This window comes from Halalkalibacter oceani (genome assembly GCF_040544555.1).
Lineage (GTDB): Bacteria > Bacillota > Bacilli > Bacillales > Bacillaceae_D > Halalkalibacter > Halalkalibacter oceani.
The window spans coordinates 1-57,671 of sequence record NZ_JBEPKD010000006.1; the positions used below are offsets into that span (position 1 = coordinate 1).

The window sequence follows — 57,671 nt, forward strand, 5'->3', positions numbered from 1 at the left end:
CGTCACTTAACTCATTCGACTTTTGGGGAGGTACTCCTTTTTTCGTGCCTTGAAAACCTTGCGAGACTAAGGGTTCAAATTATGAAATTGACTCACTTGAGATTAAAATAAAATATAAGTTTTAGCGTGGGGGAACTGTTACAGTAGTTAACTACAAATGAAAATTAAGAGCAGGTGAATTTTTTCATGGGTCATCAAATTTGGTTATCAAAGGAAATTTTAGAGTGGAATATTGATGGAGGAGAATCATTTTCTGTTTCACTTGAAGAATGGAAAAGACCCTACGAAATTTGGGAGTTTTCTAGAAAACTAATTGATGAGAATAACGATAGGGATAATTTATCAGAAGGCATTATTTCTTTGAAAAGAAGTTATGAAAAAAGACAGAAGAGTATAATTGCGAATTATCCATTAGGTAACATTAACTTCAATTACAAAGTTCCGCCTAAAAAAAGACTAGAATTGATGGAACAGTATGGCTTAATAAGGCCACTTCTTATAAAAAAACTTTTAGACATTAGAAATTCAATAGAACATACGGATAAATCACCTCCAAACAAAAGTGAATGTTTAGAGCTATTAGATTATGTTTGGTTTTTCCTGAAATCTACTGATGAACTTGTTTTAAACGTTCCGAATAAAACATGTATGAGAAATGAAAATTCGTTTGTTTGGATTGACTTGAACATGGAAGAAACCTCTAAAGAAAATGCAAATGTAGTTTTTAATTTTGAGGCATATTTAACATTAGATAAACTAAGCTTTGTAAAAAAAACTGATCATATTTGTTTAGAAAATTTGGAGATTGTTAGTGAAAGAAAAGAATTAGAAGAGGTAGAATGTTATGAGAGCTCTCATTTAACATACAAAAATAACGCTATTTTCATTAAAGGTAAATTGACTAATGGCAATGATCAATATCAAATTTTAAAAAAGATATTAGCTGATCCATGGAGGTAGGGGGAGAAGAAAAGCATGGGAGAAACATTTGATTTAATGGAAATTAAAAGTTATTTATCAGTTGAGGAAATGAATTATTTAGGCGGTTCTGTTTCCATAAGTTATTATAACGATAAAGATGAGGAAGTGAAAATTGGCAATAGTATTATATATATTTTTGAATTGGATGATTGGATTAGGGTGCTCGATAGGGCAGATTCGATAAGTGGGGATGTTTTTTATGTAATTGAATCCTTATATAGAACTCTTGAAGCTGAGAATATGTATGGGAGGTTAATGATCATTGATGAAATGATTATGAGTAAGAAATCAGATTCTTTGGGAGCCAGAATTAGTTTTCTTGAGAAAATAATAGAGTACGTTAACTTATTAGGTATTGAAAACATTGGGTTTATGAATGAGGCAATATGTAAAGAGTTAAGCAATAATGGAGAATATATCAATAATTTTATTGGATTAGGATTTAGGCCTATTCTAATGAAGGAAAGTAATCACTACACACTAGTAAAAATAAGTTATTAATACTTGCGAGAAGTATTTGGAGGGTTATATGAAAACAAATAAAGAATACAAAGAACAAGTTGAAGCTGAGTTTGGAAAACCGCTTAAAGTGTGTTTTGCAAGAAAAAAATACAGAAAAATGCAATGAAAAGTGCAGAGTTTTGCCACCCATTTTTCAACTATCGTGATTTTGACAATGCGTTTGAAAGTCTATAACTTCCACCGGTAAACGTTAGTACATGTGCATGATGAATTAATCGATCCACTAATGCTGCAGTGAGTCTAGAATCAATAAATATTCGATTCCATTGACTAAATTCAAGATTAGAAGTAATGATCAAGCTCTTCTGTTCATACCATTCGGCAATGAGCTGAAACAGTAATTCAGACCCTTCTTTACTAAAAGGAAGGTAACCCATTTCATCTAAAATAATAAGATTGACCTTTTCAAATCTTTTTCTAAATGAAGGCAATTTATCTTGTTTTAATGCATGTTCCAACTGCTCTATGAGATGGGATACACGGTAAAATTTAACCTCATATCCCATTTCACAAGCTTTCCTTCCTAAACCAGTTGCTAAATGTGACTTTCCAGTTCCAGGTGCCCCTATTAAAACAACATTTTGATTATGTGCGATGAATTCAAGACTCATTAAACTATCCTTATCTATCTGGGTAGGAAACCTGATTCTCTCGTTCCATTCATAATTACTTAGATTCTTAGAATCTAAGAATTTTGCTGTTTTAATAAGGCGCTGAATTTTTGCTTTTTCTCGTAATCGAAATTCCTCTTTAAATAAGTCTTCTAAAAATTGTGCTGGTGAATCAAATGGAATTGTTTCGTACATTTCGGGTACATAAGCAAGTCTCAATGATTTGCACATGGATCGGATTGCATCGCTCATGATCGATCACTCCCATCAGTTGGTGCTAGAGAGTCATAAAGGGACCAGTCAAGACCAAAGGGATTTTCAGTCTCTCCAGAAATTAAATCATAAAATTCTTCATTTATTCTTTTCATATCGTGTGTCACAAGTAAGTTAACGATCTCTAGTAATCTCTCTTTTCGCACTACAAGATCTTCGACCATTAGATAGTCGTTAACTCTCCCTGGTAAGTACTTTTGATACCGAGAATAAGGGACAACTCTTGGTTTTCTAATCCAATCCTTGAAGATAGTTATCCATGGAATCGCTCTTTTTTTACTCATATATGGTCTAAAGTCTTCTAAGAGGATCTCTCCGTCAGGAGAAACAGCTTTAAAATTATCCCAAGTCAGTCTGAAATAAATAAAGGGGTAGTTTGCTGCTTTTGGAATATGAATTAATGTTTGGTCCAGTTTTGCTTCATTATACTTATTTACACTTGCTTCTACCTCTTTAAAAATAGGGTAATCCTCTGTTGGCAAAGCTAGTAAATAATCCTTTTCCTCATTCCATAGATCCTCAATCATTGCTTCTTTTTCATAGTGAAGTCTTTGTCTGTCTTTTTGAAGTTGAACACGAAGTGTTTCGGTTAATTCTTCATAACTATTCATTACCGGAGATACAGAAAAGAAATTATAACGAATATAGCCCACTTTATTTTCAACATTTCCTTTTTCGTGTCCACTTCGTGGATTACATACTTGAACATCAAAGCCATAATGATTCTGGAACTGAATAAATGCATCTGTCAACTTTGCTTCTTCAAATTTCGACCTTACCTTTTTCACCGCAGGGGTTAAATTATCAATTCTGATCTTTCTAGGAACTCCCCCTGATTGATTAAATAGCAATTTTAAACCATAAAGAAAACATTCTTGATTTTCAGAAGGTAATGGTACCGCAAAACCCACATTACTACATGGATAGGACATGACAAGGACGTGTGTATCCACAAACTCTCCATCCTTAACAACCTCCATCAATCCAAAATCTACTTGAGCTTCGCTTGGTGGATGTTGTAATCGATCATGTCCTTTATCATAATCTTCATCATGGCTATTTTCCCAATCAGATATAAAATAGCATACAGTTCTGTACGAGCCTTGAAATCCAAGACCTTGAAGGTCTTTAAAGAGTTGTTTCTTTGTGCGACGCAACTTTTTCTTTAATTTCCTATCTTCAAAAAGCCAATCTGAAACAATTTCCCCCCACTTTTCTTCAGTCATCATCCCTTTCCTTTGTTTGATTTTTGATTGAGGCAATTGATTCTCATCTGCATATTTTTTTGCTGTTCTCCAATTAATTCCTAATGTTTTTTGTATTTTAGTTATCGAAAACCCTTTGTTGTTTCTAAGTGTTTTGATACAATTGATATCAGACATTGCTAGCATCCTTTCATAATCCTCCACTCTGTAAATGATTCGACACCATTACAGTAGAGGGACTTGGGGTGACTGGCAAGTCTTTTTTTATGCACTTATTAAGAAAGTGCAGGACTCTGCATTTTTACTTTGCAAAGCTCTGCACTTTTATTTTGCAATAAACACTTAAAGAGATTATGTATGATCTATGTGTTATTAGGGATGTAGTTCCTACTGAAGGGGCTTCTGAATTAGAGGTACCCAAAAAAACTTTTAACTATTGGAGAAATTCTTTTAGATTTGGCCCCTATCAACAAAGAAGCGATCAGGCAGGGAAATTCAGAGAAAAAGAAATCATTGGCTATAAAAATGAATTAGATAATATAGATTTAGACCGTGAATTTATGTTTAATCACACAAAATCCTTAGATGGTCTAAAAGAAATAATTGAAAGGTTTTTGGAACTTGAAAAATTAAAAAGAACTAAAGTTGAGAAGGAGTCTATGGATGAGTTATCAGTAATAATGGAGATAAAGACATTGGAAAGTACTTTAGAATATATTAAAAAATATACGAGTGGTAATTTATATCAAGAGTTTGTTAAAGAATTAAATTACTTAAAAGAGAAATAACACCAAGAGTTTATATAAATTAGCACCACAATAAGTAGGGACTACTTTTTGTATTATTCTATACTATTTTCCTGTTGAAATAATCGAAAAATTATAACCTAAAGACCTCCTCCTTCATCCCGCCCATGAACAAATTCACAGAGTATTCTCTATCCATTCCAGAAATCTATGGTAAAATAGGAGAATAATATGGAATGGTGGGAGTGAGGGTTTTGACTAGAGGATGGAAGAAAAAAGCATTGCCTGTCATGCTTGCGGGGGCGATGGTGTTTTCGTTTGGGCCTGTGACGTATGCGGATACTGTTCAAACAGATGTTTTGGAAGTGAAGTTCAATGATATTGAGGGGCATTGGGCTCAGAGTTTTATTGAAAATATGGCTGGAAATGAGATTATTAATGGATTTCCGGATGCTACGTTTCGCCCTGATGTGAAGGTAACGAAGCTGCAAGCGGTGACAATTGTGACGAATTTGTTGTCACAAAAAAGAACGTTGGAAACAACGGGGACTGATTACATAGGAGAGGTGCCGGAATGGGCGCGGAACAGTGTGGAGCTGGCTCTCTACAATGATATCGTCAGCTGGGAAGACATTCAGGATTATCAGGCGGAAGCATCCAGAATGTTTATTGTGGAGCTTTTGGTGCATGCTTTAGGAGCGGAGATCGATGCGGTACAAGAGCATGATTTAACGTTTACCGACCTAACAGATTTAAGTGCGGATGAACAGGCTTATTTGGCTATCGCTTTGGAAAATAAATTTGTTGAAGGCTATCAGGATAATACGTTTCGGCCAGGCAATTCGGTAACACGGGCGGAAATGGCGGTGTTTGCTGATCGTTTGTTCAACACGCTGGAAGATGAGTATGATTTTGAAGAAGGGTTTGAGAGAGTTGAGGTTGTAACGGGGAAAATTTCCCGTATCGCAGCTGATGTGAGAGAGCTAACAATCGGGTCGGCCACGTTCGGGGTTGCAGATGATTATACCGTTCAAATTAATGACAAGGATGCCAGCTTTGAAGACTTGAAGACTACGATGAATGTTCGTGTCGTTTTAAAGAATCAAAAAATGGCGGAAATTTATGCTTATTCAACCGAGAAAGAAGTCATCAAAGAGATCGTGACGGGCTCGATTTCAAGTATCGACAGAAACAATCGAAAAGTGACGGTTGGCTTGAAGTCGTTTGATGTTGCCAATGGTGTGCGAATCGAGGTGAATGGCGAGGTTGCAGGCTTTAGTAATTTAGAAACAGGCATGGAAACCGTTGTCGTTATCGCCAATGAAGAAATAGAATCTATCTTCGCTTTTAGAGTTGCTGAGCAGTCAGCGCTTGAGTTCAGCGTGAAACGGGAATGGAATGACCGTGATACTAATTTTAAAGAGGCAGTCCTGACAGGAGATAGAGTCAATGATGCTACGCCTGACTTAGAGGGGAAACGGCTAAGAATCAGTGTTGACGGAAGTCGTTTTAGAGAGATTGACCTCGATGAAATTGATGGACGTCAGAGAGATGGGGCTGAAGTAGCAAAACTGCTGCAAGCAGCTATTGAAGACGCGCTTGATGATAGACGGGTCAAAGTGGAATATAAGAATACGAGACGATTTGTTTTTGAAACGACCAAGAGTCCAATCGATGAGGTTCCTACGATCCAATTCGATGGGGATGCCGATGTACTGGACGCCCTTGGAATTGACGATGACGAAGTAAAAGGAGCAAGCGGAGAAAGAATTAGAGTATGGAACATTACGGTGGAAGCGGATGCGACGAAAGACCAGGAGTTTGAAATGAACGTTATCATTGATGATGAAAATATCGATGAAACAGTAAGATTTTCCGTTAAAAGAGGCGATTCGGCGGAAGAGATTGCCGATGCTATCGCTGATGCGCTTCTGGATAAGGCCAAGATCAGATCTGCTCTTGGCATCTCTGTGAAGCGTGATGTGCTTACGTTAACACCAGATGATGAAGATTGGGATGTTGAGATTGAGATAAAAGAAAAGTAACAAAGATAAACTCAAACTCACAAGTGTGGATCACTGACGCTTGTGAGTTTTTTTGTGGAGCACGAGAGCACACAGAACAATTCAATAGGTTTTTACAGGAAGGGAGAAGGGGTGCTTTCCACCAGTTGACAAGGGTATTCCTTGAATTTGATTCCGGGTTGACACTTGCTGTTCCTGTTTCTTCAATAAACTAAACGCCAAACTGTTTTAAATGGTGGTCGAGGTGCTTATAAATGCCTTTTCCCCACTCATCGGGAGTGAGCTTCCCGAAAAAAGGATGCGGGTGGGGCGTGCATGTCTCCCGACCATTGCTTTGAAAGGTGATGATTTTGCGCTTCAGTTTTTCTTTTTCTAGTTCAAATTCTTTTGGCTCGGTAATGAGAATATCTGGAATGGTCGACATGTTCTTGGGGAGCGGCTTGTCATTATAAAAAAGCGGTTTGGCGAAGCGGCCTACTAGTCTGCCTAACCACCCGCGCGAAGGGAAGGATTTGCCCATGGCAATGTCTTGAAAGGCTGAGCAATGGGCCAGCATTTGGGCGGCATCCATTTTCCCCCATTGCGCTTTGGCATCAGCGCTTACATAATCAATGCGAATCAAAATGTCCTCTGCATCCAAATGATTAAATAGATTCCTCATCTGTACACCTTCCTTTCTAACTAAATCTACCTTTAAGACGACAAGAAATCTATTGATTAACGGGAGGTTTTCCCAAAAGACCTATCATCAGCATAACAAAATATTTTATTTTATCTTTACAGGTATAAATTTACCAGGACTATACACCTTAAAATGTCTGGAATGCATGTTTGATGATCAAAGGCAAGTGGAATGCTGTATACTTTCGAATAAGTACCTATATGGAGAGGGGGGGGAGTGCGGCAAGGGAGAAGAAATAAACTGATCTGGCTTTTAAAAATAAGATAATCGATCTACAACATAGTCAGGGTAGTTGGATGTAAATGAAAGCCCGAAAACAAATAAGGAGACGTGATATGAAAAAACTGACAACTGGAATAGTAGTCTTTCTTTTGCTTTTTTCTCTATATGTTCCTGCGGAGATAAAAGCCAGTACTAAAACGATTAAAAATTTAACCCCTGGTGATCTCGTCACGTATAGTGATAGAGAGTGGGTCTATTTGCAGTCGATGGCGACCCAGCCGCAAGGATTGTTTTTGCGCACAGACAGCGAAAGGAACAGATACTACTACAATTCGGGAGATCCGGACGTTGTGGAAACGGCCTTTGACCCGGACAATTCGCTGACCGTCGCCAATTGGCTGAATACGGACTACTTCAGTAAATTGGAGGATCCGGACTGGATCCAGACAATGACGTGGGGCGGGGCTTCGGCGAAAATCGGTCTGCCCAGTCGTGAGGAGGCAGTGCTAAATGAAACGGTCATTTTGAACCGGTTGAATTCTGCTTATGATTATTATACACTGACAGCTGCTTCGGATTTCGATATCAATATTATCAATGTACGATCCCGTGCTGATAGAGCTTTTATTACCCCCGCTGATGCTGCTGTAGGGAATATACCGGCTAGTGTTGCACCGGCGATCTATTTGCATCCTGATTTGTATGTCGACGATGATGGGAAGGTCGTGTCATGTGTGCCACCCGAAATTGTGACGACACCGGCTGATGCTGTTGGCAGCTGGAAGCAGGAGGTCTCTGCCACATTACAAGATGGGTCTTGTTACGATGGGGGAGGCGTCGCCCAGTACCGCATGCAAACACCGGATGGCAGTTGGAGCGAATGGGCGAATTACAGTGATGAGGTTAAATTTGATCAAGAAGGTCGTTCTGTGTTGGAAAGCCGGATGTCTGTGCCGGGAAGTGCTGTTGCGGAGGCAGAGATTCTGATTGATCAGACCGAACCAACGATTGAGTTAAGTGCGGACCCGGTGACAATGACCAATCAGGATGTGACGATTACAGCGGACATGACAGATAATGGAGTAATCGCGACGAAAAAATGGGCGGAAGGAACGCCGCTAGCTGAGTGGTTCCTTGATGAGGATAATGGAACTATTTTTGCTGATGATAGCTTCACCGTTTCAAAAAACGGAACATTCAGTGTGTTTGCCCGTGATGAAGCTGGAAATACGTCAGTTGAAACGATTGAAATTCGCAATATTGATAAAGAAAAGCCCGTCATTACGCTTCTAGGCGACGAGACAATGTCTGTTGTCCGCGGCAGAAGTTTTGAGGACCCTGGTGCTACTGCGCTTGATAATGAAGATGGGGATATTACTAGCTCCATTGTCGTTACAGGTGAGGTGGATACGACAACGGCCGGGGAATATATTTTGTATTATGATGTGACTGACGAGGCTGGCAATGCGGCCGAGCAAGTGACGCGCACGGTTGAAGTAACTGCACGCTCCTCCGGTGGAGGGGGAGGCGGTGGATCCGGTTCGCCTGCTCCGCCGGCAAACTCGATCCCGCAGTCAGGTGGATCATTAACGATGGAGGGTGTGACGCTGCAGCTCCCGAGCGGGGCAGTCAGTGGAACCACCCGGATCAATGTTGAAGTGGTGAGGAACACCGATACTCTTCCAGCGTCTGATAGAGTCATAAGTGATGTGTTTGAGATCACGAAAGATACGACGGAGTCCTTTTCTGTTCCGATTACCCTTACAATGCCATTTGATCCTGAGCTTGTCGATGAAGAAAGCAGCAGCGTCAGTATTTTCTGGCTCGATGAAGAATCTGGCGAATGGATTGAATTAGACAATATTCAAATCGACTGGCAGGACGGTACGGTAGCCGGAGAGGTTGATCATTTTACGAAGTTTGCCGTATTGGAAGTAGAAAGTACGGAAGAGGAAGAAATCGAGGAGGAACCGTCGCCGGAGCTTCCTGAATCTTTTACCGATATTGACGGGCATTGGGCAGAGGAGCATATCATGGCATTGGTTCTGCAAAATATCGTAAATGGGTATCCTGATGGGGAGTTCAAGCCAAATCGTACGCTGACGAGAGCTGAGTTTACGACGATGATTGTGAAAGCCTATGGAATAGAAGAAACAGCGAGCCGTGTGTTCGAGGATACAGTGAACCATTGGGCAAGAGAAAGCATCGCAGCAGCCTATGAGCACGGCCTGATTAACGGCTACAATGAAGCGACGTTTGGTGCCGATGACCCGATTACACGGGAGCAGGTGGCGAGAATCATCGTGAATGCCAGTCAATTGGCTGGAGCTGAAGAGCAATCCCCTCGTTTCACCGATCAGGATGAAATCTCTCACTGGGCAGCAGAAGCTGTTGAAACTGTTGCATTACATGGTATTGTCACCGGCTATCCGAATGGCAGCTTCAAACCGAAGCAAACCGCAACAAGAGCAGAAGCTGTAGCCGTGATTGGACGAGTAATGGAGGAGGGGGACTAACCGAACGATCCTGCGAGCTTGTGAGCAATTCAATTTGAAGGGCGCAATACGAGAAAGATGTTTGAAATGACAAGCTATATCAGTAGGGGCTGAATCAAAAGGTGAAAATAACCTTTTTGGTTCCAGCTCCTTTCTTCATACTTAGCCGCTTGATAAAATAGGAGCAGGGAAAGGAGCGTGGATGAATGTATAAAGTGATGCTCATAGAGGATGATGTGCAGTTAAGTGAGCTTGTGCAGGATAAGTTGGAGCGGTATGGCTATGACGTGTATCAGCCTAACGATTTTATGAAGGTCGAGGAGGCGTTCGTTGAAATCGAGCCATCAACATTCGGGGGAAACGCGTTGGGAGTATCAACCTTTATGACACCCCCTATCTCAATAAGAAAGGATCGCTTTTGTATAGTCCGTAAAGTCCTGCAGATGGTTATCAAGTATTTGTTGTAAGATGCTCAAGTTAAGCTCCTGGTAATCATGCACGGCAATGTTTCGAAAGCCAACCATTGCTTTCATTTTATGAGAAAGTGAGGCGGGAAGGATTCCTTCTTCTTCTATTAACGAAAAAGCATCACGACTCGTTTGTGGAATGCCTAGTTTTTTCTCGGCAACAATGTGCATGGCAAGGTCAATACTAGCTTCACATGCACGTTGGAGATTTAACACAATCGAATCTTGTTTTGTATAGTTTCTTAAATGGTCTGGGTTCTGTTCATATTCCTCTGTAATTCGTTTGATACAACGTTCGATAATGGCAACCTTATTCAAGACAACATCATTTTTCATAGATTGACCCACTTTCAGCGATCTTTTTGAAAATAGGAGCGCGTTCTTCATTTAATTTCGTGTACATTTTTAATGCTTTTATTTCGAAAAGCTGTTTCTTTTCTTGATTTGAACAATAAATGACTTTGCCAGTCTGGATCACTTGCGCTTGAAAAACCGTGCTTGCTTCTTGTAAATCAATTAGGTCAACCTCTTGATTCAGCTTTGCAGCGAGGTCTTGCGCGATCATAAACAATTGATAAGAGTCTACTTTATTCTGCTCGCTTAAAAAGGCAATGTCGACATCGCTATCCTGATTCGCCGTCCCTTTTGCATGTGAGCCGAACAAGACGATGAGGAACGGAGACAAAGAAGCAACAAGCTTGTCGATAATGAGCTGTTCGTTCACCATATTCAATCCAAATCCCTCCAGCCTTTCTATGAATATAGAAAAAGAGCGACATTCTATCATCTTCTTTATTATACCAGACAGGCAGAGACATTATTCATCTATTTCCCTATCCTGCTTAATGAGTATATTCGTACACCTTATCAAATTATTAAAAATGATTTGATAAGGTTTCCAGTGAAAAAACGTTACCTCTTCAATAAGTTATTTTTATACTTTTATCCGGCGCTCGGCAGAAAGAACCGCCATCAGCCTCGCCCTAGTAAATGAACCGACGGGGAATTTGGATTCGAAATCGTCACCGGTGATCATGGAGTGCTTTGAGAAGGTTGTCACTCATGATGGGTTAGCGGCGAGCTAGTGGTGTTTATTAAGACGATGCGATTCACTCTTATATTGTGAAGAACGGAAGCAGAAAGGAGTTTTGGCATCAAATAATGGATAATCTTGCGCTGGAAAAAATCACTGAAAATATGAAATTTATCTCATAAAAAAAGGAAACTAATGTTATAATTTTCCTGTCATGATAAGAGAAACGATTGTTTTGGAGGGGGACATGGAACTAGATAAGAAAAAAACAGTTGTCATTGCCCGGGGACATCGACTTAAAATGGTGTATGAAATTTTTATGGCCGTGCTGGCGTTCATCTCCGTTATCTTTATTTGGAATGATCATCCTTTCATTAGAAATCTCGACTTTGTCATTTGGGTTATTTTTGTCCTGGATGTCTCGGTCCGGTTCTTTTCGAGCGAAAACAAATGGGCTTACATAAAGCGGAATCCGTTAGATCTTGTGGCGATTATTCCCCTCGACAGCATTTTCAGGCTGGCCCGTCTCGTACGCTTCATCAGGCTATTGCGGACATTGGCGATTTTAAAGCATTACGCTCAGCCTGTTTATGATATTTTCAGAACGAATAATCTTGATAAAGTCCTGATTGTGCTTGTGGTTCTTATCTTTCTTACGTCGATTCCGATCACGATGCTGGAGCCGGGCATAGCTCATTATTCTGATGCGGTCTGGTGAGCGATTGTCACCTCTACAACGGTCGGCTATGGCGATATCTCTCCTGTTACCGTCGTCGGCAGACTGATCGCCATTATTTTGATGGTGTTTGGGATTGGGTTACTCGGTCTGGTGACAAGCTCGATTGCCGCTTATTTTTCGCAAAACAAAAAAAGAAAAGAGAGCGCGACGGTTACCTATTTAAAAGAGCAGATTGATCACCTGGAAGAGCTTTCGGATGACGAAATCGAAAAGGTGAAACTGCTGATTGACAGCTATAAGAGGAACAACGTGCTTTGACAACAGCCTGTTGCCGGATACGGGAGGAGCATGTGCATTCTCTATGAAAAAAATGCCCCGTTCTTTTTTCAGTCAGATAATCTGACGAAAAAGTACAAAGGGACCCGACCTTTCTGTAACATGTAGCTATAGCTGATCGGCAATGGAGCTGGTCAAGTAAATCGCAGTGAATAAGTGAATCGAAATAGGCAAAGGTGCCTGATGCTTGCTTTGTGACGAAGATCGTGACGAGCTGGAATCAGGCACCTTTTTGTCTTTTTTGGAGCTGCAACGTGAGGAGGAAGGTGGATGGAGAATTTAGGGACTTACGTCATCTATGTCATTATGGCCTGTACAGTTATTGGTGCGATTGCTTCGATAAAAAACACGCAAACAGGTCTCGGAAAGGAGTTTATGGAGGGGCTGCATTCCGTCGGCCATATTTTCGTTCCGGCTGCCGGCATCATGGCGTCGATTCCGTATTTGTCGACATTTATTTCGGGCTTTTTTGGGCCGATTTTTGCCACAGTGGGGGCCGATCCGGCGATTGCCGCTACGGCCATTATCGCTGTTGATATGGGGGGATACCAGCTGGCGGAAGCGCTGGCTGAGACGCACGAAGGCTGGATTATGGCGATGACAGTCGGCTATATGGCCGGGGCGACGATCGTCTTTACGATTCCGATGGGGTTGGCGATGCTCGATCAGCGCGACCATAAATATATGGCGTTGGGCGTCATGGCCGGCATTTTATCAATCCCGATCGGCGTTTTGATTTCATGCGCGATGATGGTCTTCGGCAATCCTGTTGTGCGTGATGTGATTTCAACAAGCTCAGAAGCAACCTATCAGTTAGCATTAAGCTTTGGCGCTATTTTTGTTAATTTAATTCCGCTGATTGTGTTAGTGTTGGTGATTGCGCTTGGGTTACGTTTCTATCCTGATATTATGGTCAAAGGCTTTATGATTTTTGGAAAGGGGATGGATGCCGGGATCAAGCTTGTTCTCTGCTTTTCGATCGTCGAATATTTTACCGGCTTTTTCTCAACAATGTTTGGCGTTTGGGGATTTGATCCGATTATTGCAGATGAGCAGGATCAGTTCCGTGCCCTTGAAACCGCCGGTTACATCGGGATTATGCTGGCCGGGGCGTTCCCGATGGTCTATTTGATTCGCAAGTATTTGTCGCGGCCGCTTGAAGTCGTCGGGAAGAAAGTCGGTTTAAACGCCGTTGGAAGTGCCGGGATTCTTGCTTCAAGCGCTAATGTGCTGGCAATGTTCCGCCTCGTTAAAACGATGCGGCCAAAGGATAAAGTGATTAATATTGCCTTTGCTGTCTGTGCCGCTTTCCTGCTTGGCGACCATCTCTCCTTTACGGCGAACTTCCAGCCCAATTTGATTTTGCCGATCGTGGCCGGAAAGCTTCTAGCAGGGCTAGCGGCCATTGCACTAGCGCATTGGCTCTGTGTAAAGAAGGCGCTGCAGCTTGAGGAAGAGGACCGCCGACTGGGGATTATCGGCGAAAATGAGTACATGGATAAAGAAGACATTCCCGTGGAAGTGGAAGCTGAACAGAAGATTGGCTAGACGTATCAACATACAAGGGGCGCCGCAAAAGGTCAACATTCGATCCTTTTGCGGCACTTTTTATGCTGGAAAGACGAAGCAAAAATGTTGCATCTGAACATAATCTGAGCTACACTGCATCTATACTATTTATACTTTATTGTTTAAAAAGTGTGGTGATTGCGGTACGGTTTTTTGCGAGCTAGTGAAGCAAACTATTTGTCATTTGTCTAATGTTTAGGTTACACTTCGATAGGAATATAGGGGCAAGGGCTTATTTCCTGATATAGTTGCTATAGCAACTATATCGATAGTAAGATAATAAAGGAGAGGAATATAGGATGTTTAACGACCAAATTACGGTTCAAGCGATTATTAACGGGGAAAAAGTAAAAGCGGAGAGACATGAAGCGCGGGAAAACCCAACCCACCCAGAGCAGATCGCTGGCTATGCGCCAATTAATACACGCGAGGATGCAGTGCGGGCGATTGATGCGGCACATACGGCATTCGCAAGCTGGACGAAGGTGGCAATCGAAGAGCGAATTGAACGGATGGAAAGAGCGATTCAAACGATTAAAGCCGCTGCACCTGATATTGCCGAGCTGTTGTCTAGGGAGCATGGCAAGCCGCTTTATGATGCAGAGGGGGAAATCGGCGTTTCTCTTGCATGGATGGAATTCGCCTGCCAAAATGCGAAGGACGTTTTGCAAAATGAAATGAGAGAGGACGAAAATGGGAAGACGATCATCGCCCATGACGGCATCGGCGTTGTTTCGGCGATTACTCCATGGAACTATCCGTTGTCGCTCTCAACGATCAAAATTGCTCCAGCGTTGCTGGCAGGTAACACAATGGTGCTGAACCCAAGTCCGCTTGCTCCTTTAGCTGTCAGCAAAGTGGTGGAGATGATCGCAGCGGAATTTCCAAACGGCGTATTGAATCTCATTCATGGGGAAGCCGATGTCGGTGTGGAACTGACATCCAATCCGAAAGTGGCGAAAATCGCTTTTACAGGCGGAACAGGAACGGCGAAGCATATTATGAAGGCGGCAGCTGATACGATTAAAAATATGACGCTCGAATTAGGTGGAAACGATGCGGCGATCATTTTGAACGATTTTGATGTCAATGATGAACGGGCGATGCGCCGTCTCGTCATCTCCAACTTCTTGACTGCCGGGCAAATTTGTATGATTGCCAAACGAATCTATGTCGATCGCTCGATTTACGAGCAATTCGTTGAAAAATACATTGAAGCAGCGAATAAATGGATCCGGGTAGGCGATCCATTTAATAAGGACGTCACAATCGGCCCGGTAAACAATAAAAAGCAGGCGGAGTTTGTGCAAAGTCTGATTGATGATGCTACAGCTAAAGGGGCAACGGTTGTCAAGCTTGGAAAAGTACTCGATAAGGATGCATTTGAAAAAGGTTACTTCCTGCAGCCGACGGTTGTGCTCGGAGCTGATTACAATGATCCAATCGTAGTGGAGGAGCAATTTGGCCCGACTGTGCCAATCCTGCCATTCGACGGAGATGAGCATGCAATTGAATTAGCGAACGACAGCATTTACGGTTTGACGAGCTCAGTCTGGGGCGATGAAGAGCATGCGATTGAAGTTGCCAAACAGATCCAGGCCGGCACAACGATGATTAATACCGCCGCGGTGCAAGGACTTGATGTTCGCTTTCCGTTTGGTGGAGTGAAACAGTCAGGCATCGGCCGTGAATACGGAAAAGAAGGGCTTCTGGCGTATACGGATACTCATATTATCAATATCCCGAAAAAAGGCGAGCTTCCTTATATTCCGGAATAATACGAAAAAAAGGCTGGGCTAAGGTTTTTTACCTTTTGCCCGGCCTCTTCTCAAAGCTTCTTAGACAAAGCGCAGATGTTTTACACCGCCGCCGGCTAAAAAATTAACCGCTGTGCGGCAGAGCAGCTTTTAAAGAAAAGCGAAATTTACAATGGTCATTTCCCTCTGTTTTGCAGGAAACTCTCTTAACATTTTCTGTGCCGACCACCTGCTTGAACATTGCCGTTTCGCAGTGACAGGCTGTCTTAAATTCTTTGGCAATCGCCAGGATCGGGCAGTTGTGCTCGACTAATTCAAACGTCTGCTCGTCCAACTGATGGACATCCGTCATGTAGCCTTTTTCATTTTGAATGCGGGCCAGTTCATAGATTCTTTCTGTCGGCCGTTTATGTTCGACTCTTGCTTTGTACTCTGCTGCAAGTCTCTGCTCTCTTTTTTGGAACAAATGGTCGATCGCTTCTTTTCCATGCAAGTCCTGAATGTCTTGCAGAAATTCGACGCTGATCCCCTCATAGTTTTTTGGGAAAAGCCGCTCTCCTTCAGCGGTAAGCGAGAAGACTTGCAACGGTCGGCCCATTGGCTGCTTTACTTCCTTAGCTTGAATCAATTGATCCTGCTCAAGTGTTGAGAGGTGCTTGCGCACTGCCATATGGGTGATCTTTAATCGTTCAGTTAAATCGTTGACAGTTAATGAAACGTCGATTTTCAACGCTTCGAGTATTTTATCTTTCGTTGTCTTTTTTGTTTTATTCATATCGGTTCCTCGATTCTTCATCTTGGATTGCATTCTATGACAGTTAATTATACTAGAAGGTATAAAAAAAGGAAAGAATAAGAGATCAAGCTACTCGGGCAGCTGATCGGCAGGCAAAAAAATTGCTAATTGCAGTCAGAGTCATGTATGATTTACCTAATTTAATATACTTTTTTATATAAAAAGTGTATGGAAGGAGTGGGAAAAGAGATGGGAGACATTTTTCAACGAGAAGTCAAAGATCATTGGTATGTCAAATACGAGGAAGCGTCCTTTCCATTTATTCAAAAGGGGTGGGTACTGCCAGTAGACCGTTGGCGGGACTTTGATCCATTTATTTTGATGGCGGAAGATTGGTTTAAAAGAGGGGCCTTTTCCGATCATCCCCATCGCGGCATCCAAACGATCACTTATGTTATTGATGGAAGATTGGAGCATATTGACAACGGGGGCGGCCGTGATATTTTGCAGCCCGGCGACGTTCAATACATGAATGCAGGCTGGGCGGCGAGACACGCCGAGGAAGGCGTTGACGATGATATCGCTCATACGCTGCAGCTATGGCTGAACCTGCCAAAAAGCAAGCGGAAAACAGAAACATCGTATCAAAACATTTATGCCGAGGATGCCCCGGTCTTGAGCGTTGACGGCGGCTCGGTAAAGGTGTTTTCCGGGAAGTTCGGCGACGTGAAAGGACCGCTTCAATCCGTCGTGCCGATCACGCTTGCCGAAGTCAATTTTGAAAAAGGGGCGAGCTATACTCATGTTTTGCCGGAAAACCACAATGCCTTTTTATATGTCTTATCAGGTGAGCTGGAACTTGGAACAAGTGAGACCGTTCATCTCGCCAAGCATGGGGTCGCCACGCTGACGTATCAAGAGGACGGAAACCCAGCGAACAGCAGTGAATTTACCATAACATCCGCTAGCAGACGAGCCAAGCTCCTGATCTATTCCGGCGCGCCGATTAAGGAAGAGATTGTCCCCTACGGCCCGTTCGTAATGAATACGATGGAAGAAATTAAACAGGCCTATCGCGACTATCATGCCGGAAAGTTCGGACCGCCGGCTATTTAGCGGCTAGCTTCATCATAGAAACGTTCGGGACAAAACTAGCTTCGATTACGCTCGTTGCTCAGAGGCTACTCTTTCCTCTCTATTTGAATGAGCTACTAAAAAAAGATCGAATGAATGTAGCTGCTCATAAGAAAAAGAAAGTGAAACTTCTTCTCCTTTGCGGCAGTCTTATAAAAAAGGCACTAGCTAAGGAGGAAGATCAATGAGAAAGCTGCTGCTCACCGGCGTACTGCTTATCATCGGAGCTTGTGGTCAGGGGAATGCCACTGGCGTGGGAAATAGTGAACCAAATGGAGCAGAGGCAGACGACACGGTAATTGAGTATGAAGACTATGTTGAAGTCTATGGAGACGATCAAGAAGAGCTTGCGGTGAAGTTGAATGATTTTATGAATGAGAAGCTGTCCTCGGAACAGAGGGGAGAATTTTATCTCAATCATGATGAGCGTGAAGGAGATTTTGTGATTCAGGTGACAAAAGAGACGGATGTTTCAGAGGTGGCCGATGAATTGAAAAGCTACCTTCCTGAAACCGATGGCCAAGCCTTTAAGGTGCATATCGATCATGTTACGTATTCAAAAGCCTTTCTTGACAAGGCACAACATGAAATATTTGAAGAGGAGAGTCGCTTTTTTAAAGGGGAGCGGAAAGTTTGGGGCGCGTATGTCGACGTCTGGTCGAATCAGCTTGTGTTAGCTGTGAGCCGGGTTGAAGATGTCGACCTTGAAGCGCTTGCGGAGCGCTTTGGTCATACGGATTTTATTACGTTTAGCGAAGGGCCACTGGCCAGCATGAGCGATGATCAGGTGCCCGTGCCGACTGCCGAGCCGTATATCACGGGACCCATTACTGAAGTGAACCGCGGAAGTAAGGTTGTGCTTGTTGATAACATGATATATGCCTCGTCGAAGCACGCTGTAATCGTCAACAGCAGCGGGGAAATCGCATTTGACGAGCTGAATGTGGGCGACACGGTACGGCTTTGGGTCGAAGGTGGAGTCAATGAGTCGCTTCCCGCCCAGGGTTCGGCGGCGTTTATTCAAGTAGTGGAGTAATCGGGTTTTCTTTCAAGCATTGGGCAATAGCCGTCAGCTGGAGCGCTTTCCCGGCTGACGGCTGCTTTGTACCGGAAATCTATGAACGGATGAAAGTAATAAAATCAACGTTTACAGGCTCAGCCCCGGCAAGGCGGAGAAGCTTGTTGATCTGGCCGCGATGGTACTGTCCATGAAGGGCGACATGGGTTAAAATCGCGCGTATCGAGCTATGAAACTCTGTTTGCCGGCTATTTTTATAGATGACCGGTTCGTCGAGTGTATCCTCTGTTAGATTGGAAAGGTAAGCGTCGTACTTTTCCTTGTTCTCCCTCACCATCTCCTGGCAGCGGCTCAAGCTTTCCACAGTCCAGATCGGCAGTTTCGTACTGTCTTTTCCTTCTAATCTAGTTAGCCAGATGCGTTCCGCTAAAAGAATATGTGAAAAAGGGCGGAGAGCTTCCTCGTCCTCGGTCTTGTTTGTTTGCAATGCTTCAATAATTCGCTGATTAGCCCAATCCAAATGCAAAAACATTTGCTCCAATGTTTTCATCAACATACCTCCCTTTCATTTGCGTACCAATGATTTTATTATATAACGAGGGAATGTCAGCAATGAAGCAGTATAATAGAGAGACAAGCCAAGTAAGCGATAAAGGAGAAACGATGATGAGAGATGTGATTTTCATTCCTCTTTCCGCCAATGAAGAATTGGTGATTGCTGCAGATGGTGCCGGGGGAATAGGGGAAAAGGAGCAGGACGTCGTTCAGACGTCTTATCGAATTTTGAGTCAGTATACATACCGCGTGGCGTTAATGGAATGTATGGCAGTCGGGGCCGTTCCGTTTTCTGTGCTTGTGCAAAATTTTATTTCCGAGGAAGCCTGGCAAATCGTAATAGACGAAATTAAAAACATGTCGCAGAAGAGTGGTCTCACAGAGCTTGAGATCGGCGGCAGCACGGAATCGAATATGCCGCTCGTTCAATCGGCGCTCGGCATCACCGTTCTTGGAAAAGTCGCAAAGGACGAAAAGAAAGTCGGAAAAACGCCGTCGGACGCTGCGTTTGCGGTAGCCGGTCTGCCTTTGTACGGAGAAGAGGTGCTGACGAGGAAGGATGACGTACTTCCACTAGACCTCTTTTTGCGTTTACTAAAACATCCTGCTATTTACGAAGTGGTGCCTGTCGGGTCAAAAGGAATTAAGTATGAGCTTGAGCATGTGTGGGGCGTGAGAAATCTCCGTGCCGAGTGTGATTTCATCGACGTCTGTAAATCAGCGGGACCGGCAACATGTGTGATCATCAGCTTTGATAAAGCGGAAAAGGAAAAGCTGAGCAGCGACTTTGCCGGCTGGCTCACACCGCTGGAAATGATGTGAAAAGTGGGGGAGATATATCCCCTTCAACCATTTTTGTTAAATCACGGAAGGAGAAGCGGAAAAGAGCGAGAAAAGTAGTAATGTGGAGAGACATTCATATAATAGAGAAAGCGCTTCCATATTATGGTGAGGAGGAGTCATGCATGAACGAAGCTGATCTATATGCGCCTGAAATGTACAATATGGCGGAGGATATTGACCGCCATGCAAAGGATCCAGAGAAGGTCGCTTTGCTGTGGGAGGACGAAAAGGGGAACAGACAGAAAAAGACGTATGCCGATTTGCGGCGGGAATCAAACAAGCTGGCGAACGGCTTGAAAAAGCTCGGCCTGCAAAAGGGGGATAAAGTCATCATCACGCTGCCCCGCATTCCTGAAACGTACAGCATTTACCTTGGAGCGTTAAAGCTTGGACTGATTATTTCGCCAGGCTCGGAGATGCTGCGGGAGAAGGATTGGCTCTACCGGGTGGAGCATTCTAAAGCGAAGGCGACCATTTGCCTGGCCGGCTTGACCGGAAGCTTTGAGCAGATTCGTTCGCAGACGGATAGTTTGACTCATTTTATTTCCGTTGGTGAGAAGGTCGACGGCTGGGTGCAATATGAAGAGCTGGTGCAGGATGAGCCATCAGAGTTTGCTATCGTCGAGACGCGGGCCGCCGATATTGCTTTTTTGAACTATACTTCCGGGACGACCGGTCATCCGAAGGGCGTGGTACACGCGCATAGCTGGGCCTATGCCCATCAGGCGGTAGCTTCGCAGTGGCTTGATGTGAAGGAAGGAGATGTCGTCTGGGCGACGGCGGCACCAGGCTGGGCGAAATGGAATTGGACGCCGTTCATGTCGACGCTCGGAGCCGGAGCGACGGGCTTTGTTTACAACGGCCGCTTTGAGCCGGAGAAATATTTGACACTGATGGAGCGCTATCAAGTGAATGTCCTTTGCTGTACGCCAACGGAATATCGGCTGATGGCAAAATTAGACGAACTGGAGCGCTTTTCGCTGCCTGCTATGCGCAGTATGGTCAGCGCGGGTGAGCCATTGAATCAGGAAGTGATCGAGACGTTTAAGCGGCATTTTCAAGTGCAGGTGCGAGATGGCTACGGGCAGACGGAAAATACGCTACTGGTCGGAACCTTGCCGGGAATGGAACTGAAGCCGGGCTCTATGGGCAAGCCGACCCCCGGTAATAATGTCGCGATCATTGATGAAGAGGCGAATCGTGTGCAGGCAGGAGAAGTAGGAGATATCGCCGTCCATAAAAGTACGGCGGCTCTGTTTAAAGGCTACCTGGATGATCCTGAGCGCACGGCAGCCGCCTACCGCGGGGACTGGTATTTAACAGGCGATCAGGCGAGGCTGGATGAGGATGGCTACTTCTGGTTTGAGGGCCGCTCTGATGACATTATTATCAGCTCCGGCTATACGATCGGCCCATTTGAAGTGGAGGATGCGCTCGTCAGACATGCGGCTGTCAAAGAGTGCGCCGTCGTCGCTGTCCCTGATGAAATACGGGGCTCCGTCGTCAAGGCGTTTGTCATTCTAAAGCAGCCGGAGCTTGCCGGTGAAGCTCTCGTCAAAGAGCTTCAGGAGCATGTGAAGTATATGACTGCCCCTTATAAATACCCTCGTATAATTGAATTTGTGACGGAACTGCCGAAAACGGCCTCCGGTAAAATACGCCGCGTCGAATTAAGACAGCGCGAGCAAAAGCAGGGAAAAGGGACTATCTAAAACGACCATGTTAAAAAAACGCGACGCTCAATGTAAGCTAATCGAGCCGATCTTGCCAAGACGAAGAGGGAACCTCATTCCGTTATTTCGATTTAAATGCCCCTTCATGGGACGCGCAAGGAACCTCTGCAACTAGAATAAAAAGTGGACACCTCTTTAACGGAAATCAAAATCGGGTATGATAGTAGGAATGAGGAGGGATTTCAATGGGTGAACCCCGCCAAAGGTATAATGAAGAGTTTAAACGTCAAGCGGTCAAGTTTGTGCAGGAACAGAAAAAAACAGTCTCAGATATCGCAGAAGAATTGAACATTCCCATAAGTACGTTGCATCAATGGACGACCCACTATCGTGAATTTGAGAACGAACCTGTGGCTGCCGAGGAACGGATTCGCAAGCTGGAACAGCAAATTCGAGATCAGGAACGTGAATTAAAGGCAAAGGAGCGTCAATTAGCTGACAAAGAAGAGGAATTAACCATTGTAAAAAAGGCGATGCACATCTTCAGCAGACCAAAGCTATGAAGTTTTCATTCATTGAGGAGCATCGTTCCGAGCACTCAGTGATGAAGATGTGTCACATTTTAGGTGTATCTCGGAGCGGTTATTTCAAATGGAGAACCCATCAACCAAGCCCTCAAGAGCAGCGGAAGAATCAGATTCAAGACCGAATCGCTTATCACTATCATGATTCAGGAAGGGTGTATGGCAGTCCAAAAATGGCCGGTGGCTGTGCCGAAAGGAAGGACTCTCCTTTTGACACAGCCTATTTTCATCAGCTTCCCTTTTTCAGTAAAGCGGCAGGCGGCTGTGCGCTTTGCCGTTTCTGAAGTGTCAGGAAGGTCGCGATGAGTACCAGGGCCAGCCCGATTAACGTACAGACGACGGTAATAATTCCTTCCCATTTGAAATGCTCCCAAATAAATCCGTTGCTTGAGCCAATCACGCTCGATCCAAGGTAATAGCAAAATAAATATAATGATGCCGCCTGAGCCCGGTAGCGTGCCGCGACTTCACCAACCCATCTGCTGGCAATCGAATGTCCGCCGAAAAAGCCGAAGGTGAAAATGCAAAGCGCCAGAATAACAAACAGCAGCTGCTGGCTTAATGTCAAGCCAGCGCCAATGAGCATGATCAGAATGCTGACAGACAGCGTTTTTGCCTTGCCGGCCTTGTCGCTGACCTGACCCATAAACGTCGAGCTGAACGTCCCGACCAAGTAAACGAAGAAAATCATTCCGATCCACGTTTGACTTAGCGAAAAGGGCGGTTCAAGCAGCCGAAAGCCTAAATAATTATAGACGGTGACAAAGCTTCCCATCAGAACAAAGGAGAAGGCGAATAAGCAAAGCAGCCGGGCTTCCTTTAATGGTTGGACAATGGAGAGCGCGAATGTCCGAAACGAAGGCGTCTCTTTTGCTGGCCGCCTCGATTCCGGCAACAGTTTTAAAAAGAAAAAGCTGATCACTAGACTAATAATTCCCATCGTAAGCAAGGCGAACTGCCACGAAACCCATTCGGTCAGCACTCCGGTTAAAAAGCGGCCGGTCAAACCGCCGATCGTATTGCCACTGACATGAAGCCCCATCACAGTGCCGAGTGTTTTCGGGTCAAATTCATCGCTGACATAGGCCATCGCAATGCTAGGAAAGCCGGCAAGAACGATTCCCTGGACGGCTCGAATGACGAGCAATGTTGAGAAATTCGGACTGAACGCGACAAGAACACAAAGAAGCGAAGTTAAAAACAGAGACGTCGTCATCAGTCGCTTTTTACCGATGGCATCGGCCAGTGGCGCAACAAGCAGCATCGAAACCGCGAGGCAGCCGGTTGAGACGGAAAGAGCCAGGCTTGCTACGGCGGGGGACACATGGTAATCAGTTGTAAAGTTTGGCAAAAGGGTTTGGACGGAATATAAAATCATGAAGCTGACAAAGCTTCCTAAAAATAAAGCCGAAATAGCTTGATAATAACCTTTTTTTCCTTTGATTAAATACGTCATGATGTTCCTCACTTTCTCTCTATACACTAGCATACTTTTGACAAATGATAATGTCTAATTTATAATTCTTATCGTTTTCATGCGTTCAAGTTATGAATGGAGAAGGTGAAGAAATGGAATGGCAGCAACTGGAGTATTTTCAACGTGTCGCCCAGCTGCAGCATGTCACAAAAGCTGCTCAGTCATTGTTTATTTCCCAACCGGCGTTGAGCCGTTCAATCGCCAGACTGGAGAAGGAGCTTGGCGTTCCTTTGTTTGAACGGCAGGGAAGAACCGTGCAATTGAATCGTTACGGGAAGCTGTTTTTGGAGAAAGTGAATTTGGCGATTCAGGTAATTGAGGAGGGAAAGCAGGAGCTGCAAAGTGAAATGAGTCCGAACCGCGGCAATATTACGCTTTCCTTTTTACCTACCCTGGGAACGGACTTCGTACCGGAATTGATTGAAAAGTATCGCGCTACTTATCCGGATGTTACCTTTCAGCTTTTTCAAAATACAGCGCATGATTTAATTGAACAGTTGAAAGCGGGCGATATTGACGTCTGCTTGACGACGATTGTGGAGCCCGATCCGGAGATTCAATGGGTTGAACTGTTTTCTGAGGAATTACTCGTCATTGTACCGCAGTGTCATCGGCTGTCGGACCGGCAGGAAATCAGGCTGAAGGACATCGCCAATGAGCCCTTTGTCGGCTTTAAAAAAGGGGCGGGGCTGCGAAGTATAACGGATCGACTTTGCCAGCAGAGCGGCTTCACTCCACAACTCACCTTTGAAGGACAGGAAGTCGGGACAGTAGCCGGCCTTGTCGGCGTCGGTCTCGGCGTAAGCCTCGTACCGAAACGAAGCAGGATGGACGCCTATCAAGTCTCCTGTCTTCCCGTCCGTGATGTCGACTGCCGACGGACGATTGGAATTGTCTGGAGGAAGAAAAGCTTTATGCCAAAGGTAGTGGAGCAGTTTCGGGACTTTATTGTGGAGCTGTATGGGAGAGAGGAAGACACAAAAGATTAAAAATAGAGTAGCTCTTTCATTATTGTCATATTCTTGACTGAATTGAAAATGAAATGCTAATAGGTCACACTATTTTAGGCGGATTTAGATAATATCTGATTTTCTGATTAGGCATCTGCAATGGAAACTGAAATGGTAAGCTACATATTTTCTTACAATGTGGAAGATATACAAAAAGATGTTTGAGTTTTCAGCTTTCAATACAGTATGCTATCTTTTATGTTATATTCTTTAACTAAAGGTTCATTTTGATGGAGCAGAAGTATATTTATAATAACATTCGGAGGAAAAAATATGGTGACCATAAAAGATGTGGCAAAGGCTTCAGGTTATTCGAATGCTATGGTGTCATATGCCTTAAATGGCAAAGGGAACTTGAAGGAAGAGACTAGGGAAAAAATTTTAAAAGTAGCACAGGAATTAAATTATATTCCGAATTCCGCTGCTGTTGCTTTAAGATCTAAAAAGACCAATATGGTCGGATTAATTCTGAGAGACATTTTCAATCCGACTTTTGCCAGATTGGCGAGCCGGGTTGAAAAAGCACTTACAGAGCACGGTTATCGTTTGTCTATTTTTACGACAAACGGTCAAAAGGATATCAATAAATCCATTATGGATTTTTATGGAGGGGGTAAGCTTGATGGCTTAATTTATTCTGTCATTGCCTTGGATGAGGAAAGTTTGCAATCATTGGAGAATTTACAAAATAGTGTGGTGATTTCTGTTTCAGAAATGAGTGATGTAGAATATGGCGCTTATCAAGCAACTGAGCATTTATTTAAGCAAGGCCATCAAATCGTTACTCACATTGCTTCACCAAAGGAGCATCCAAATTCTAAGTTTATGATAAAGGGATTTGAGCGAGCTTTAAAAGTATACGGAGTTAAAGTTAATGATGACTTGATAGCATATGGTGGTTTTGAATTAGAGGAAGCGGCTAAAGCAGCCGAAAAGTTGATACAGACGTTCGGTACCCCTTTGGCAATTTTTGTAGCGAGTGATTATGCGGCCTTTGGAGTAATGGCCTTTTTAAGAAAAAAAGGATTAAAAGTGCCCGAGGATGTAGCATTAGTTGGTTGGGATGATATTTCATTTGCTGAATCTGTTGGACTCACTACAGTTAGTTTGTCCCAAGAGGCCATTGCCCAAAATGCAGTGCATAAGCTCTTAAACATAATTGAAGCGGATAAAAACCTGCCCGATATTATTATCCCATCTTATGAATTAGTGGTGAGAGAGACCTGTCGGTTAATTAAAAATTATTAAAAAATTTTGAAGTTTTTATTGAAACGTTTCACTAGACCTGCTACTATATAAAAAAGAAAGCGTTGCCATTTTAGGTTAAGGAAAAATAAAAGTAAATGATTATTTACTTTTTATTTTTTAAACAATAATTGAAACGTTTCATTTAAACGTTTCAATAAGGAGTGAAGCATAGTGGTTAATCAAAAATTAAGTTTCGCAAATGGAGTTATTGGTGCGACAATTTTGCCGTTTAAACCTGATCACGAAATAGATGAAGTAGGTTTAAGAAAGCTTATTGAATATAATTTGCGCGCACCGAAAATTAATGGCATGGTATGCAATGCTTTTGCAGGAGAAACAACAGCCATTACCTCAGAAGAAAGAAGCAAGGTCACAAAAATTGTAAGAGAACAGGTAGATGGTCGAGTTCCGGTTATCGCTGGTATTTGGGCAGAAAGTTTGGACGAAGTTAAAGCTGAAATAACCGTCGCGCAAGAAGACGGAGCAGACGCTATTTTATTATTCCCTCCTTTTTCGTTTGCCCGTGGCGCTACTTTAACTCCAGATATTCCGGTCAGGTTTCATGAAGAAGTTGCCAACGAGTCAAGTCTCCCAATAATTGCTTTTCAAACTAGAAAAGGTTCTGGCACGTGCTATACAGCGGAGACTCTAGCAGAAATAAGTAAGATTGATAAGGTTATCGCCATTAAAAATGCTTGTTTTGACCTAAATAAATTTGAAGAGGACACAGATGCGATCTTAAAAGCAGGTCATCAGGCTGAAATTTTAACCGGATGTGACACAATTTTAGCAGGAACGATGCACTTATCTGATGGGGCATTATTGGGATTAGTTTCTTTAACACCCAATTTCTTAAGTGAATTGATGACTAAGGTAAAAGACGGGGATTTGGCTGGTGCCTATGATTTGCAGCAGAGGTACTATGAGTTGGTGAGAACGATTTATGCTTCCCCGGCAATGGATATTCCGGCACGGATGAAACAGGGTCTAGTTGAATTAGGGATTATTGAAACTGCTCTTGTACGGGAGCCATGGAATCAATTATCGGAGGAAGAAGCAAGTAGAATTTCAGCAATTATCGCAAAAATGGGATTAAAGGAGCTTTAAGAGTATGAAAGTAATCTCGGCAAAAGAAGCTGCTGAAATAATTAAGGATGAATCAACAATTACCGTATGTGGATGTAACCAGTATTTAATCCCTGATGCTATTTTACAAGCGATTGAAGAAAGGTTTTTAGAAACAGGGTCTCCAAGACAGTTAACCGATTTTCACACGGTTGGTTTAGGCAGAGAAGTGGGTAAAGGTCTTGATCGCTTCGCTCATGAAGGATTGTTGAAGAAATCGATAGGGTCCAGCTGGGATGCAAACCGACTTACAAAAATGATCGCTGATAACAAGATTGAAGGCCACCAGTTGCCTATGGGAGTAACTTATCACTTGTTACGAGCAATCGCCAATGGCCAAAAAGGTTATTTAACACAGGTTGGCCTTGGTGTCTTTCCGGATCCGAGGATTGAAGGCACGGCATTGAATGAAAAGACAGCTAATGACATCGTTGAGCTCGTCAAAGTTGACGGTGAGGATTATCTTTTCTATAAAACGCTCTCAATCGATTATGCAATCTTACGTGGAACGACAGCCGATTGTGAAGGGAATATCAGCATGGAAAAAGAACCGCTTTCATTGGGGGTGTTAGCTCAGGCATTAGCAACTAAAGCAAGCGGCGGAAAAGTGATCGTTCAAGTAGAACGGCTCGTCGAAGGAGGAACGATCTCGACGAGAATGGTTGAAATCCCGGCAATTCTTGTTGATTTTGTCGTAGTCGATTCTAATCAAAAAATGCTTATTACAAGCGATGAGTATGATTACTCTTTTTCTGGAGAACTGAGAATTCCCCACCCAGAACTTCCAGCAGTTCCGACGGGAGCGAATCGTTTTATTCTTAGAAGAGCGAGTCTGGACATGGAAGGACATTCGATTGTTAATTTGGGTGCCGGTATTCCGAGAGATATGCCGAGGATTATGTTTGAAGAGGGCAGGTATGATGACTTCACATTTACCGTTGAACATGGAGCATTAGGTGGAATGAATCCAGGCGGAGTCTTGTTTTCACTTCAGCATAATCCAAGAATGCTGCTTGATTCTCCATCGTTATTCGATTTATATGATTCTGGATTTTTGGATATTTCCTATCTTGGATTCGCTCAAATTGATCAAGAGGGAAATGTGAATGTTTCGAAATTTTCTGGCAGAATTGCTGGATGTGGCGGGTTTGTAGATATTACTCACAAAACGAAAAAAATTGTTTTTTGTGGCACCTTTTCGGCCGGAGGATTGCAAGTTGAGTATAAGCACGGTGCAGTTACTATTGTGCAAGAAGGGAAAATGAAAAAATTTGTTGAGCAAGTTGAGCAATGTACTTTCAGTGCGAAAAATGCTTTGAGAAAAGGACAGGAGATTTACTACGTAACAGAACGCTGTGTTTTCCAATTAACAGAAAACGGTCCAGAGCTTATTGAGATTGCACCCGGCATTTCTTTGGAGGATGATATTTTGCCGTTCATGGAATTTAGCCCAGGCATTTCTGATCAACTCAAGAAAATTGATTCGGATGTCTATTCTTAAAAAGGGGTGATTGAGCTTGAAAACAAACCATCATCTTCGAGTTGAAAAGAAAGATTCAATATGTGTTTTAACAATTGACCGAGAGCAACAGCGGAACAGTATGAATATTGAGCTGTTAGAAGAGTTTGAAGCTGCCTTTAAACAAATAGAAGCTGATAAACAAATAAGGGCAGTAATTATTCAAGGCAGTGGTTCAAAGGTTTTCGCGGCTGGAGCGGATTTGAAAGAAGCTGCGAAGCTTACATTGGAAAAAAGAAAAGTACAGATTGAATTAGGTCATGCTGTGTTTAATATGATAGAACATTTTAGAGCCCCTGTCATTGCTGCTATTAATGGGCATGCTTTAGGAGGTGGTTGTGAACTTGCGCTAGCATGTGATATTCGAATTATTGAAGAGCATGCCAAAATCGGTTTAGTGGAAGTAGGTATTGGAACCATCGCTGGATGGGGAGGAACGCAACGCTTGGCAAAAATAGTCGGTTTAGGCATCGCAAAAGAAATGATCTTCTCTGGAATACCGTTAACAAGTACCGCGGCCAAAGAGTATGGACTTGTTAATCGTGTCATGCCGTCAGGGCAGGGATTGGAAGCTGCCACTAACCTTGCGGAAAAAATTGCTTCAAATGGCCCTTTAGCTGTAACCCTTTCTAAAACACTCGTGAATCAATCAAGCTTAAATGATTTAAAGAGAGGAATTGAGTTGGAAAAGAAATGCAGCGACATTATATTTGCTTCGCATGATCGTACTGAAGGGATTCATTCATTTTTAGAAAAACGCAAACCTACATTTATTGGAGAGTGACAAAAATGAAGCAACGAAACTTGTATATTAATGGAGAGTGGATCGAGGCGGAAAGTAAAGAAACGATGGTCTCCATTAACCCAGCCACGAAAGAAGTGGTTGGAACTGTCCCGAACGCAGGAAAAACGGAAACGGTAATGGCGATAGATGCAGCCTATCGAGCTTTTAAACATTGGTCAAATGAAACGGTTTTTGAACGTGTGAGATTTCTAATGACGTTACATGACCTAATTCTCGACAATGCTGACGATTTAGCACAATTAATGACGATCGAGCAAGGGAAACCTTTGTATGAGTCTAAAATGGAGGTAGTAGGATCAGCTGAACAATTCTATTACTTTGCCGAAGAAGCGAAGCGAATACACGGAGAAACGGTTCCACATATGAGTTCAAATAAAAGGCTAAAGAAGATAAAGGAACCTCTTGGGGTAGTAGCGGCAATTACACCTTGGAACTTTCCGTTACATATTATTTGCAGAAAAATTGCAGCAGCCCTAGGCGCGGGTTGTACAGTCATTGTAAAGCCCTCTGAGGATACTCCCCTCATCGCCTTAGCTTTAGCAGAATTAATTGATCAGGCGGAGTTCCCAAAAGGAGTCGCTAACTTTATTACTGGACAGCCGGAGCCAATTGGGGAGGAACTTTTTAAAAATCCTAAAGTTGCCAGCGTTACTTTCACAGGCTCTACGCCAGTCGGAAAGTATATTTTAAAAGAATGTAGTGATACGTTAAAGCGGGTTTTCTTAGAGCTAGGTGGACATGCGCCAATCATCGTCTATCCGGATGCTGATATTGATCTAGCAGTGGAAGGAACAATGATCAATAAAATGAGAAATTCGGGACAAACATGTGTCTGCGCGAACAGAATCTTTGTCCATGAGAGCGTTGCTGATGAATATACAGAGAAACTGACTCAAAGAATGCAAGGCATTGTTCAAGGTAATGGAATGAATTCAGGAGTAGATATAGGGGCGTTAATTAATCAAGCAGCATTAGAAAAAGTAGAGAGGCATGTTAAGGATGCGGTAAAGAAGGGAGCCACGATTATTTGTGGAGGAAAACGTCCAGAAAAGAAGGAGCTGCTGAATGGTTTTTATTATGAACCTACGATTTTAACAAATATTCATAGTGATATGGATTTAATGCAGGAGGAAACATTTGGCCCGGTAGCCCCGATTATAACGTTCCAGGATGAAGAGAGTATCATCGAAGCTGTCAATAACACGCCAAATGGATTAGCAGCCTATTTCTATACGGCGAGCCTAGAAAGAACCATTGAAGTAAGTGAGCAGCTTGAGTTTGGTGTTATTGGGATAAACGATACAACACCGGTCGTCTCACATGCTCCTTTTGGTGGAATGAAAGAAAGCGGGATTGGAAGAGAAGGCGGAAAAGAAGGAATCGAAGAATTTCTTGAAACTAAATTCATATCGGTAAGATATAAATAAAAGCTGGAGGTCTAAAAAATGAATACTACTCTCTATCATAAAGCAGGTTCAGTGGACTCATTTAATCTCGCATTCCACCAATATATCATACTAACTAAAATTATTTCTGGTCCCGGTTGTGTCTCCCAAATTGGAGAGCAAGCGAAAACTTTAAAAGCGACTAATGCTTTCGTTGTAACTGACCCGGTGGTAAAAGAAATAGGTTTGATCAATCCAATTTTAAAATCATTGGAACAGCACGGAATTCAATACGAAGTGTTTGCTGAAGTAGAAGTAAATCCTTATCTTGAAACGATTGATCGCGGAGGAGAAGTGATCAAGTCTAAAGGATGTGATCTCGTAATTGCTATCGGTGGAGGTAGTGCTATTGATGCAGGAAAATCTATGGCTGTCATGGGAACGAATGAAGGCTCGATTTTAGATTGGGAGGGCATTGACCGTTTTCCAAATGATCCAATTCCATTTATGGTCGTTCCAACAACATGTGGAACTGGAAGTGAAGTGACAAGAGGGTCGGTTATTACAGAAGAAAAGCGCTTGAGAAAATTTAACGTTGGGAGCGACCGGATGCGATCAAAAGTTTCTTTTCTTGATCCGCTACTGCTAGCCCAGCTTCCCGCTTCAGTTGCCGCGGCTACGGGAATTGATGCTTTGACACATGCAATTGAAGGATATGTATCAAATATTGCAACTCCATTAACTGATTCCTTACTTATTGGAGCAATACGTTTAATCTCAGACAATTTACGCACTGTTGTAGCTGATCCGAAAAATATGGAAGCTCTTCTTAATATGCAGTTTGCAGCTACAATGGCAGGAATGGGCTTTAACAATGCTATGCTTGGTATCGTACATGCGATGTCGGAACCGTTGTCACCTGTAGCTGGTGTACCTCACGGAATAGCAAACGCGATACTGCTGCCTTATTGTATGCAATATAACTTGATCGGCCGGAGCAGAAAGTTTGCTGAAATAGCTGAAGCAATGGGGGAGAATATAACAAATTCACCTACACATGAGGCTGCACAGATATCAGTTGAAGCTGTAAAAAAACTTATCAGAGATGTTGGCATACCAACGAAGTTGAGTGAGGTAGGCGTAAAAGAAGAGCATATTCAGGAAATGACTGACCAAGCGAAAGTGCACGGCCTTTTAAATTTCAACCCTCGTCGTGTGACTGAAAAAGATATTAAGGCGATCTATCTTGAAGCCTTAAATTAAAAAGGAGGTTGAAATTGAAAATGAATACGATTTTGCTAAGCCATACTTCTGATGAACGAAAAATGCTTTATTCTGAACAGGCGATAGAGGAACTGCAAAGGTTTGCGAAAATCATAACGAATCCTCATAACAGACAATTAACCGAATCTGAATTAATTGAACTTGCTCAGGAAGCTACAATAGTCATTACGACAGTCAGAGCTGCGGGAAGCAAAGCATTGTTTGAAAATGCGCCTCATTTAACGGCCTTTATTCGCTGTGGGGTCGATATAAGAAATATCGATCTTGCAGCAGCTTCTGACAATAACATAATGGTATGCAATTGCCCTGGTATTTACGAAGCCCCGGTAGTTGAGCTGGTAATTGGTTACCTCTGTTGCATTAGTAGAGGAATCGTAACTCATCATCAAAATTTGCGTCAAGGTATTATGGAGCGTTATACGACCCCCGATCTGTATCATAAAACACTTGGCCTAGTTGGATACGGAGCTATTGCCAAAAAGGTAGCAATTACTGCCAAAACATTAGGAATGCGAGTCAAAGTGTTTGATCCGTTTGTTAGCGAATTAGGAAGCAATGAGGAATTAGTTTCCTTCAAGGAGCTCTTAACTACGTCTGATTTTGTTTCCCTCCATGCAGTTCTTAACGATGAAACGGAAGGGATGATCGGTCCAAAAGAACTATCATGGATGAAGTCCGATGCTTGGTTGATTAACACTGGAAGAGGTTTACTTATTCAAGAGGATGCCCTATATCAGGCGCTAGTAAATAAAAAAATAGCGGGGGCAGCATTAGATGTTTTTGCGACAGAGCCTGATATTTTAGCAAGTAGTCTCTTAACACTGGACAACGTTATAGTGACACCTCACATTGGAGGCTGGTCTGATAGAGTGTATAAAGAGCTATCAATGAAAACTGTAGAAATTGTTCGTACAATCGTCGCCGGAAAGATTCCAGAAACAACTGTTAATAAAAGCTTACTTAGTCTAAACGGATGAAAGGGAGTGCTGTAAACGTAAGGAGAAAGATATTTATGCAAATATAAAATGAAAGCGCTTTAATAATTTTAAAAATGAGAGGGGTAAGGACAATGCTTAAAAGACTGCTCACTATTTTCTGTTTTTCATTAGTGATTTTAGGAGGATGCTCTTCTGGGGCTAACACAGAACAAGAGGGAAATGGAGGAGAGCAAGCGTCTGACAATGGCACAGGTTCGGAGGAGACTTTTGTCATTAGAGCTTCTAATTTCTTTGCAGAAACTCAAACTACGGGCCAAGCTTTAAATAAATTTGCAGAGGAAGTAGCGGCTTTGTCTGATGGAAGAGTAGAGGTCCAAGCTTTTCACAATGCGGAATTAGGAGATCATGCTGAAAGTATTGAAGGAACGCTAAGTGGAGCAATTGAAATGACTGAGGCAGGAAATAGCGGTTTAGATCAATTTGGAGTGAAAGGAATTTCAATTACAGAAATGCCTTATCTATTTGATGATTTCGATGATTTTAAAACAATTATGAACAATGACGAAGTGAGAGCATTGATGGAAGAGTATATTGAAGCGCAAGGGTTTAAATTGATTGGATATCGTTATTTTGGTCCCCGTCATACTTTAGCAAACAAACCGCTCAGAACAATTGAGGATTATCAAGGAGTGAATTTGAGAGCTCCGGAATTTGATATTACGGTGGAAATGATGAAGGCTTGGGGAGCCACCCCGACGATTATTCCACTTACTGAAGTATATAATGCGATTCAAACAGGAGTGGCGGATGGTTTTGAGGGTCCTTTTACAACCATTTTAAGCAATCAATCCTATGAAGTTGCCAAATATGTTCATTTAACAAACCATATTTTTTATCCAGGATATTTGCTGATGAATAAAGAGTATTTTGATAGTCTTCCTGCTGATATTCAGGAAGTAATCTTAGAAGCTGGTCGGATATCTGAGGAGTATCAATTAGAATTAACCGAAATCGAAGACGAGGAAGGAAGGGCCGAACTGGAGGAACATGGAGTAGAAATTATCGAATATAGCGATTTAACTCCGTTCCAGAATGCTGTACAAGATATGAGAGTTGACTTGGCGGAAGAAATGGGACCGGAAGCACAGGAATTGCTAAATCAGATTATGGATATTAAATCATAAGTATTTAGGAGGGGGTTGTCTAAAAAGGTTAACCTTTTAAGTCAACCCTTTCAATCAAAAATGAGACCTGCATGAATTAAAGGGGGGACAGTTAGCATAATGCTCTTAAAAGTAAAGAAGGTATACACGTATATTATTGAAGTGATTGTCTGTATTTTGATTATTGTTCCTATCCTCTCAATTACGTATGGGATATTAAGTAGAAATTTCACCTTTATTCCAATCTATATTTGGACGGAAGAGTTAGCGAGATTTTGTATGATTGGGATGGTGTTTGTTGTTGCTGGTTTATCTGTCAGGTATGGAATGCATCTAGGCTTTGACTTATTAAGTAAAGCGTTGTCAATTAAATGGAATAGAATACTTGTGACAATCATTAATAGTATGATTATTGTTGTTTTATCTATCGTTGCTTTTGAGACCGTTATGTATGCACAGGTTGCTGGTTTTCGAACTTCGCCAGCATTAAAAATGCCAATGTCTATTGCTTACTTTGTTATCGCTATTGGACTTATTCTAATTGTTATCGAACTCATTTTTACCATTATTTCGAAATGGAAGGAGGAATAAAATGGGTCTTGTCACGATATTTGGGTTGCTTTTGCTATTCATTTTCCTTGGCATGCCGGTCGTTTTCAGTATTGGGCTTTCCTCAATTATAACTTTGGTGTTATTTGGGAATGTGCCACTGAATTTAGTTCCGTCTCTTTTATTCTCTTCCATTAATTCGTTTTCATTTGTGGCGATACCATTATTTATACTGGCGGGGGAATTATTAAATGCTGGTTCCTTAACCGACAGAATTATTAAATTCTCAAGGGCACTTGTAGGCAGTATCCGCGGCGGTTTAGCTCATGTAAACGTGTTATCAAGCATGATGTTTGGCGGCGTATCCGGTTCGATGAATGCAGATACAGCGGCGGTTGGTTCTGTTTTGATTCCTGCTATGGAAAAGGCAGGGTACCATCGGGATTTTAGTATTTCTTTAACAGTTACTTCATCAACGATAGGGGCAATCATTCCTCCAAGCATTCTCATGGTAATTTACGGAGGATTAACAGAACAATCAATCGGAAAGCTGTTTCTTGGAGGAATCATCCCAGGCGTTCTTATGGGTTTGATTCTTATGATTACAAGTTACGTGATTTGTATAAAGCGCGGGTACAAGGAAAAAGAACCATTTTCGGTTAAAAAAGTATTGTCAGCTGGCAAGGAAGCGATATGGGCCACCCTTGTACCATTAGTTATTATAGTAGGAATTTCTACCGGAATTGTAACACCAACTGAGTCGGGATTATTAGCCTGTTTTACAGCGTTTATTTTAGGAGTGTTTGTTTACAAGCAAATTGATTCACTTGCAAAAATTAGAAAAGTGTTAGTGAATACAGCATTAACCAGCACCGTCGTTTTACTTTTACTAGCCTTTTCCTCTATTTTCGCTGATATGCTATTCAGATTAAAATTCCAAGACGGTTTTTTATCTTTTATTAATAATGTTACAACAGAACCGTTTGTGATTATGTTGATTCTGGTCATGTTTGTGTTTGTTTTAGGTATGTTTATTGATACAATGGTTATTTTGTTAATGTTCTCGATTCCTTTCTTGCATATAGCGACAACACATGGTTTTGACCCTATTCATTTTGGTGTCATTATGGTCATGGCCTCATTAATAAGTGCAATTACGCCGCCGGTAGGAGCATTGCTTTTTTTAGGATGTGCGATCGGAAAAGCTACAATTTCGAGTGTTATTAAAATTCATTCCGTTTTTGTTCTTAGCCTTTTAGCTGTTGTGATTTTAATTATTTTTATCCCGGATGTTGTGACGTATTTGCCTAATCTACTAATTGAGTAAGGTAAGAATACGTTTTTGGAAACGAGATGAGGAGTGGGAGCGTGAAAATGGTTAATATCGGTATCATTGGAGCAGGTTCGATTGGAAAAGTGCATATGCAGGAGTTCCGAAAACTGGAAAATGTTTGTCTCGCAGCGATTACAAGTAACACCTTATCGTCTGCCGAAAAGAGCGCGCATGATTTTCAAATAAAGAAAGTTTATCAGGGGACAAAAGAGATGTTAGCGGATAAAGACATCGATGCTGTCGTTATCGGGGTGCCGAATAATTGGCATGCTGAACTGGCTATTTCCTCATTAAAAGCAGGAAAACATGTGTTGTTGGAAAAACCGATGGGGATGAACGCCGAGGAAGCAAGGAAGATTGTCGAAGCACAACAAGAAACAGGAAACATCTTAATGGTCGCTCAACATCGCCGTTTTGAAGCTGTGATGATGCAAGTGAAGGAACTAATCAGCCAGGGGGCCTTTGGCCAAATTTATTATGTGAAAACAGGATATGTTAGACGAAAAGGGATACCTGGTTGGGGAAGCTGGTTTACTAAAAAAGATGAGGCCGGCGGAGGAGCATTGATCGATATAGGTGTCCATATGCTTGACCTAGGGATGTGGTTTATGGAGCAGACTAAACCTGTTTCGGTATTCGGGTCGACATATTCTGAAATTGGTCCTTTGAAGCGCGGAATTGGACCGTGGGGGAAGCCGAATTGGGACGGTTATTTCGATGTAGATGATTTAGCAGCGGCTATGGTTAAAATGGAGGATGGTTCGACTTTACAGCTAGAAGTGAGTTGGGCCGCCCATACAAACACTGATAGTAAGCCGTATTTGCACATTATGGGTGAAAATGGGGGCATTTCGATAAACGGAGATCAGGCAACCTTTCATACTGAGGTTTATGGTTTGCAATCTGATATGAATTTGCCTGCTCAGGAACAGGATGAAGGGGCGCGTAAAAGGATGAGTCAGCACTTTATTGATTGCATCGTGGCAGGAAGGGAACCGATAACGACTGCTCAAACAGGATTACAAAATAATATTATTCTTGATGCAATCTATGAATCTTCTACTACTGGCCATGAAGTTGTGATTAACGTATAGAGGGGAGATTGCTCTTATGAGATTTGAAAATAAGACGGCTATTGTGACTGGGTCGACTGCCGGATTCGGAAAAGCGATTGCGATCGCTTTTGCTAAAGAGGGAGCAAAAGTAGCTGTAACAGGCCGAAACGCACAAGAAGGTCATGAGGTTGTAAGAATCATTCGCCGACAGGGAGGAAATGCGTTTTTTGTTCAAGCTGAAATGACCGATGAAAGCTCTGTTAATCATATGGTTGAACAAATCATGTCTACCTGCTCTCAAATTGACGTCCTCGTAAACAATGTCGGGACCGTTTTCCAAGGTAATATTCTAGAACTATCTCCGGCGGATTGGACAAAGTCATGGCAAGCTAATGTAGACTCAGCTTATTTGACGAGTCGAGCCGTTTTACCCCATATGCTCAAGAGAAAAGAAGGCGTAATTGTGAATATGGGTTCCACGGCGGCGGTGAAAGGATTAAAAAACCGTGTCGCTTACTGTACAGGAAAATTTGCTTTGATCGGTTTAACGAAAGCGCTTGCTGTTGATCATTCCAAGGAAGGAATTCGGGTGAATTGTATATGCCCCGGAGCGGTAGAAACGGAAATGGTGAAAGCGATGATAAATAGCAGTCCCGATCCAGAAAAGACAAGACAAATGCTGGTGGATCGCCGTCTTACAAATGAATTGGGGACGGTAGAAGAAATTGCGGAGGCCACTTTATTTTTAGCTTCTCCGCAGATGAAATATATGACTGGAGCGATATTATCTGTGGATGGCGGAGCTTCAGTTAAATGAAAGGAAAACAGGAAAAGGGTGAAGGTGGATGACGATGGATAATATTAGGAGGACGAAAACAGCATACGGGGATGAAGGATTTTCTACGTTTATTCAAGCTGCTTTCCGCAGGCATTTAGGTCATGATAAAAATGATTTTACTAAACCTGTAATCGGTATTTGCAACACGGAAAGTGACGTTAACCGTTGTCATAGTCATTTTGGTCCAATGGTTGAGGCGATGAAAAGAGGAGTCCTAATGGCGGGAGGTATTCCATTAGAATTCCCGACGATCTCAATTGGTGAAATGACAACAAGTCCTACGACGATGCTCTACCGAAACTTAGTCGCAATTGATACAGAGGAAATGATTAGAGCGCAGCCGATCGATGGCGTTATTTTGATAGGTGGCTGTGATAAGATGCTGCCAGCGCAGCTTATGGGGGCAATTAGCGCCAATAAACCAGCTATTACCTTTACAGGCGGTCCTATGGCCAACGGGGAATATGAGGGAAAGACTTTAGGCGCTTGTACGGATTGCCGTTTTTATTGGCAAGAGTACCGGGCAGGCAGCGTCAGTGAAACGGAAATTGATAAGATTAATGCTGCATTGGCTCCTACCGCCGGACATTGTATGGTTATGGGCTCAGCAAGTACAATGGCTGTTTGTGCAGAAGCGATGGGAATGATGCTCCCCGGTGCGGCAGCCATTCCGGCAACAATGAATAAAAGGTTAAATAAAGCTCAGGAAACAGGAAAAGCCATTGTAGATTTAGTAAAGCAAGATGTAAGGCCGCGTGACATCGTAACGGTCAAATCGATCGAAAATGCGGTTCGAGTTCTAATGGCAGTAGGAGGGTCAAGCAATGCCGTCATTCATTTGACTGCAATTGCCAGAAGATTAGGAATAAAGTTGACGTTGGAAGAGTTTGATCGGCTGAGTAAACAGACGCCCTTTCTCGCAAATTTGAGACCTGCGGGAGACTATCAGATGGAGGAATTTTATCAAGCTGGTGGTGTACCTGCATTATTAAAAGAGCTTGCCCCTCTTTTGCATATGAGAGAGAGAACAGTAACCGGTCAGACGTTGGAAGAAGTTGTTGAGAATGTTCAACGATCAGAGAACTACCGCCACGTTATCAAGCCGCTTGATAATCCACTTTATTCAACAGGTGGAATTGTTACACTTAAAGGAAATCTGGTTCCAGATGGAGCGATTATAAAGCCAAAAGCGGCTACACCCGCTTTACTAAAGCATAGTGGAAAAGCAGTAGTCTTCAAATCCTTGGACGATTTAGAGGCGAGGATAGATGATCCTCATTTAGATGTTACAGCAAATAGTGTACTGGTTTTGCAAAATGCAGGTCCAGTCGGAGCCCCTGGAATGCCGGAAGCAGGTATGATTCCTATTCCGAAAAAGTTGCTTGCACAAGGAGTAAGGGATATGGTTCGAATTTCTGATTGTCGAATGAGCGGAACTGCCTTTGGGACCGTGATTCTACATGCTGCTCCGGAAGCGGCGGTTGGCGGAACGATTGGTTTAATTAAAGATGGGGATGTTATCGAATTAAATGTGGAAGCGGGCACGTTAACATTAAAGATTTCAGAAGAAGAACTGGCATTAAGAAAACAAGAATGGAAGCCGAGAGAATTACATACAAGAGGATATGCCCGTTTGTATCAAAAGCATGTGTTGCAGGCAAATGAAGGGTGTGACTTTGATTTTTTATAAAAGGAGATGAAATGATGAGTTATTTATCAAATCCCAGTTCAATTGTTCAAATTGGAATGATCGTTTGTGATATTGAAAAGTCCACAAAAGCATATGCTGATTTTTTTGGTGTGGATGTTCCCCAAATCGTGATGACTGATACTGTGGATAAAACGAAAATGACCTTTAATGGGAAGAGGGCACTCGGCAGAACAAAACAAGCATTTTTTCAAGTTGGACAGCTTACAATAGAACTGCTAGAGCCTGATCAGGAAGCTAGTGCTTGGCGTCAGCATCTTTCGGAAAATGGCGAAGGGTTTCACCATATTGCTTTCCTTGTTGAGGATATGGAGAATGAGATTAATCGGCTAGAAGAAAAGAGGTTGGACGTTGTACAGAGAGGGTTAACTTCCAGTGGTGGACAATATGCCTATGTTGACACGAGAGACTCTCTAAGGCTATGGGTTGAACTGCTTGAGCCAGGCAAGCGTACAGAGCGGAAAGGGGAAGGGCTATGAAAATCGTTCATGTCGAAGCAACGACATATCGAATTCCACCTGCTATACCATGGGAGGATGCGACGCATGTAGTAACCGGGCTTGAATATATCATTGTTAAAGTGATAACGGATAATAAACTAACAGGAGTTGGGTGGAGCCATACTCCGGGTATCGGGGCAACAGCTGTTGAAGCAATTATTAATGATTATCTGGCAAAGATGTTACTTGGTCAGGACGTTCGTAATATTGAAGCAGTCTGGCAATTTATGAACAAACAGGTTCATCGCTGTGGAAGTGGTGGACTACATACATTTGCACTTGCTGCGGTTGATATCGCCTTATGGGATATTCTCGGGAAATTTTATCAGCAGCCGTTATATCGCTTACTGGGAGGGGCAAGAGAAGAAATCCCGGCTTATGGAAGTGGGATTGATTACAGTTACAGCTTTGCTGAATTGTATGAGATGATCGATGAATATATCGAAAATGGTTATCAAACTATCAAAATAAAGCTTGGTTATGATTCGATTGATGAAAATATTGAGCGAATAAGCCGTGTCAAAGCAAGGTTAGGAAAGCGACAGCTTCTGATTGACCTTAATCAAAAGTGGACGGCTGCAAAAGCTATACATGTCTGCTCTCAACTTGATAATTTTCAGCTGGGATGGATTGAAGAACCATTATCAAGGGATGATGTAGAAGGGCATGCTATGTTCAGGCGCCATGTCCATACACCCTTAGCAGTTGGTGAGAACCTTTTTACAAAGTATCAATTTAATGATTATTTGAAGGCAGATGCTATTGATATTGTCCAAGCTGATGTTGGTCGTGTAGGTGGAATTACGGAATGGATCAAAATTGCCCATTTAGCAGATGCTTATTTTCGCCCGGTCGCTCCTCACTTTGTGATGGAACTTTCTGTTTCGTTATTATGCGCAGTTCCAAATGGCATGATCTTAGAAAATATAAAAGGTGGCTCATTTACAGAGATGGGTGTACTTCAAGAGCCGATTGTTGTCAAAGAGGGAGTGGGGAAGCCGCCCCAAGTCCCTGGACATGGAGTACTTTTTGATTTTGATAAATTGGAACAATATCGAGTCGACAGCCAGATGCTCAGAAAACTTGACTTAAGAAGTGCGAAAGGTTGAGGTAAATGAACAAAACAATAGAAAAGGGACGCTGAAAAATGAATCATTTCGATGGAGTTATCCCGGCTTTAGTGACTCCTTTTACTCGGGAAGGTAAAATAAATGATCGAGTATTGCGGCAAATTATTGAGATGAATTTGGAAAAAGGAGTCACTGGTTTTTACGTGGGAGGAAGTACTGGTGAGGCATTGCTGTTATCGCAGGAAGAAAGAAAATATATAGTAGATATTGTGAGCGATGAAACTCGTGGGAAGGCGAAGTTAATTGCGCAAATTGGTAGTTTTGCTACGAAGCATGCGATTGAGCTTGCTGAACATGCAGAAAAAGCAGGAGTAGAGGCAATTTCTTCTGTTCCCCCTTTTTATTATCAATTCAAACAGGATGAGCTTAAAGCTTATTACCATGACTTAGTGAAAGCAGTTGAATTGCCGATGATTCTGTATCATGTGCCCTCTTTGGCTGGTGTGTCCTTAACGGCTGAAAGCATTCGAGAACTATTTCAAGGAACACAGATAGTCGGTATTAAGCATACATCTTATGATTTGCTTCACCTGCAACTATTGCTGGATACTTATCCGAACAAAGTCATCATCAATGGACATGATGAATTATATTTAGCTTCCTTGACGGTAGGATGCCAAAGTTCAATCGGCAGTACGTTTAACTTTATGGCGGAAAAATTTTTACTAATTGATAGACTGTATAAGGAAGGAAAAATCGAAGAAGCCCGCTCGATACAAAACGAGGTAAATGAAGTGGTAGCTGTGCTTTTGAAAATAGGTGTGTTTCAGGGAGTTAAAGCGGCTTTAGCTCTCCAAGGAATTGAATGCGGTACTTGTCGAAGGCCGTTTAAACCACTTACAGTTGAGGAAAGTGAGCTCCTTAGAAAAGTACTAATAAAGAACGGAGTCGTATAACCAATTAAAGACAAGATATTTACGCTTTTAAGATAAAAAGGCTATTCCGCTCAACCATTGCAGGAATAGCTTTTTATCTTGAACGGAGTGAATGTTTATTTTTTAGTGAGAAAGGAAACGGTATAATAGAGTATTTCTTATTCCTAAGAAAGGAAGCGATGAAGATGAATAATGTGACAGCTGGTTTTCAAGTACTGCCGAATGGTCAGGATGTCGATACGAATGGGATGATTCCGCGAATTGTTGAGGTTGTGAAGGAGTCGGGACTGCGCTATCATGTTGGCCCGATGGAGACGGTCGTTGAAGGTAACATTGATGAGGTCTTTAGCTTGCTGAAACGTACGCAGGAGCTCGGTATTGAGCTTGGCGCCTCTGAGGTATTGACGAACATCAAGATCCATTACAATCCCGACGGTGTTTCGATTGAAGATAAGATGACGCATGTTAATTAAGCGAATCGGGCTGGGACAAAAAAAGGTAGTTTTTCTACCTTTTGCCCAGCCTATGAACTTGACAGTTCCTAGCGTTCTCCTCTCTCATTCCTCTGTTATTATTTCAACTTTCAATGTTCGGTTTAGGGTTTCTATAGCAAAAGAAATTACGACAATTGGATTCCCTGACTTTGTACAATCTTCATCGAACAACCTTATTATGGTTGCAATAAATGCAATGCTCATTCAACACGGTGGCGATATGTATTGAGCTGCCTTTGGTATTGCACAGCGTCTAATCGGGTTTGCAGTAAGGCCGATGATTGGTGTGATGCAAGGGATGTTACCTATTGACGGATATAACTACGGAGCAAAACAATTTCAAAAAAAGCGCGAAACGATATGGTTATCATTGGAATTTGTTGTCATTAACTCTATATTTGTCGTCATTAACGTATTCTTATTCAAGCCCTTAAGAACAAGCTAATAAAACTGATGATCATGATTAGAAAAATGAATGTTCCAAAAACCATATTTGGATCTTCCTCTCTTTTTTCTCCTAACCGTCTTGATATGATAGAAGCTGCACCGATATCATCAGCACTCGATAATATCATGACCATCATGACTGGAAATGCTACAGTCAATCCTGCAACCGCATCTACACCTTCTGCATATGAGATGAAAAAGATATCAACGACATTAAATAATGCCGGCCGACCATCGCGGGAATCGATAAATTCCATAACAACTTCGATGGCTTTTCTGTCCTAAGTTTTTCACTCGCATTTAAAGTTTGGTTATTACGTTTCAATTTTTATTCTCCTTATCAGACTGGTCGTTAAGCAAAGCTAAACGACCAGTCCGTTTCATTACATTTCGCTAGCAAGCATGTGTGCAGCTGTTTCGTGCATCTCTTGAAGGCCTGAGATTTCTGCAAATTCAGCTACAGTGATGCCGCTTGTTGTTAGAAGCTCTACAATATGCTCAAACATTCTTGACCACGTTTTTCCACCGGCGTTGTCATAAGCGTCGATTAACTTTGTTAGTCCATCACTCCCAAAAAGGAGGTGATGGGCCATGAAATCGACGGATACATCAGCAATCCCAACTTCTGTCCAGTCAATTAAGCCAATAACTTGATAATTTTTATTAATGAGGATATGACCTGGATGTAAGTCGCCGTGTTTTACTCCTACATGGGGGGGCCAAAGGGAGTCTTCCGCCAGCCATGCTTGCCAGCGATCCCATAAAGTTGGATTGATCTTGTATTGTTTTTTTACCCGTTCCATTCGCTGTTTCATGGAAACTCTTAACTCACTGGCACGAAGAATTTCAACCCCAATATGTTTGAATTGTTCGTGAGGCAATGAGTGTAAATCTGCTAGGACTTTTCCTAATGATTGATAATACGCAGGTGGAACATTGGATTCATCAAAACTCCATACATAGTTCTGTTGCTCCACGTCAATTGTCGCTGCAGGAAGTCCGCTTAATTGCTTATAAGCAATTAATTCTTCAGAGAAGATAGACCAATCCGGAACTTGAAAGCTTGCATGGCGGTGAATGATGTCTAATGCTTTTTTCTCTTGGCGTGCATGCCTCATTGACTCTGGTCTACGTGGGATTCTTAGAATCCATTTATCATCATGTTGATCTTTAGCGTAGGCTACTTGAAAGTCAACCCCAGACTCATTGATTTTGATACTGTTTTCTACAATATCTAATCCTTTGTTCATTGCTAATTGCTTAAGTTTAAGTGTATTCATGTTTATTTCCTCCAAATGTTCATTCTAATAAATTTGTTTGATTCTTTTTTCTTGTATTTCATATCTATGATCTGCCACACGTTTGACAAACTCACGGTCATGGCTAACTAATAAAACGGTTCCTTCATAATTAAGCAGAAACGTCTCAAGTGCTTTCATGCTATGAATATCTAAAAAGTTTGTTGGTTCGTCTAATATGAGCACATTATAAGAGCCAAGAAACAGTTGGCAAAGGTTTAAGCGTATAGCCTCACCGCCACTTAACTGAGAGGTTTCTTTTTTTAGATCGTTTCCTGTAAAGTTCATCGCATGCAAAACAGCACGGATTTTGCTTTGTTCGTAGTGGCTGTTTTCTTTCATAAATTCTAGAACCTTTTTATCCTTACTAAATTGATAGTCGAGTTGTTGATACACACCAAAAACCACTTTGGGAGAAAGGATAATGCCTTCTCTGTCATGAAGGATATGGTTTAATAACGTTGATTTTCCAGACCCATTTGAGCCAGTAATCGCAATGGTTTTGCCCAACGGGAACTGAAAGCTTGCATGGTCAAACAGTAGTGTATCCTTCATTTTAATGGTTAGTCGGTCTGCCATGATCGGAAACTTATTATGCAATTGAAGCAGTTTGGGTTGATGAAAGCGAATCGTCTTTTCCGTTTCTATCGCTTTTACCTCATCTAATTGTTCTACTCGTTTTTCTAATGCTTTTGCCGCTCGTTGAACCGACTTTTGACTAGTATCTTTTTGTTTAGTCATAAACATACGGTTTGCAGGTGTATTTACTTCTTTTTTTGACATAGACTGGTTTGCTTGTGTAATTTTCTTTGCTTTTTTCATTTTTTCATCTGCAGCAGATATCAGCCTTTGTTTTTCCTTTACATATTTTTCATGTCGTTCTTGTTGTTGGATACGTTCAAGTTCTTTTTGACGTTCATAATCAGAATAGTTACCTGTATATTCAATAATTTTGCCCTCATTTACTTCCCATATCTTTGTCACAAGCTGATCAAGTAAGTAACGGTCGTGACTGACCAAAATGAGTGCGCCGTAATAGTACATTAATTCCTCGATAAGAAAATCAACGCCCTTTGTATCAAGGTGAGTAGTCGGTTCGTCAATAAGCAGCCCTTCATAATAAGTTGAAAATAGTTGAGCTAGCTTCAACCGAGTTTGTTCACCACCACTCATTTGGGTGGCAAGTCGATCTGGTACGTTAAATTGGCCAAGTAATTTAAAATCAGAAGCTTGATTAGATGGGGACTCGGTTTGTTGAAAACACCCAAAATCAATCAAACGGTTTACATGTCCTTTATTAGGTTGGAGATCTTGGTGCAAAAGCTTCAATAATGTGCTTTTACCACTACCGTTTTTCCCAACGACACCGATTCGATCAAATTGGTGGACTTTCAAGTTATTAATGGTGAGAATAGTTCGATCAAAGAATGATACTTCTATATCTTTCAATTCCAAAACTAGTTTTTCCATTATTACACTCCCTTTTTTTTATGGAATCTAAAGGAATGTAATCATAAAAAACCACAGACAGGCTACTGTCTGTGGTGAAGAGTAAACGAGGTATAGCAAATAAACGTCTTCCTTTATATGAGCGAAAAAAGACATATAAAAAGACAGATGGATATCTGCCTTCCTCTAGGTGAAAAATGTAAACTTCCCCGTAGAAGATTATTAAAAATGTACAGACTACTCCCGTTTACTCTGCTTTATGAAAACAGAGCCTTTGAACATATTTAGTTACCTATTGTTCAAAGTTTGCTGGCGTAATCTTCCTGATGGCATCATTTTTAACAACCCTCCTTTTGCGTAATATAAGATACACTGTACATTTACTTATGATTATTGTCAATAAAAACCCTGAGAAAAAAGCTCCATTTACTGTGCAGTACAACGATACTAGCATACACAATCATTATGTAACATCAGATTACTTGTTAAACCATAAGGAAACTTGAATGCTATCGCTTAAAACTATTCTGAAAGTGCTTTATTTTCAGAATAATAACCGCTATACTTACAATTGAATAGACTGAAAAAACCGGAAAGGGTGAAAAGGATGAAGGCGGTTGTTGTGGCGGAGCACGGCGGACCTGATGTGTTGCGGGTGGAAGAGAGGGAGATTCCTGAGATTTCGCCAACGGAGGTATTGATTAAGGTTGAAGCGATCAGTGTCAACTTCGCTGATATTAAAGCGCGGGTAGGAGAGTATCATGGACAGACTGGATTCCCTTTTACTCCCGGGCTTGATTGTGCCGGGGTGATCGTCAAGGCGGGGGAGGAGGTCCGGGGTTTAAAAGAAGGGCAAAGGGTCATGGCGTTTCCAAAAGGCGGCTCCTATACGGAATATGTGAAGGCTGACCCTATTTTGACCTACGCGCTTCCGGATGAATTGGATAGCGAAACGGCTGCCGCTTCATTAACAGTCGGGGTTACCGCCTATAATGTGATAAAAAAAATGGCAAGGCTTGTTGAAGGTGAATCGATTTTGATTCACGCGGCGGCGGGAGGGATTGGAACGACGGCTGTTCAGCTGGCAAAGCTGTACGGGGCGTCGACAATTATCGGCACGGTTGGCAGTGACGAAAAGAAACAACTTGTGGAATCGCTTGGAGCTGATCACGTCATTAATTACCGCGAGCAGAACTTTGTCGATGAAGTGATGAAGCTGACGAAGGAAGAAGGAGTGGATGTGATTCTCGATACGGTTGCCGGCGACAACTTCAACCGGAGTATGGAGTGTCTAAGCCATTTCGGTCGGATTGTTAATTTCGGTCACGCCAATGATGGGTCTCACCCTGGAGAAGTGAAGACGAACGCCCTTCATTCGAGCTGCCGGACGGTGATAGGCTACAGTACCGGGACGTATCGGAAAAGAAGACCGGCTTTTCTGCGCGACAGTGCTGAACAATTGATTCAATTATTAGTCGGGGGGAAACTCCAGATGCAAATTTCCGAGCGTTTTCCGCTGGAGAAAGCCGGCGAGGCTCAGGCTCATGTTGAAAGTAGAAAGAGTACGGGGAAAATCTTGCTCATCCCCTAAAATGTAAGCGTTTTATTATCGTGATGGGTTGCCTTTGTAACAGCTATAGAGATAAATTGTAAAGTAGCTTCTCATGTTAAAATAGCTGGTAGAGCTCCTAAGATAAGTGAGAGTATGAACTTTTTTAGAGCTAAGGACTGTGGATTCATCTCTTTGGGCAAGACGTGAGGAGGCGATTAGGTATCCTTCGATGACCTTTGAAACAGTCCTCCTGCCAGCTGGAAAGGGGCTGATAAGATGATGGAAATGTATGAAATACGGCAAAAATTTCGCGATGACAAGCTTGTGGATATTAGCGGGACGATTCAAAGAGAACTGATGAACAATTCAGCCCTGACTGCTTTGCCAAAGGGAGCGGAGGTTGCGATTACCGCGGGGAGCAGGGGGATCGCCAATATTGTGCTGATTTTGCGGGAGACGGTTTCGACGTTAAAGGGGCTTGGGTATCGCCCTTTTCTTGTGCCGGCGATGGGCAGCCACGGTGGAGCGACGGCGGATGGACAGGTGGAGGTGCTTCATCATCTAGGGATAACGACCGAATCTGTCGGCGCTGAAATCCGTTCTTCCATGGAAGTTGAGCAAATCGCCGAGACGGACGACGGCGTGCCGGTGTATATGGATAAGCATGCTTACGGGGCGGACGGTGTCATTGTCATCAACCGGATCAAAGCGCATACGGCTTTTCGCGGACGGGTAGAGAGCGGACTTAGCAAAATGGTGACGATCGGACTGGGAAAGCGAAGAGGTGCCAGCTTTGTTCATGCCAATGGTGCCTTGCATATGGCGAGAAACATTGAGACCGTCTGCGCCAGCGCGCTCCGGCATTCACCGATTGTGATGGGGCTGGCGATTATTGAGAATGGCTATGATCAGACGGCTGACATTGTCGGGGTTGGAACGGAAAAGTGGTTCGAGGTCGAAGCCGAACTGCTGAAGCGTTCAAAAGAAATGATGCCGAGGCTTCCCGTCGATACGATTGATGTGCTAATTGTCGAAGAGATGGGGAAGATTTTCAGTGGGACGGGAATGGATCCAAACATTATCGGGCGCTGGCGGATTGAGGGCGTGCCGGAGCCGGAAAAACCTGACGTGAAACGGATCGTAGTGCTCGACCTGGCGGAACAATCCTTCGGCAATGCCCAGGGGGTCGGGCTCGCTGATTTTACGACCCAGCGGCTCGTGAACCGGATTGACCGGCAAGCGACATATACCAACTCGATTACGAGCACGTATTTACAAAGGGCGATGCTGCCGTTTATTTACGATCATGAACAGGAAGCGATTGAAAGCGCCTGCGGCAGCTTAGGGCCGGACGTTGATCTTACGGGCGTCAAGCTGGTGCAAGTACCAAATACTTTGCATCTTGACCGTCTTCTTGTTTCAAAGCCGGTGCTTGAACAAATGGAAAAGTGCGCTGTGCAGTTTGAAATGGAAGCAAGGAGACAGCTACGCTTCAATGATGAAGGGATGCTTGCATATAAGCTGACATCTGTTTAAATTTCGTCTCGCAAGCAGGAAATGGAAATCGCTATGTAGAAATAGCGATAGTAAGAAGAAGGACAACGAAAAGGTGGAGTGATGATCACGATTAATACGATATTTATTGCCGGTCATGCCCGGCTGCCGCAAGGGATGGCAGCGAAAAGTGTATTCGAGACGCTAACGATCACCGCCGAAGTTGATCGGAAATATGGGGTCATTATTCAGGCTTCCTGTACGTTGGCGACGGAGCATAGTCGTCAATACATTGACCGTATCCTGCGGGGAGTCAGTCTGAAGGATGGGGTTGAGGAGCCGGTCGAGCTGATTGTACGCCACTATAAAGGGAAAGCGACGAATGCGCTCGTGGCAGCGATAAAAGATTTACATAAGCAGTTTGTGCAGCTGCAAATAGAGGAAACAACCCAATAAAGGGGAAATGAAAAAAGCTATTAGCGAAGAATCGCGCTCTGCTAATAGCTTTTTCACATGGTTCATTTCGAAAGGATAAAAATTTGCGTGATGATTCGATCTAAGAAAAAACGAAGCGGGGTCAAACGTATTTTCTATCTGACTATCCGAACAAATGAAAAGCGGGGAATCCGTCGCTCCTGAAGACTTCGCTCGACATGCAGGTAAATACAGTAGTTGCATTTTTCGTATGGTTTTCCGGCTCATGGCAGCAAAACGAAGCATCGCCTGCGTGGAATTTTTTTCTTACGTAGATGGGAGGAAGGAAATGAAAAAGTCATATATTTTGGCATTGGATCAGGGAACGACAAGCTCTCGCGCTATTTTATTTGATCAATCCGGTCGGAAAATAGCAGTGGAGCAGAAGGAAATTAAGCAAATCTATCAGCAGCCGGGCTGGGTCGAGCAAAATGCGAATGAGATTTGGGCTTCGACGCTTGCGGTAATGTCTGGGGTCATGCTAAAAGCGAATGTCAGGGAATATGAAATCGCAGCGATCGGGATTGCCAATCAACGGGAGACGACAATTGTCTGGGATAAGGAAACAGGTCAGCCGGTTTATCAGGCGATTGTTTGGCAGTCGCGGCAAACGGCGGCAATCTGTGAACAGTTGAAGCAGCAGGGCCATGAGCAGATGGTCAAAGAAAAAACCGGTCTGCTTATTGATGCGTACTTTTCGGGAACGAAGCTGAAGTGGATTTTGGATCATGTCGCAGGGGCGCGGGAAAAGGCGAAGAAAGGGCAGCTTCTCTTTGGCACGGTCGAAACGTGGCTGATCTGGAAGCTGTCGGGCGGAAAGGTGCATGTGACGGATTATTCAAATGCTTCGAGAACGTTACTGTATAACATCTATGAGCGGAAATGGGATGCCGATCTGCTCGCCATGCTTGATGTACCTGAAGCTATGCTGCCGGAGGTCCGGCCTTCCTCCGAGATTTATGGCAAGACTGTGAACTATCATTTCTTCGGACTTGAGGTGCCGATTGCTGGCGCTGCCGGGGATCAGCAGGCGGCTTTGTTCGGGCAGGCATGTTTTGAAGAGGGAATGGCGAAAAACACGTATGGGACAGGTTGCTTTATGCTGATGAATACGGGGGAAAAAGCGGTTACGTCGAAGCACGGGCTGCTGACGACATTGGCATGGGGCGTTGATGGCAAGGTGGAGTATGCGCTGGAGGGAAGCGTCTTTGTCGCCGGTTCGGCGATTCAATGGCTCCGGGACGGGATGCGAATGATTAAGGCAGCGAAGGATAGTGAGCAATATGCGACGCGGATCACGTCGACTGACGGGGTTTATGTGGTGCCGGCTTTTGTCGGTCTCGGCACTCCTTATTGGGACAGTGATGTCCGCGGTGCCGTCTTCGGCTTGACGCGCGGTACGAGTAAGGAGCATTTTATCCGGGCAACGCTAGAGTCACTGGCATATCAGACAAAGGATGTGCTGACAGCGATGGAGGCCGACTCGGGCATAGCGGTGAAGACGCTGCGCGTCGATGGAGGGGCGGTCGCCAATCATTTTTTGATGCAATTTCAAAGTGATTTGCTCAATGTACCGGTAGAACGGGCGATGATCCAGGAAACGACCGCGCTCGGGGCAGCCTATTTGGCGGGGCTCGCCGTCGGCTTTTGGAAGGATAAAAGCGAAATCGCGCAGCAATGGGCGGTGGAGCGGACCTTCTCTCCGGAGATGGAGGAGGCGGAGCGGTCAGCGCTTTATCAAGGGTGGCAAAAGGCTGTGAAAGCGGCGATGGTGTTTAAATCATAGAGCGTTTCTGAAGAGGAAAAGACAGGAGAGAACGTATGAAAAAAAATATACATTATGCGTGGATCATTTTGCTGATTACCTTCGCTTCCCTTATGCTGGCACAGGGGATCCGCCTTTCCTTCGGGGCCTTTTTGACGCCATGGGAGGAAGCATTCCAGTCAAGCCGCGCTGAAATATCGGCAGTCGCGCTCGTCAGCTATCTCGTATTCGGTCTCTTTCAGCCTTTTATCGGTCGTTTGATTGATCGAATCGGGGCCAAGAAGGTATTAATGCTCAGTGTGCTCGTCGTCTCGCTTTCAATGCTTGTAACAGCGTTGGCGACGAAGCCGTGGCATTTAATGCTCATTTATGGAATTATTGCCTCGGTCGGTTTTGGCGGGGCGTCGAATGTGTTAGGGACGGTCGTCGTGACAAAGTGGTTTTCGGCGAAGCGAGGGTTGGCGATCGGCATGATGACGGCGGGAACCGCGTCGGGGCAGTTTTTGATCGTGCCGTTATCGATTGTCCTGATTCATCTCTTTGGCTGGAGTCAAGCCGTTATGATGTTAGGGCTGCTGCTGTTGGTCGTCATGGTGCCGGTTATTTATTTCTTTTATGCCTCTTTGCCGGAGGAAAGGGGACTCGATCCCTATGGCGGAACGGGAGAGCAGACTGATCCACGCCAAGCAGGAATGGAGGAGGAAGAGCGGCCTTCTCTTTTTGCCGTGCTTGGCGGGTTATTCAGGAGACGGGCGTTTTTGTTCCTCTTGCTTCCTTTTTTCGTCTGCGGCTTTACAACGAGTGGCTTAATTGATACGCATCTTGTTCCATTCGCCGAGTTTTGCGGGTTTTCCGCGGCGATAGCCGGGACGGCGGTGAGCGCATTGGCTCTGTTTAATTTTGGGGGGACGATTCTTTCGGGCTATCTCTCTGACAAATGGGACAGCCGCTACATGCTTGGCGGATTATATGGTATACGCGCTTTGACGATCGTCATTTTATTAGTGATCATTTATGATCCTGTTCTGTTCGGTTTTGCCCTTGGCCATTCCTTCTTATTGATGCTGTTCTCAGTCTCGTTTGGCGTTGTAGACTTTTCGACCGTTGCGCCGACGATGAATCTGGCGTCCCTTTATTTTCCACCGCAGGCGCTCGGCTTTATTATCGGCTTGTTTTTCTTCAGCCATCAGGTGGGGGCGGCTTTAGGAGCGTACGTCCCAGGAGTGCTCTTTGATTTGACTGGTGGCTATGATATTACGTTTTACATGGCGATGGCGCTTTGTATTCTCGCCTCATGCATGAGCTTTCTCCTCCCGAAGCAGGAGAAATCAAGCCGGGTTTAGAAATAAAAAGAAGTGGGTAATGTAACAGTTAACCTAAGAAAAAATAAAGGAGGACGAACATGTTAAATGATAAGCTGCTAACGGCTTTAAATGATCAGATGAATTACGAATTCTATGCCGCCCATTCCTATTTGGCGATGGCCGCGTATTGCTCTGACGAAAGCCTTGATGGATTTGCCAATTTCTTTCTCGTCCAGGCCGAAGAGGAACGGTTTCATGCGATGAAGTTTTATAATTTTATTAATGTTCTTGGGGAGAGAGCGGTGATCCAGGCGCTACCCGCCCCGAATAATGAATTTTCCTCTGTTCTCGATGCTTTTGAAAAATCGCTTGCTCAGGAAAAAGAAGTGACAAAGAAAATTTACCACTTATCAGATTTGGCGTGGGACGCACGCGAGCATGCGACGATTAACTTTTTGAAATGGTTTATTGAGGAGCAGGTTGAAGAGGAGGATTTATTCGACAGCATCATTCAGAAGCTGAAACGCATTGACGATGACAGCAACGCCTTTTTTATGCTGGATAATGAATTTTCCAAGCGTTCTTTTACGGCAAGCGATGATTAATCAAGGAGATGAGGGTGATGTCAGTGAAGGGAGCTTCCCTTGCTGGCATTGCTTGTTTTAGAGAGTATAAAAATATTCAGCTTGATTCAAGGAAGGGCACCGGCTCCGCGCATTATGCGGATGACTGAATGTAACTCGTTTTAAAGACATCCGTAAAAGATTGTAACGGTTCCGCTCATTGCTTAGGAGCTGGGCAAAAGGTGAAATAACCTTTTGCTCAGCTCCATTCAGTTATTACGGGTGGCGTGTTCGCTGTAGGGGATTTTCATTTTTACGTGAACGCCCTTTGTCGGGTGGTTTGTAATATCCATCGTTCCATTTAAGGTTTCAACAATCGTTTTGCAAATTGGCAGTCCGATTCCGGTGCCTTCGTCCTTCGTTGTGTAAAAAGGATAAAAGATTTGCTCCAGCTGATCAGGGTCGATCCCGGGACCGCTGTCAATGATCGAAATGTAAACATGCTTATGTTCTTTGACGATCCGGATTTCGATGGTGCCTTCCTCTTGAATTGCTTCGATCGCATTATTGATTAAATTGATAATCATTCGTTCAAATCGACTGGAATTCCCGGTTATGTATACATCTTCTTCAATGTGAGTTTGGAAGGTAATGTTTTGCTTATCGGCTTTCATCGTATAAATGGTGATGATTTTGTTTACGCTTTGTTTGACATCGATAATGGAGAGATTATCGTGATCCAAATGTGATTTGGACAGACTTAATAATTCCTGGATCAGCAGCTCCATTTTCAATGCTTCCTCGCGAATAATCGACGTATAGTGAGCGATATTAGGATCGGCTTTAATGGCGGGATGCTGCTCCATAAACTCTGCGAACCCGATAATTGATGTTAATGGATTGCGAATTTCGTGGGCGAAAAAAGCAGACATTCTGCCGATGACGGCGTGATAGTTCTCGTTTGCGGGCTGCGCTGATTCATTTGAGGAAGTGTCGCTTTGCTTTTCGTCATGTTTTTCCTTGTGATCTTGCTTCTCACTTTTTTTGGAAAACCATTTTTTTATAAATGATAGGTTCATTGAAGTTGTGTCGCTCCTACTTGAATAATAATCGTTCCAGTTAGAAAAAAGTCATATGGAATAAACGTTCTCACTTATATTAAATTCTAGTTGATTTGCCAATTTCCTTCCTAATTAGAAAAAAAATTAAACCTACAGGACGTTTGTCTGTCATATATATTAGAGAATCGACAGGAGGAGGGAACGTGAGATGAATACTTGGCAATTACCTGTGCAGGTTATTGCTCGCCACCTTGTTCAACCGCGCCTTGATATTTATTACCCTGAACTATCAGGTTTGGCGAATCAGCAGGTTCAGGAAAAGCTTAATAGAAGAATTGTAAAACAGGTTATGACGATGATTAAGAAGCAGGGCTATGAAAAGGAGCCGCAGACGGTAATTACGGGCGGGTTTGAAGTGAAAACGAATCAACGCGATATCATCAGCTTAACAAACAACCATTATGCCTACTCAGGTGGGGCCCACGGTTTAACGATTCAACGCTCACTGACGATGAATACGGTGACTGGTGACATTTATACGTTAAAGGATTTATTTAAGCCGGGGGCAAATTATTCAAAAGCGTTAAATGCGATAATTAGACGGCAATTAAAAGAAAGGGATTTGCCATTATTAACTGAATTTAAAGGAATTGCGCCGAATCAATATTTTTATATTGCCGATAAAGCGCTCGTTCTTTATTTTCAATTGTACGAACTGCTTCCTTATGCTGCGGGCATTCCTTATTTTGTCATTCCTGTCTATGAGCTTGAGCATATTGTCGCAGAGGATGGACCTTTAGGAAGAATGATCGGCTGACTTGTTGGTTCGTCAAGAAGAGGCCGGGGCAGGTTTGATTTTTTCGCGCAAGTGGTAAAGGATCACATCATGGTTAAAGGAGGATTTTTGCATGAAGTTGTTCATTAATGGAAAGTGGACTGGTGAGGAGTTAGAGCAAAAGGACGTCCTTAACCCGGCGACAGGAGAAGTGGTTGATCGTGTTCCAAATGGTGGGAAGAAGGAGGCGCAACAGGCTGTCGATGCTGCTTATGAGGCGTTTGCGGATTGGTCGGGAAAAACCGCAAATGAGCGTAGTGAGCTACTGATGGCCTGGTTTCAATTGATTAAAGAACATGAGCAGGAGCTTGCCGAGCTGATGACAACAGAGCAGGGGAAGCCGTTGAAGGAAGCAAAAGGCGAAGTGAATTACGCGAATGCTTTTATTCAGTGGTATGCCGAGGAAGGGAAGCGGCTCTATGGTGAAACGATACCCGCTTCGGCGAAGCATAAGCGGATTTTTGTCCAGCGTCAGCCGGTTGGTGTCGTCGCGGCGGTGACGCCATGGAACTTCCCGGCGGCGATGATTACGCGGAAGGTCGCCCTGGCTCTGGCGGTAGGCTGCACGATTGTCATTAAGCCGGCGAGTCAAACGCCACTCACCGCGTTAAGATTGGCTGAATTAGCGGAGGAAGCCGGAATTCCAGCCGGTGTGATCAACGTTGTGACTGGAAAATCAAGCGAGATCGTCGATGCGTGGCAGGAGGATGAACGGGTACGGAAATTAACGTTCACAGGCTCAACCGAAGTAGGGAAGCATTTAATGAACGGTGCGGCAAAGACGGTGAAGAAAATTTCCCTTGAGCTTGGCGGACATGCCCCGCTAATTGTCATGGATGATGCTGACCTTGATCTCGCTGTCGAGCAGGCAATCGCCTCGAAATACCGCAATGCCGGGCAGACATGTGTCTGCGCCAATCGTTTGTACGTCGCGGAAGCGGTAAAGGATGAGTTTACCGAGAAGTTCGGCAACGCTGTGCGTGAGCTGAAGACTGGAAACGGGATGGAGGAAAATGACCTTGGCCCATTGATTGATGAAGATGCGCTGAACAAGGTTGAAGAGCATATTAAAGATGCGACCGAAAAAGGGGCGTCTGTCGTAGTCGGTGGAAAGAAAATCGATGGGTTGTTTTTTGAGCCGACTGTGCTCAGCGGGGTGAAGGAAGAGATGCAATGCATGCAGGAAGAAACCTTTGGCCCGGTTGCTCCGATCTCCACCTTTGAAACAGAGGAGGAAGTGATTCGCCGCGCCAACAATAGTCCGTACGGTCTCGCCGCCTATCTTTTCACCCGCGATATCGGGCGCGCGATCCGCATAAGTGAAAAGCTGGAGTACGGCATCGTCGGCATCAATGATGGCGTCCCATCCTCCGCCCAGGCACCATTTGGCGGCTGGAAAGAAAGCGGCATCGGCCGAGAAGGCGGACACCACGGAATGGAAGAATTCGTCGAAGTCAAATACATCTCCGTCGCGTTTTAAAGAGGTTGTCTAAAAAGGTACGCTTTTGACCTTTTTAGACAACCTCGAAGCGGCGTGCGAAGTCTGCGCATGGTTTTAAAAGTCAGTACTGAAGTGCCTTTCTTCCGTACTGACTTTGCGCAGGACGAAGCCGTTGCCACGTATCCCAGCTGACGAGCAGCGAGTGGAGTCGAGACCAGTTCTTCTGAAGAACCAGCACAAGCCGAAGCACAAAAAACAAGCAGGAGGATCTATCCTTCCTGCTTGTGTTCAAAGCTCTTATTTCAAGAATGAGCGAAGCATCCAATTGTGCTTTTCGAGTGATTGGTGTACTGATAAAAGCATATCGGCTGTTGTTTCATCACCGAGTGAATCGGCTGCTTCCATACCGCCTTTTAGCTCTTCGATTAATGTATCAAAATCGGAAACAAGCTCGGCAACCATTGCTTCTGCATCCTGGCCGCCCGGTGCTTCTTTGACGGAAGCAGTCTCCAAGTATTCCTTCATTGTAGCGACAGGCTGTCCTTTTAAGGCAAGCAGACGCTCAGCCAGTTCGTCAATATGGACTGAGGCTTCATTGTAGAGTTCTTCAAACTTTTCGTGTAGAGTAAAAAACTGAGGGCCTTTCACATACCAGTGATAATTGTGAAGTTTAACGAATAGGACGCTCCAATTGGCAATTTGTTTGTTTAGAATGGCTGCTACTTTTTCTTGACTCATGAGAAAGTCCTCCTTTTATTGTCTTCAGTTATACTATTTCCCTATTTATAATGATTGTAAACATTATTTAATCCTCGCTGATGACAGTTGTTGAACATTCACCGCCATGAATCTGGGTGAACATCTTCGCTGCCGCGGTAAGCAGTTTGCCGCTTTCTTCGATTGAGGTGGCCGGCCGTAAATAAAAGAGCTGCAACGCCGATGTCGTCGCCGATGTCACGATCGTTCGTTTTGAATCAACGAGCGGGCTTCCGAACGCTCCAAGCTCGTCGGCGCTGACAAGCTTGTTGGCCATTTGATTGTCCCGGCCATTGACTCCTTCATAGTGATCCGTTTCGTTGCCGATCCGGATCGTCACGTCGCCGTTAAGATGGGCTTGGTCATAAATCCCGAGCGGGATCGCATATTCTAATGAAAAAAACGTATTTAAATCAACAGCTGAATTAATCAGTGGCAGCGGTTGTCCTTTAGCGATGCGGCGGTAAAGCGCTTCGTGAGACGGCCGATAGCGTCCCGGGTCAATTTTGAGCTGCCTGAAGACTTGTCTCCACTCAGAAATTCCAGTAACATCGGATAAGGACTTGTTTTCTAAATCGACGCGGATCGTCTCTTGAAAAAACTGTAAACGTCCTTTTAACATTTGCGGAGAGTCACTAACGACGATATCCT

The 57,671-nt window shown here is 43.4% G+C and carries 55 protein-coding genes (1 of these 55 running past the window's edge); 41 read left to right on the forward strand and 14 right to left on the reverse strand.

Annotated elements, in window-relative coordinates; genetic code table 11:
- The first annotated feature begins 186 nt into the window (after window positions 1-186).
- Both ABMB67_RS08770 and ABMB67_RS08775 read left to right on the forward strand, forming a co-directional pair.
- Window positions 187-960, forward strand: a complete 774-nt coding sequence (locus ABMB67_RS08770) for a hypothetical protein (RefSeq protein ID WP_354571821.1) — start codon at window positions 187-189, stop codon at window positions 958-960.
- Between the two features lie 15 nt (window positions 961-975).
- A complete protein-coding gene (locus ABMB67_RS08775; protein WP_354571822.1) occupies window positions 976-1,482 on the forward strand; it encodes a hypothetical protein in 507 nt (168 codons plus the stop codon).
- 158 nt (window positions 1,483-1,640) lie between these two features.
- Here the strand turns inward: ABMB67_RS08775 and istB are convergent, their stop codons facing one another.
- Both istB and istA read right to left on the reverse strand, forming a co-directional pair.
- Window positions 1,641-2,366 carry an IS21-like element helper ATPase IstB gene (istB, locus tag ABMB67_RS08780; RefSeq protein ID WP_354571823.1) on the reverse strand — a complete coding sequence of 242 codons (726 nt, stop codon included), beginning with the start codon at window positions 2,364-2,366 and terminating at the stop codon, window positions 1,641-1,643.
- The gene (istA, locus tag ABMB67_RS08785) at window positions 2,363-3,778 is read right to left on the reverse strand and encodes an IS21 family transposase (protein ID WP_354571824.1); all 1,416 of its coding nucleotides are present in this window, start codon (window positions 3,776-3,778) and stop codon (window positions 2,363-2,365) included. Before istA ends, istB begins: the two co-directional genes overlap by 4 nt.
- A 167-nt stretch (window positions 3,779-3,945) precedes the next feature.
- Between istA and ABMB67_RS08790 the strand changes: the two genes are divergently transcribed.
- Together ABMB67_RS08790 and ABMB67_RS08795 are read left to right on the forward strand one after the other, a co-directional pair.
- Complete coding sequence (locus ABMB67_RS08790) at window positions 3,946-4,380, forward strand: hypothetical protein (protein ID WP_354571825.1); 435 nt, start codon at window positions 3,946-3,948, stop codon at window positions 4,378-4,380.
- A gap of 212 nt (window positions 4,381-4,592) precedes the next feature.
- Window positions 4,593-6,383, forward strand: a complete 1,791-nt coding sequence (locus ABMB67_RS08795) for an S-layer homology domain-containing protein (protein ID WP_354571826.1) — start codon at window positions 4,593-4,595, stop codon at window positions 6,381-6,383.
- Window positions 6,384-6,573: 190 nt separating this feature from the next.
- On the opposite strand, the gene ABMB67_RS08800 is transcribed toward ABMB67_RS08795, so the two are convergent.
- A complete protein-coding gene (locus tag ABMB67_RS08800) occupies window positions 6,574-7,023 on the reverse strand; it encodes a DUF1569 domain-containing protein (RefSeq protein ID WP_354571827.1) in 450 nt (149 codons plus the stop codon).
- A 356-nt stretch (window positions 7,024-7,379) separates the two neighbouring features.
- Here ABMB67_RS08800 and ABMB67_RS08805 point away from each other — a divergent pair, with 356 nt between their 5' ends.
- A complete protein-coding gene (locus ABMB67_RS08805; protein WP_354571828.1) occupies window positions 7,380-9,782 on the forward strand; it encodes an S-layer homology domain-containing protein in 2,403 nt (800 codons plus the stop codon).
- 377 nt (window positions 9,783-10,159) lie between these two features.
- Here ABMB67_RS08805 and hepT read toward each other — a convergent pair whose 3' ends face one another.
- Both hepT and mntA read right to left on the reverse strand, forming a co-directional pair.
- Window positions 10,160-10,564, reverse strand: a complete 405-nt coding sequence (gene hepT / locus ABMB67_RS08810; RefSeq protein ID WP_251221367.1) for a type VII toxin-antitoxin system HepT family RNase toxin — start codon at window positions 10,562-10,564, stop codon at window positions 10,160-10,162.
- Window positions 10,554-10,955, reverse strand: coding sequence for a type VII toxin-antitoxin system MntA family adenylyltransferase antitoxin (gene mntA / locus ABMB67_RS08815; RefSeq protein ID WP_354571932.1), 402 nt, complete (start codon window positions 10,953-10,955; stop codon window positions 10,554-10,556). Before mntA ends, hepT begins: the two co-directional genes overlap by 11 nt.
- A 553-nt stretch (window positions 10,956-11,508) precedes the next feature.
- Between mntA and ABMB67_RS08820 the strand changes: the two genes are divergently transcribed.
- The 4 genes from ABMB67_RS08820 to ABMB67_RS08835 all read left to right on the forward strand — a co-directional run bounded on the left by ABMB67_RS08820 (window position 11,509) and on the right by ABMB67_RS08835 (window position 15,623).
- Window positions 11,509-11,979, forward strand: a complete 471-nt coding sequence (locus ABMB67_RS08820; RefSeq protein ID WP_354571829.1) for an ion transporter — start codon at window positions 11,509-11,511, stop codon at window positions 11,977-11,979.
- A gap of 3 nt (window positions 11,980-11,982) precedes the next feature.
- On the forward strand, window positions 11,983-12,258 hold the full coding sequence (locus tag ABMB67_RS08825) for a potassium channel family protein (RefSeq protein ID WP_354571933.1): 276 nt from the start codon (window positions 11,983-11,985) through the stop codon (window positions 12,256-12,258).
- Window positions 12,259-12,546: 288 nt separating this feature from the next.
- Window positions 12,547-13,824 carry an ethanolamine utilization protein EutH gene (eutH, locus tag ABMB67_RS08830; protein WP_354571830.1) on the forward strand — a complete coding sequence of 426 codons (1,278 nt, stop codon included), beginning with the start codon at window positions 12,547-12,549 and terminating at the stop codon, window positions 13,822-13,824.
- A 320-nt stretch (window positions 13,825-14,144) separates the two neighbouring features.
- Window positions 14,145-15,623, forward strand: coding sequence for an aldehyde dehydrogenase family protein (locus tag ABMB67_RS08835; RefSeq protein ID WP_354571831.1), 1,479 nt, complete (start codon window positions 14,145-14,147; stop codon window positions 15,621-15,623).
- 103 nt (window positions 15,624-15,726) lie between these two features.
- Here the strand turns inward: ABMB67_RS08835 and ABMB67_RS08840 are convergent, their stop codons facing one another.
- On the reverse strand, window positions 15,727-16,377 hold the full coding sequence (locus ABMB67_RS08840; RefSeq protein ID WP_354571832.1) for a helix-turn-helix transcriptional regulator: 651 nt from the start codon (window positions 16,375-16,377) through the stop codon (window positions 15,727-15,729).
- A 210-nt stretch (window positions 16,378-16,587) separates the two neighbouring features.
- Here ABMB67_RS08840 and ABMB67_RS08845 point away from each other — a divergent pair, with 210 nt between their 5' ends.
- Together ABMB67_RS08845 and ABMB67_RS08850 are read left to right on the forward strand one after the other, a co-directional pair.
- Window positions 16,588-17,454: a pirin family protein gene (locus ABMB67_RS08845; protein ID WP_354571833.1), complete on the forward strand. Its 867-nt coding sequence runs from the start codon at window positions 16,588-16,590 to the stop codon at window positions 17,452-17,454.
- Between the two features lie 202 nt (window positions 17,455-17,656).
- Window positions 17,657-18,508, forward strand: a complete 852-nt coding sequence (locus ABMB67_RS08850) for a DUF3221 domain-containing protein (RefSeq protein WP_354571834.1) — start codon at window positions 17,657-17,659, stop codon at window positions 18,506-18,508.
- 79 nt (window positions 18,509-18,587) lie between these two features.
- On the opposite strand, the gene ABMB67_RS08855 is transcribed toward ABMB67_RS08850, so the two are convergent.
- Window positions 18,588-19,040, reverse strand: coding sequence for a DinB family protein (locus ABMB67_RS08855; protein ID WP_354571835.1), 453 nt, complete (start codon window positions 19,038-19,040; stop codon window positions 18,588-18,590).
- A 62-nt stretch (window positions 19,041-19,102) separates the two neighbouring features.
- Between ABMB67_RS08855 and ABMB67_RS08860 the strand changes: the two genes are divergently transcribed.
- The 3 genes from ABMB67_RS08860 to ABMB67_RS08870 all read left to right on the forward strand — a co-directional run bounded on the left by ABMB67_RS08860 (window position 19,103) and on the right by ABMB67_RS08870 (window position 22,124).
- The gene (locus ABMB67_RS08860; RefSeq protein WP_354571836.1) at window positions 19,103-19,867 is read left to right on the forward strand and encodes an ATPase; all 765 of its coding nucleotides are present in this window, start codon (window positions 19,103-19,105) and stop codon (window positions 19,865-19,867) included.
- A 143-nt stretch (window positions 19,868-20,010) separates the two neighbouring features.
- The gene (locus ABMB67_RS08865) at window positions 20,011-21,600 is read left to right on the forward strand and encodes an acetate--CoA ligase (RefSeq protein ID WP_354571837.1); all 1,590 of its coding nucleotides are present in this window, start codon (window positions 20,011-20,013) and stop codon (window positions 21,598-21,600) included.
- Between the two features lie 206 nt (window positions 21,601-21,806).
- Window positions 21,807-22,124: a transposase gene (locus ABMB67_RS08870; RefSeq protein ID WP_251221377.1), complete on the forward strand. Its 318-nt coding sequence runs from the start codon at window positions 21,807-21,809 to the stop codon at window positions 22,122-22,124.
- Window positions 22,125-22,374: 250 nt separating this feature from the next.
- Here ABMB67_RS08870 and ABMB67_RS08875 read toward each other — a convergent pair whose 3' ends face one another.
- Window positions 22,375-23,601 carry an MFS transporter gene (locus tag ABMB67_RS08875; RefSeq protein WP_354571838.1) on the reverse strand — a complete coding sequence of 409 codons (1,227 nt, stop codon included), beginning with the start codon at window positions 23,599-23,601 and terminating at the stop codon, window positions 22,375-22,377.
- 113 nt (window positions 23,602-23,714) lie between these two features.
- Here ABMB67_RS08875 and ABMB67_RS08880 point away from each other — a divergent pair, with 113 nt between their 5' ends.
- From ABMB67_RS08880 to ABMB67_RS08970, 19 genes are all read left to right on the forward strand, one after another.
- Window positions 23,715-24,611, forward strand: a complete 897-nt coding sequence (locus tag ABMB67_RS08880; protein ID WP_354571839.1) for a LysR family transcriptional regulator — start codon at window positions 23,715-23,717, stop codon at window positions 24,609-24,611.
- A gap of 294 nt (window positions 24,612-24,905) precedes the next feature.
- Window positions 24,906-25,880: a LacI family DNA-binding transcriptional regulator gene (locus ABMB67_RS08885; RefSeq protein ID WP_354571840.1), complete on the forward strand. Its 975-nt coding sequence runs from the start codon at window positions 24,906-24,908 to the stop codon at window positions 25,878-25,880.
- A gap of 171 nt (window positions 25,881-26,051) precedes the next feature.
- Entirely contained in the window at window positions 26,052-26,987 is a 936-nt protein-coding gene (locus tag ABMB67_RS08890; protein WP_354571841.1) for a dihydrodipicolinate synthase family protein, read from the forward strand.
- Between the two features lie 4 nt (window positions 26,988-26,991).
- The gene (locus ABMB67_RS08895) at window positions 26,992-28,506 is read left to right on the forward strand and encodes an acyl CoA:acetate/3-ketoacid CoA transferase (RefSeq protein WP_354571842.1); all 1,515 of its coding nucleotides are present in this window, start codon (window positions 26,992-26,994) and stop codon (window positions 28,504-28,506) included.
- A gap of 16 nt (window positions 28,507-28,522) precedes the next feature.
- Window positions 28,523-29,308, forward strand: coding sequence for an enoyl-CoA hydratase/isomerase family protein (locus ABMB67_RS08900; RefSeq protein WP_354571843.1), 786 nt, complete (start codon window positions 28,523-28,525; stop codon window positions 29,306-29,308).
- Between the two features lie 5 nt (window positions 29,309-29,313).
- The gene (locus ABMB67_RS08905; protein ID WP_354571844.1) at window positions 29,314-30,756 is read left to right on the forward strand and encodes an NAD-dependent succinate-semialdehyde dehydrogenase; all 1,443 of its coding nucleotides are present in this window, start codon (window positions 29,314-29,316) and stop codon (window positions 30,754-30,756) included.
- 18 nt (window positions 30,757-30,774) lie between these two features.
- A complete protein-coding gene (locus ABMB67_RS08910) occupies window positions 30,775-31,977 on the forward strand; it encodes an iron-containing alcohol dehydrogenase (RefSeq protein ID WP_354571845.1) in 1,203 nt (400 codons plus the stop codon).
- Window positions 31,978-31,997: 20 nt separating this feature from the next.
- Window positions 31,998-32,975: an NAD(P)-dependent oxidoreductase gene (locus tag ABMB67_RS08915; RefSeq protein ID WP_354571934.1), complete on the forward strand. Its 978-nt coding sequence runs from the start codon at window positions 31,998-32,000 to the stop codon at window positions 32,973-32,975.
- A 92-nt stretch (window positions 32,976-33,067) separates the two neighbouring features.
- Window positions 33,068-34,120: a TRAP transporter substrate-binding protein gene (locus ABMB67_RS08920; protein ID WP_354571846.1), complete on the forward strand. Its 1,053-nt coding sequence runs from the start codon at window positions 33,068-33,070 to the stop codon at window positions 34,118-34,120.
- Window positions 34,121-34,219: 99 nt separating this feature from the next.
- Window positions 34,220-34,690 (forward strand): TRAP transporter small permease, encoded by a 471-nt coding sequence (locus ABMB67_RS08925; RefSeq protein ID WP_354571847.1) that lies wholly within the window; start codon window positions 34,220-34,222, stop codon window positions 34,688-34,690.
- A 1-nt stretch (window position 34,691) separates the two neighbouring features.
- On the forward strand, window positions 34,692-35,975 hold the full coding sequence (locus ABMB67_RS08930) for a TRAP transporter large permease (protein WP_354571848.1): 1,284 nt from the start codon (window positions 34,692-34,694) through the stop codon (window positions 35,973-35,975).
- A 47-nt stretch (window positions 35,976-36,022) separates the two neighbouring features.
- On the forward strand, window positions 36,023-37,075 hold the full coding sequence (locus tag ABMB67_RS08935) for a Gfo/Idh/MocA family protein (RefSeq protein WP_354571935.1): 1,053 nt from the start codon (window positions 36,023-36,025) through the stop codon (window positions 37,073-37,075).
- A gap of 16 nt (window positions 37,076-37,091) precedes the next feature.
- Window positions 37,092-37,853, forward strand: a complete 762-nt coding sequence (locus ABMB67_RS08940) for an SDR family NAD(P)-dependent oxidoreductase (protein WP_354571849.1) — start codon at window positions 37,092-37,094, stop codon at window positions 37,851-37,853.
- 34 nt (window positions 37,854-37,887) lie between these two features.
- A complete protein-coding gene (locus tag ABMB67_RS08945; protein ID WP_354571850.1) occupies window positions 37,888-39,564 on the forward strand; it encodes a dihydroxy-acid dehydratase in 1,677 nt (558 codons plus the stop codon).
- 14 nt (window positions 39,565-39,578) lie between these two features.
- Window positions 39,579-40,061 (forward strand): VOC family protein, encoded by a 483-nt coding sequence (locus ABMB67_RS08950; RefSeq protein WP_354571851.1) that lies wholly within the window; start codon window positions 39,579-39,581, stop codon window positions 40,059-40,061.
- Entirely contained in the window at window positions 40,058-41,191 is a 1,134-nt protein-coding gene (locus ABMB67_RS08955; protein ID WP_354571852.1) for a mandelate racemase/muconate lactonizing enzyme family protein, read from the forward strand. Before ABMB67_RS08950 ends, ABMB67_RS08955 begins: the two co-directional genes overlap by 4 nt.
- Window positions 41,192-41,229: 38 nt before the next feature.
- Window positions 41,230-42,108: an N-acetylneuraminate lyase gene (locus ABMB67_RS08960; RefSeq protein WP_354571853.1), complete on the forward strand. Its 879-nt coding sequence runs from the start codon at window positions 41,230-41,232 to the stop codon at window positions 42,106-42,108.
- Window positions 42,109-42,272: 164 nt separating this feature from the next.
- Window positions 42,273-42,560: a thiamine-binding protein gene (locus ABMB67_RS08965; RefSeq protein WP_354571854.1), complete on the forward strand. Its 288-nt coding sequence runs from the start codon at window positions 42,273-42,275 to the stop codon at window positions 42,558-42,560.
- Between the two features lie 310 nt (window positions 42,561-42,870).
- Window positions 42,871-43,026: a hypothetical protein gene (locus tag ABMB67_RS08970; protein WP_354571936.1), complete on the forward strand. Its 156-nt coding sequence runs from the start codon at window positions 42,871-42,873 to the stop codon at window positions 43,024-43,026.
- On the opposite strand, the gene ABMB67_RS08975 is transcribed toward ABMB67_RS08970, so the two are convergent.
- From ABMB67_RS08975 to ABMB67_RS08985, 3 genes are all read right to left on the reverse strand, one after another.
- Window positions 43,004-43,285, reverse strand: a complete 282-nt coding sequence (locus ABMB67_RS08975; RefSeq protein WP_354571855.1) for an MATE family efflux transporter — start codon at window positions 43,283-43,285, stop codon at window positions 43,004-43,006. The genes ABMB67_RS08970 and ABMB67_RS08975 overlap by 23 nt on opposite strands.
- Before the next feature lie 126 nt (window positions 43,286-43,411).
- A complete protein-coding gene (locus tag ABMB67_RS08980) occupies window positions 43,412-44,308 on the reverse strand; it encodes a macrolide 2'-phosphotransferase (protein ID WP_354571856.1) in 897 nt (298 codons plus the stop codon).
- 24 nt (window positions 44,309-44,332) lie between these two features.
- Complete coding sequence (locus tag ABMB67_RS08985; RefSeq protein ID WP_354571857.1) at window positions 44,333-45,796, reverse strand: Msr family ABC-F type ribosomal protection protein; 1,464 nt, start codon at window positions 45,794-45,796, stop codon at window positions 44,333-44,335.
- A gap of 586 nt (window positions 45,797-46,382) precedes the next feature.
- On the opposite strand from ABMB67_RS08985, the gene ABMB67_RS08990 reads away from it, so the two are divergent.
- From ABMB67_RS08990 to ABMB67_RS09015, 6 genes are all read left to right on the forward strand, one after another.
- Window positions 46,383-47,366: a quinone oxidoreductase family protein gene (locus ABMB67_RS08990; RefSeq protein ID WP_251221391.1), complete on the forward strand. Its 984-nt coding sequence runs from the start codon at window positions 46,383-46,385 to the stop codon at window positions 47,364-47,366.
- A gap of 237 nt (window positions 47,367-47,603) precedes the next feature.
- Window positions 47,604-48,863 (forward strand): nickel pincer cofactor-dependent isomerase, group 22, encoded by a 1,260-nt coding sequence (locus tag ABMB67_RS08995; protein ID WP_354571858.1) that lies wholly within the window; start codon window positions 47,604-47,606, stop codon window positions 48,861-48,863.
- A gap of 81 nt (window positions 48,864-48,944) precedes the next feature.
- On the forward strand, window positions 48,945-49,277 hold the full coding sequence (locus tag ABMB67_RS09000) for a DUF3870 domain-containing protein (RefSeq protein ID WP_354571859.1): 333 nt from the start codon (window positions 48,945-48,947) through the stop codon (window positions 49,275-49,277).
- A 307-nt stretch (window positions 49,278-49,584) separates the two neighbouring features.
- Entirely contained in the window at window positions 49,585-51,081 is a 1,497-nt protein-coding gene (gene glpK / locus ABMB67_RS09005; protein WP_354571860.1) for a glycerol kinase GlpK, read from the forward strand.
- Window positions 51,082-51,116: 35 nt separating this feature from the next.
- A complete protein-coding gene (locus ABMB67_RS09010; RefSeq protein ID WP_354571861.1) occupies window positions 51,117-52,403 on the forward strand; it encodes an MFS transporter in 1,287 nt (428 codons plus the stop codon).
- A 59-nt stretch (window positions 52,404-52,462) separates the two neighbouring features.
- A complete protein-coding gene (locus ABMB67_RS09015) occupies window positions 52,463-52,969 on the forward strand; it encodes a ferritin (protein ID WP_251221396.1) in 507 nt (168 codons plus the stop codon).
- 227 nt (window positions 52,970-53,196) lie between these two features.
- Here the strand turns inward: ABMB67_RS09015 and ABMB67_RS09020 are convergent, their stop codons facing one another.
- The gene (locus ABMB67_RS09020) at window positions 53,197-54,006 is read right to left on the reverse strand and encodes a sensor histidine kinase (RefSeq protein WP_354571862.1); all 810 of its coding nucleotides are present in this window, start codon (window positions 54,004-54,006) and stop codon (window positions 53,197-53,199) included.
- A gap of 190 nt (window positions 54,007-54,196) precedes the next feature.
- Between ABMB67_RS09020 and ABMB67_RS09025 the strand changes: the two genes are divergently transcribed.
- Window positions 54,197-54,805, forward strand: a complete 609-nt coding sequence (locus tag ABMB67_RS09025) for a DUF3298 and DUF4163 domain-containing protein (RefSeq protein WP_354571863.1) — start codon at window positions 54,197-54,199, stop codon at window positions 54,803-54,805.
- A 91-nt stretch (window positions 54,806-54,896) separates the two neighbouring features.
- Entirely contained in the window at window positions 54,897-56,303 is a 1,407-nt protein-coding gene (locus ABMB67_RS09030) for an NAD-dependent succinate-semialdehyde dehydrogenase (protein WP_354571864.1), read from the forward strand.
- A gap of 258 nt (window positions 56,304-56,561) precedes the next feature.
- Here ABMB67_RS09030 and ABMB67_RS09035 read toward each other — a convergent pair whose 3' ends face one another.
- Entirely contained in the window at window positions 56,562-57,002 is a 441-nt protein-coding gene (locus ABMB67_RS09035) for a Dps family protein (protein ID WP_251221400.1), read from the reverse strand.
- 67 nt (window positions 57,003-57,069) lie between these two features.
- On the reverse strand, window positions 57,070-57,671 hold the 3' portion of the coding sequence (locus ABMB67_RS09040) for a B3/B4 domain-containing protein (protein WP_354571865.1). Its footprint extends 73 nt past the window's final position; only the last 602 of its 675 coding nucleotides appear in the window; its start codon lies beyond the right edge, outside the window — the gene reads right to left on this strand; the stop codon is at window positions 57,070-57,072.

Excerpts from the sequence above, each read along its gene's own strand:
- ABMB67_RS08950 (WP_354571851.1), top strand. The coding sequence starts at position 39,579 with ATGAGTTATTTATCAAATCCCAGTTCAATTGTTCAAATTGGAATGATC.
- ABMB67_RS08805 (WP_354571828.1), top strand. The coding sequence starts at position 7,380 with ATGAAAAAACTGACAACTGGAATAGTAGTCTTTCTTTTGCTTTTTTCT.
- glpK (WP_354571860.1), top strand. The coding sequence starts at position 49,585 with ATGAAAAAGTCATATATTTTGGCATTGGATCAGGGAACGACAAGCTCT.
- ABMB67_RS09000 (WP_354571859.1), top strand. The coding sequence starts at position 48,945 with ATGATCACGATTAATACGATATTTATTGCCGGTCATGCCCGGCTGCCG.
- ABMB67_RS08840 (WP_354571832.1), bottom strand. The coding sequence starts at position 16,377 with ATGAATAAAACAAAAAAGACAACGAAAGATAAAATACTCGAAGCGTTG.
- ABMB67_RS08985 (WP_354571857.1), bottom strand. The coding sequence starts at position 45,796 with ATGGAAAAACTAGTTTTGGAATTGAAAGATATAGAAGTATCATTCTTT.
- ABMB67_RS09035 (WP_251221400.1), bottom strand. The coding sequence starts at position 57,002 with ATGAGTCAAGAAAAAGTAGCAGCCATTCTAAACAAACAAATTGCCAAT.
- mntA (WP_354571932.1), bottom strand. The coding sequence starts at position 10,955 with ATGGTGAACGAACAGCTCATTATCGACAAGCTTGTTGCTTCTTTGTCT.
- ABMB67_RS08875 (WP_354571838.1), bottom strand. The coding sequence starts at position 23,601 with ATGACGTATTTAATCAAAGGAAAAAAAGGTTATTATCAAGCTATTTCG.
- ABMB67_RS08920 (WP_354571846.1), top strand. The coding sequence starts at position 33,068 with ATGCTTAAAAGACTGCTCACTATTTTCTGTTTTTCATTAGTGATTTTA.
- ABMB67_RS08885 (WP_354571840.1), top strand. The coding sequence starts at position 24,906 with ATGGTGACCATAAAAGATGTGGCAAAGGCTTCAGGTTATTCGAATGCT.
- ABMB67_RS08905 (WP_354571844.1), top strand. The coding sequence starts at position 29,314 with ATGAAGCAACGAAACTTGTATATTAATGGAGAGTGGATCGAGGCGGAA.
- ABMB67_RS08865 (WP_354571837.1), top strand. The coding sequence starts at position 20,011 with ATGAACGAAGCTGATCTATATGCGCCTGAAATGTACAATATGGCGGAG.
- ABMB67_RS08850 (WP_354571834.1), top strand. The coding sequence starts at position 17,657 with ATGAGAAAGCTGCTGCTCACCGGCGTACTGCTTATCATCGGAGCTTGT.
- ABMB67_RS08800 (WP_354571827.1), bottom strand. The coding sequence starts at position 7,023 with ATGAGGAATCTATTTAATCATTTGGATGCAGAGGACATTTTGATTCGC.
- ABMB67_RS08775 (WP_354571822.1), top strand. The coding sequence starts at position 976 with ATGGGAGAAACATTTGATTTAATGGAAATTAAAAGTTATTTATCAGTT.
- ABMB67_RS08945 (WP_354571850.1), top strand. The coding sequence starts at position 37,888 with ATGGATAATATTAGGAGGACGAAAACAGCATACGGGGATGAAGGATTT.
- ABMB67_RS08930 (WP_354571848.1), top strand. The coding sequence starts at position 34,692 with ATGGGTCTTGTCACGATATTTGGGTTGCTTTTGCTATTCATTTTCCTT.
- ABMB67_RS08845 (WP_354571833.1), top strand. The coding sequence starts at position 16,588 with ATGGGAGACATTTTTCAACGAGAAGTCAAAGATCATTGGTATGTCAAA.
- ABMB67_RS08935 (WP_354571935.1), top strand. The coding sequence starts at position 36,023 with ATGGTTAATATCGGTATCATTGGAGCAGGTTCGATTGGAAAAGTGCAT.
- ABMB67_RS08860 (WP_354571836.1), top strand. The coding sequence starts at position 19,103 with ATGAAGCAGTATAATAGAGAGACAAGCCAAGTAAGCGATAAAGGAGAA.
- istB (WP_354571823.1), bottom strand. The coding sequence starts at position 2,366 with ATGAGCGATGCAATCCGATCCATGTGCAAATCATTGAGACTTGCTTAT.
- ABMB67_RS08790 (WP_354571825.1), top strand. The coding sequence starts at position 3,946 with ATGTATGATCTATGTGTTATTAGGGATGTAGTTCCTACTGAAGGGGCT.
- ABMB67_RS08970 (WP_354571936.1), top strand. The coding sequence starts at position 42,871 with ATGCAAGGGATGTTACCTATTGACGGATATAACTACGGAGCAAAACAA.
- ABMB67_RS08820 (WP_354571829.1), top strand. The coding sequence starts at position 11,509 with ATGGAACTAGATAAGAAAAAAACAGTTGTCATTGCCCGGGGACATCGA.
- ABMB67_RS08955 (WP_354571852.1), top strand. The coding sequence starts at position 40,058 with ATGAAAATCGTTCATGTCGAAGCAACGACATATCGAATTCCACCTGCT.
- ABMB67_RS09010 (WP_354571861.1), top strand. The coding sequence starts at position 51,117 with ATGAAAAAAAATATACATTATGCGTGGATCATTTTGCTGATTACCTTC.
- ABMB67_RS08770 (WP_354571821.1), top strand. The coding sequence starts at position 187 with ATGGGTCATCAAATTTGGTTATCAAAGGAAATTTTAGAGTGGAATATT.
- ABMB67_RS08960 (WP_354571853.1), top strand. The coding sequence starts at position 41,230 with ATGAATCATTTCGATGGAGTTATCCCGGCTTTAGTGACTCCTTTTACT.
- ABMB67_RS09015 (WP_251221396.1), top strand. The coding sequence starts at position 52,463 with ATGTTAAATGATAAGCTGCTAACGGCTTTAAATGATCAGATGAATTAC.
- ABMB67_RS09030 (WP_354571864.1), top strand. The coding sequence starts at position 54,897 with ATGAAGTTGTTCATTAATGGAAAGTGGACTGGTGAGGAGTTAGAGCAA.
- eutH (WP_354571830.1), top strand. The coding sequence starts at position 12,547 with ATGGAGAATTTAGGGACTTACGTCATCTATGTCATTATGGCCTGTACA.
- ABMB67_RS08925 (WP_354571847.1), top strand. The coding sequence starts at position 34,220 with ATGCTCTTAAAAGTAAAGAAGGTATACACGTATATTATTGAAGTGATT.
- ABMB67_RS09020 (WP_354571862.1), bottom strand. The coding sequence starts at position 54,006 with ATGAACCTATCATTTATAAAAAAATGGTTTTCCAAAAAAAGTGAGAAG.
- ABMB67_RS08990 (WP_251221391.1), top strand. The coding sequence starts at position 46,383 with ATGAAGGCGGTTGTTGTGGCGGAGCACGGCGGACCTGATGTGTTGCGG.
- ABMB67_RS08980 (WP_354571856.1), bottom strand. The coding sequence starts at position 44,308 with ATGAATACACTTAAACTTAAGCAATTAGCAATGAACAAAGGATTAGAT.
- ABMB67_RS08975 (WP_354571855.1), bottom strand. The coding sequence starts at position 43,285 with ATGGAATTTATCGATTCCCGCGATGGTCGGCCGGCATTATTTAATGTC.
- ABMB67_RS08940 (WP_354571849.1), top strand. The coding sequence starts at position 37,092 with ATGAGATTTGAAAATAAGACGGCTATTGTGACTGGGTCGACTGCCGGA.
- istA (WP_354571824.1), bottom strand. The coding sequence starts at position 3,778 with ATGCTAGCAATGTCTGATATCAATTGTATCAAAACACTTAGAAACAAC.
- ABMB67_RS08835 (WP_354571831.1), top strand. The coding sequence starts at position 14,145 with ATGTTTAACGACCAAATTACGGTTCAAGCGATTATTAACGGGGAAAAA.
- hepT (WP_251221367.1), bottom strand. The coding sequence starts at position 10,564 with ATGAAAAATGATGTTGTCTTGAATAAGGTTGCCATTATCGAACGTTGT.
- ABMB67_RS08910 (WP_354571845.1), top strand. The coding sequence starts at position 30,775 with ATGAATACTACTCTCTATCATAAAGCAGGTTCAGTGGACTCATTTAAT.
- ABMB67_RS08915 (WP_354571934.1), top strand. The coding sequence starts at position 31,998 with ATGAATACGATTTTGCTAAGCCATACTTCTGATGAACGAAAAATGCTT.
- ABMB67_RS08895 (WP_354571842.1), top strand. The coding sequence starts at position 26,992 with ATGAAAGTAATCTCGGCAAAAGAAGCTGCTGAAATAATTAAGGATGAA.
- ABMB67_RS08870 (WP_251221377.1), top strand. The coding sequence starts at position 21,807 with ATGGGTGAACCCCGCCAAAGGTATAATGAAGAGTTTAAACGTCAAGCG.
- ABMB67_RS09025 (WP_354571863.1), top strand. The coding sequence starts at position 54,197 with ATGAATACTTGGCAATTACCTGTGCAGGTTATTGCTCGCCACCTTGTT.
- ABMB67_RS08995 (WP_354571858.1), top strand. The coding sequence starts at position 47,604 with ATGATGGAAATGTATGAAATACGGCAAAAATTTCGCGATGACAAGCTT.
- ABMB67_RS08965 (WP_354571854.1), top strand. The coding sequence starts at position 42,273 with ATGAATAATGTGACAGCTGGTTTTCAAGTACTGCCGAATGGTCAGGAT.
- ABMB67_RS08855 (WP_354571835.1), bottom strand. The coding sequence starts at position 19,040 with ATGAAAACATTGGAGCAAATGTTTTTGCATTTGGATTGGGCTAATCAG.
- ABMB67_RS08880 (WP_354571839.1), top strand. The coding sequence starts at position 23,715 with ATGGAATGGCAGCAACTGGAGTATTTTCAACGTGTCGCCCAGCTGCAG.